The 57,671-nt window shown below is 34.4% G+C and carries 44 protein-coding genes and 7 tRNA genes; 37 read left to right on the forward strand and 14 right to left on the reverse strand.

The window, feature by feature from the left end; translation table 11 throughout:
• Positions 1 to 178 precede the first annotated feature (178 nt).
• The 3 genes from MODO_RS08515 (at position 179) to MODO_RS08525 (ending at position 4,913) form a co-directional block, all read left to right on the forward strand.
• Positions 179 to 3,415 carry an AsmA family protein gene (locus MODO_RS08515; RefSeq protein ID WP_059050958.1) on the forward strand — a complete coding sequence of 1,079 codons (3,237 nt, stop codon included), beginning with the start codon at positions 179 to 181 and terminating at the stop codon, positions 3,413 to 3,415.
• Between the two features lie 81 nt (positions 3,416 to 3,496).
• Positions 3,497 to 4,087 (forward strand): peptide deformylase, encoded by a 591-nt coding sequence (gene def, locus MODO_RS08520; protein WP_006260363.1) that lies wholly within the window; start codon positions 3,497 to 3,499, stop codon positions 4,085 to 4,087.
• Complete coding sequence (locus MODO_RS08525) at positions 4,038 to 4,913, forward strand: tetratricopeptide repeat protein (protein WP_230486187.1); 876 nt, start codon at positions 4,038 to 4,040, stop codon at positions 4,911 to 4,913. Before def ends, MODO_RS08525 begins: the two co-directional genes overlap by 50 nt.
• A gap of 69 nt (positions 4,914 to 4,982) precedes the next feature.
• On the opposite strand, the gene MODO_RS08530 is transcribed toward MODO_RS08525, so the two are convergent.
• Together MODO_RS08530 and MODO_RS08535 are read right to left on the reverse strand one after the other, a co-directional pair.
• The gene (locus MODO_RS08530) at positions 4,983 to 5,660 is read right to left on the reverse strand and encodes a response regulator transcription factor (protein WP_006260361.1); all 678 of its coding nucleotides are present in this window, start codon (positions 5,658 to 5,660) and stop codon (positions 4,983 to 4,985) included.
• Positions 5,653 to 6,981 (reverse strand): sensor histidine kinase, encoded by a 1,329-nt coding sequence (locus MODO_RS08535; RefSeq protein ID WP_006260360.1) that lies wholly within the window; start codon positions 6,979 to 6,981, stop codon positions 5,653 to 5,655. The genes MODO_RS08530 and MODO_RS08535 overlap by 8 nt, the downstream gene beginning before the upstream one ends.
• A gap of 126 nt (positions 6,982 to 7,107) precedes the next feature.
• On the opposite strand from MODO_RS08535, the gene MODO_RS08540 reads away from it, so the two are divergent.
• From MODO_RS08540 to MODO_RS08550, 3 genes are all read left to right on the forward strand, one after another.
• The gene (locus MODO_RS08540; RefSeq protein ID WP_006260359.1) at positions 7,108 to 9,468 is read left to right on the forward strand and encodes an outer membrane beta-barrel family protein; all 2,361 of its coding nucleotides are present in this window, start codon (positions 7,108 to 7,110) and stop codon (positions 9,466 to 9,468) included.
• A gap of 144 nt (positions 9,469 to 9,612) precedes the next feature.
• Positions 9,613 to 12,813, forward strand: a complete 3,201-nt coding sequence (locus MODO_RS08545; RefSeq protein ID WP_006260358.1) for a TonB-dependent receptor — start codon at positions 9,613 to 9,615, stop codon at positions 12,811 to 12,813.
• 147 nt (positions 12,814 to 12,960) lie between these two features.
• Complete coding sequence (locus MODO_RS08550; protein WP_006260357.1) at positions 12,961 to 14,430, forward strand: SLC13 family permease; 1,470 nt, start codon at positions 12,961 to 12,963, stop codon at positions 14,428 to 14,430.
• A gap of 79 nt (positions 14,431 to 14,509) precedes the next feature.
• Here MODO_RS08550 and MODO_RS08555 read toward each other — a convergent pair whose 3' ends face one another.
• From MODO_RS08555 to MODO_RS08575, 5 genes are all read right to left on the reverse strand, one after another.
• Complete coding sequence (locus MODO_RS08555; protein ID WP_006260356.1) at positions 14,510 to 15,256, reverse strand: glycerophosphodiester phosphodiesterase; 747 nt, start codon at positions 15,254 to 15,256, stop codon at positions 14,510 to 14,512.
• A gap of 198 nt (positions 15,257 to 15,454) precedes the next feature.
• Positions 15,455 to 16,768 (reverse strand): 30S ribosomal protein S12 methylthiotransferase RimO, encoded by a 1,314-nt coding sequence (gene rimO / locus MODO_RS08560; protein WP_006260355.1) that lies wholly within the window; start codon positions 16,766 to 16,768, stop codon positions 15,455 to 15,457.
• A gap of 805 nt (positions 16,769 to 17,573) precedes the next feature.
• Complete coding sequence (locus tag MODO_RS08565; protein WP_006260354.1) at positions 17,574 to 18,425, reverse strand: membrane protein; 852 nt, start codon at positions 18,423 to 18,425, stop codon at positions 17,574 to 17,576.
• Positions 18,426 to 18,534: 109 nt separating this feature from the next.
• Positions 18,535 to 20,070, reverse strand: a complete 1,536-nt coding sequence (locus MODO_RS08570; protein ID WP_006260353.1) for an OmpP1/FadL family transporter — start codon at positions 20,068 to 20,070, stop codon at positions 18,535 to 18,537.
• Positions 20,071 to 20,095: 25 nt separating this feature from the next.
• Complete coding sequence (locus MODO_RS08575) at positions 20,096 to 21,133, reverse strand: hypothetical protein (protein ID WP_006260352.1); 1,038 nt, start codon at positions 21,131 to 21,133, stop codon at positions 20,096 to 20,098.
• 103 nt (positions 21,134 to 21,236) lie between these two features.
• Here MODO_RS08575 and proS point away from each other — a divergent pair, with 103 nt between their 5' ends.
• The 11 genes from proS to MODO_RS08630 all read left to right on the forward strand — a co-directional run bounded on the left by proS (position 21,237) and on the right by MODO_RS08630 (position 28,105).
• Positions 21,237 to 22,712, forward strand: coding sequence for a proline--tRNA ligase (gene proS / locus MODO_RS08580; RefSeq protein WP_006260351.1), 1,476 nt, complete (start codon positions 21,237 to 21,239; stop codon positions 22,710 to 22,712).
• Positions 22,713 to 22,787: 75 nt separating this feature from the next.
• Positions 22,788 to 22,859, forward strand: a tRNA-Glu gene (locus tag MODO_RS08585).
• A 38-nt stretch (positions 22,860 to 22,897) separates the two neighbouring features.
• Positions 22,898 to 22,969: transfer RNA gene (locus MODO_RS08590), tRNA-Glu, on the forward strand.
• Between the two features lie 38 nt (positions 22,970 to 23,007).
• Positions 23,008 to 23,079: transfer RNA gene (locus tag MODO_RS08595), tRNA-Glu, on the forward strand.
• Between the two features lie 38 nt (positions 23,080 to 23,117).
• Positions 23,118 to 23,189: transfer RNA gene (locus tag MODO_RS08600), tRNA-Glu, on the forward strand.
• Positions 23,190 to 23,226: 37 nt separating this feature from the next.
• Positions 23,227 to 23,298 (forward strand) — tRNA-Glu (locus MODO_RS08605).
• A gap of 40 nt (positions 23,299 to 23,338) precedes the next feature.
• Positions 23,339 to 23,410, forward strand: a tRNA-Glu gene (locus MODO_RS08610).
• A gap of 40 nt (positions 23,411 to 23,450) precedes the next feature.
• On the forward strand, positions 23,451 to 23,702 hold the full coding sequence (rpsT, locus tag MODO_RS08615) for a 30S ribosomal protein S20 (RefSeq protein ID WP_006260350.1): 252 nt from the start codon (positions 23,451 to 23,453) through the stop codon (positions 23,700 to 23,702).
• A 137-nt stretch (positions 23,703 to 23,839) separates the two neighbouring features.
• A complete protein-coding gene (gene typA / locus MODO_RS08620; RefSeq protein ID WP_006260349.1) occupies positions 23,840 to 25,639 on the forward strand; it encodes a translational GTPase TypA in 1,800 nt (599 codons plus the stop codon).
• Positions 25,640 to 26,008: 369 nt separating this feature from the next.
• Positions 26,009 to 27,319, forward strand: a complete 1,311-nt coding sequence (locus MODO_RS08625) for a dihydrolipoamide acetyltransferase family protein (protein ID WP_006260348.1) — start codon at positions 26,009 to 26,011, stop codon at positions 27,317 to 27,319.
• A gap of 84 nt (positions 27,320 to 27,403) precedes the next feature.
• Positions 27,404 to 28,105: a Dph6-related ATP pyrophosphatase gene (locus MODO_RS08630; RefSeq protein WP_006260347.1), complete on the forward strand. Its 702-nt coding sequence runs from the start codon at positions 27,404 to 27,406 to the stop codon at positions 28,103 to 28,105.
• Between the two features lie 92 nt (positions 28,106 to 28,197).
• Here the strand turns inward: MODO_RS08630 and MODO_RS08635 are convergent, their stop codons facing one another.
• From MODO_RS08635 to MODO_RS08645, 3 genes are all read right to left on the reverse strand, one after another.
• Positions 28,198 to 28,719 (reverse strand): DUF2004 domain-containing protein, encoded by a 522-nt coding sequence (locus MODO_RS08635; protein WP_006260346.1) that lies wholly within the window; start codon positions 28,717 to 28,719, stop codon positions 28,198 to 28,200.
• A 161-nt stretch (positions 28,720 to 28,880) separates the two neighbouring features.
• Positions 28,881 to 29,402 (reverse strand): hypothetical protein, encoded by a 522-nt coding sequence (locus MODO_RS08640; RefSeq protein WP_006260345.1) that lies wholly within the window; start codon positions 29,400 to 29,402, stop codon positions 28,881 to 28,883.
• A gap of 66 nt (positions 29,403 to 29,468) precedes the next feature.
• The gene (locus MODO_RS08645) at positions 29,469 to 30,503 is read right to left on the reverse strand and encodes a helix-turn-helix transcriptional regulator (protein ID WP_006260344.1); all 1,035 of its coding nucleotides are present in this window, start codon (positions 30,501 to 30,503) and stop codon (positions 29,469 to 29,471) included.
• 705 nt (positions 30,504 to 31,208) lie between these two features.
• On the opposite strand from MODO_RS08645, the gene MODO_RS08650 reads away from it, so the two are divergent.
• The 8 genes from MODO_RS08650 to MODO_RS08680 all read left to right on the forward strand — a co-directional run bounded on the left by MODO_RS08650 (position 31,209) and on the right by MODO_RS08680 (position 40,872).
• Positions 31,209 to 32,303 carry a slipin family protein gene (locus MODO_RS08650; RefSeq protein WP_006260343.1) on the forward strand — a complete coding sequence of 365 codons (1,095 nt, stop codon included), beginning with the start codon at positions 31,209 to 31,211 and terminating at the stop codon, positions 32,301 to 32,303.
• A gap of 32 nt (positions 32,304 to 32,335) precedes the next feature.
• Positions 32,336 to 32,455 (forward strand) — tRNA-OTHER (locus MODO_RS19190).
• A gap of 209 nt (positions 32,456 to 32,664) precedes the next feature.
• Positions 32,665 to 34,893 (forward strand): TerD family protein, encoded by a 2,229-nt coding sequence (locus MODO_RS08655; protein ID WP_006260342.1) that lies wholly within the window; start codon positions 32,665 to 32,667, stop codon positions 34,891 to 34,893.
• 197 nt (positions 34,894 to 35,090) lie between these two features.
• Positions 35,091 to 35,843: a nucleotidyltransferase domain-containing protein gene (locus MODO_RS08660; protein ID WP_006260341.1), complete on the forward strand. Its 753-nt coding sequence runs from the start codon at positions 35,091 to 35,093 to the stop codon at positions 35,841 to 35,843.
• Positions 35,840 to 36,898, forward strand: coding sequence for a DNA polymerase beta superfamily protein (locus MODO_RS08665; protein ID WP_006266982.1), 1,059 nt, complete (start codon positions 35,840 to 35,842; stop codon positions 36,896 to 36,898). Before MODO_RS08660 ends, MODO_RS08665 begins: the two co-directional genes overlap by 4 nt.
• Before the next feature lie 467 nt (positions 36,899 to 37,365).
• Positions 37,366 to 38,625, forward strand: a complete 1,260-nt coding sequence (locus MODO_RS08670; protein WP_006260338.1) for an outer membrane protein assembly factor BamB family protein — start codon at positions 37,366 to 37,368, stop codon at positions 38,623 to 38,625.
• Between the two features lie 74 nt (positions 38,626 to 38,699).
• Positions 38,700 to 40,130 (forward strand): RtcB family protein, encoded by a 1,431-nt coding sequence (locus MODO_RS08675; protein ID WP_006260337.1) that lies wholly within the window; start codon positions 38,700 to 38,702, stop codon positions 40,128 to 40,130.
• A gap of 328 nt (positions 40,131 to 40,458) precedes the next feature.
• Positions 40,459 to 40,872, forward strand: a complete 414-nt coding sequence (locus MODO_RS08680; RefSeq protein WP_006260336.1) for a hypothetical protein — start codon at positions 40,459 to 40,461, stop codon at positions 40,870 to 40,872.
• A gap of 43 nt (positions 40,873 to 40,915) precedes the next feature.
• Here the strand turns inward: MODO_RS08680 and MODO_RS08685 are convergent, their stop codons facing one another.
• The 3 genes from MODO_RS08685 to MODO_RS08695 all read right to left on the reverse strand — a co-directional run bounded on the left by MODO_RS08685 (position 40,916) and on the right by MODO_RS08695 (position 43,507).
• Positions 40,916 to 41,425 (reverse strand): YfbM family protein, encoded by a 510-nt coding sequence (locus MODO_RS08685; RefSeq protein ID WP_006260335.1) that lies wholly within the window; start codon positions 41,423 to 41,425, stop codon positions 40,916 to 40,918.
• 17 nt (positions 41,426 to 41,442) lie between these two features.
• Positions 41,443 to 42,699, reverse strand: a complete 1,257-nt coding sequence (locus MODO_RS08690; RefSeq protein ID WP_006260334.1) for an erythromycin esterase family protein — start codon at positions 42,697 to 42,699, stop codon at positions 41,443 to 41,445.
• A gap of 91 nt (positions 42,700 to 42,790) precedes the next feature.
• Positions 42,791 to 43,507, reverse strand: a complete 717-nt coding sequence (locus MODO_RS08695; RefSeq protein ID WP_006260333.1) for a DUF1963 domain-containing protein — start codon at positions 43,505 to 43,507, stop codon at positions 42,791 to 42,793.
• A 53-nt stretch (positions 43,508 to 43,560) separates the two neighbouring features.
• On the opposite strand from MODO_RS08695, the gene MODO_RS08700 reads away from it, so the two are divergent.
• A complete protein-coding gene (locus tag MODO_RS08700; RefSeq protein WP_006260332.1) occupies positions 43,561 to 44,004 on the forward strand; it encodes a hypothetical protein in 444 nt (147 codons plus the stop codon).
• Between the two features lie 259 nt (positions 44,005 to 44,263).
• Positions 44,264 to 45,184: a hypothetical protein gene (locus MODO_RS08705; RefSeq protein ID WP_006260331.1), complete on the forward strand. Its 921-nt coding sequence runs from the start codon at positions 44,264 to 44,266 to the stop codon at positions 45,182 to 45,184.
• Between the two features lie 637 nt (positions 45,185 to 45,821).
• On the opposite strand, the gene MODO_RS08710 is transcribed toward MODO_RS08705, so the two are convergent.
• Positions 45,822 to 46,484 carry a DUF6266 family protein gene (locus tag MODO_RS08710; protein ID WP_350310886.1) on the reverse strand — a complete coding sequence of 221 codons (663 nt, stop codon included), beginning with the start codon at positions 46,482 to 46,484 and terminating at the stop codon, positions 45,822 to 45,824.
• A gap of 642 nt (positions 46,485 to 47,126) precedes the next feature.
• Here MODO_RS08710 and MODO_RS08715 point away from each other — a divergent pair.
• The 10 genes from MODO_RS08715 (at position 47,127) to MODO_RS08760 (ending at position 57,585) form a co-directional block, all read left to right on the forward strand.
• On the forward strand, positions 47,127 to 47,522 hold the full coding sequence (locus MODO_RS08715; protein WP_006260328.1) for a (deoxy)nucleoside triphosphate pyrophosphohydrolase: 396 nt from the start codon (positions 47,127 to 47,129) through the stop codon (positions 47,520 to 47,522).
• On the forward strand, positions 47,515 to 50,856 hold the full coding sequence (locus tag MODO_RS08720; RefSeq protein ID WP_006260327.1) for a DUF3427 domain-containing protein: 3,342 nt from the start codon (positions 47,515 to 47,517) through the stop codon (positions 50,854 to 50,856). The genes MODO_RS08715 and MODO_RS08720 overlap by 8 nt, the downstream gene beginning before the upstream one ends.
• Before the next feature lie 356 nt (positions 50,857 to 51,212).
• Positions 51,213 to 52,718 (forward strand): Fic family protein, encoded by a 1,506-nt coding sequence (locus MODO_RS08725; protein WP_059050960.1) that lies wholly within the window; start codon positions 51,213 to 51,215, stop codon positions 52,716 to 52,718.
• 143 nt (positions 52,719 to 52,861) lie between these two features.
• Entirely contained in the window at positions 52,862 to 53,101 is a 240-nt protein-coding gene (locus MODO_RS08730; RefSeq protein ID WP_006260325.1) for a hypothetical protein, read from the forward strand.
• 205 nt (positions 53,102 to 53,306) lie between these two features.
• Positions 53,307 to 54,140 carry a tetratricopeptide repeat protein gene (locus MODO_RS08735; protein ID WP_006260324.1) on the forward strand — a complete coding sequence of 278 codons (834 nt, stop codon included), beginning with the start codon at positions 53,307 to 53,309 and terminating at the stop codon, positions 54,138 to 54,140.
• Between the two features lie 61 nt (positions 54,141 to 54,201).
• Complete coding sequence (locus MODO_RS08740) at positions 54,202 to 54,738, forward strand: hypothetical protein (protein WP_006260323.1); 537 nt, start codon at positions 54,202 to 54,204, stop codon at positions 54,736 to 54,738.
• Between the two features lie 148 nt (positions 54,739 to 54,886).
• The gene (locus MODO_RS08745) at positions 54,887 to 55,792 is read left to right on the forward strand and encodes a hypothetical protein (RefSeq protein ID WP_006260322.1); all 906 of its coding nucleotides are present in this window, start codon (positions 54,887 to 54,889) and stop codon (positions 55,790 to 55,792) included.
• On the forward strand, positions 55,773 to 56,405 hold the full coding sequence (locus MODO_RS08750; protein WP_006260321.1) for an ATP-binding cassette domain-containing protein: 633 nt from the start codon (positions 55,773 to 55,775) through the stop codon (positions 56,403 to 56,405). The genes MODO_RS08745 and MODO_RS08750 overlap by 20 nt, the downstream gene beginning before the upstream one ends.
• A gap of 30 nt (positions 56,406 to 56,435) precedes the next feature.
• Positions 56,436 to 56,798: a VOC family protein gene (locus tag MODO_RS08755; protein WP_006260320.1), complete on the forward strand. Its 363-nt coding sequence runs from the start codon at positions 56,436 to 56,438 to the stop codon at positions 56,796 to 56,798.
• A gap of 115 nt (positions 56,799 to 56,913) precedes the next feature.
• Complete coding sequence (locus tag MODO_RS08760; RefSeq protein ID WP_006260319.1) at positions 56,914 to 57,585, forward strand: DUF6304 family protein; 672 nt, start codon at positions 56,914 to 56,916, stop codon at positions 57,583 to 57,585.
• Positions 57,586 to 57,671 lie beyond the last annotated feature (86 nt).

Below are 57,671 nucleotides of genomic sequence, written 5' to 3' on the forward strand. Positions count from 1 at the left end.
GTCGCCGCCTTTCTTTATAGAATCCCCAATCTCGTATGAGGTTGGGGATTTTTTGTTTATATGGATTAGTCATATTTTGTTTCTGCAGACAAGATGTTGTACTATATTTCTGTTTAAGTTTGTTAAAGTTGCGAAAAAAAGATGTTACTTTGTACGCATATTGAAGATTAAGTAAGCTATGTTGAAAACTGTAAAAAAAATTCTTATTAGATTAGGAATAGGCATTGGAGTATTATGTGTATTAGTATTAGCACTAATGTATATTGTACCAGTATTTTATGCAGATCAAATAAATGTTAAGGTAAAGGAATTAATGAAAGAATCCATCAAGGGAGAAGTAGACTTTGAGAAAATTGATCTATCATTTTATAATAGATTTCCTTTATTAACAGCTACAGTAGTTAATCCTAGTATAGCTGGTGTACAATTAGATTCATTGTATTCTGATCATTTATTTGAAGCTAAATCTGTTAGTTTAGGTGTCGATATCTTTAGTATAGTAGGTGGTAAATTAGCTTTTAATAGAATATACGTAGATAGTCCTATTGTTCACATTAATGTTACAGAAAAAGGAGAAGCAAATTATGATGTTTTTGTACCATCAGATGAAAAAGAAGAAAGCGATGAGAGTCTTGAATTAAAGATTGACGAACTTCATATTGATAATGCAGAAATAATCTATAATGATTTAGCTAGTAAGTTGAGTTTCATAGCTTCTGATTTTGATTATGTTGGTCAAGGAAATATGAGCGATGATGTATTTGATTTGTTGAGTAAAGCAAGTATACATTCTTTTGATTTGAATTTTGATGGAGTTCACTATGTGAAAGAAAAACCTATTTTAGCTAAGCTTCAAACTAAAGTAGATACAAAGTCTTTAACATTTGTCTTTGAAAAGAACGACTTACGTATTAAAGGTTTACCTGTTGATTTTAAAGGACATTTTGGTTTTATTGAGAATGGCTATGATATGCTTTTTGATATTAAAACAGAGAATGCTACTCTAGAACAACTGTTATCAGTAATACCACCAGAGTATCAATATTGGTTGGATGATACTAAATTTGCTGGAGATGTTAATGGTAAGTTTTTATTAAAAGGTAAATATGTTATTGTTGATACTTTAAGTCCTAATGTAGATTTATCATTGAAGTTAAAGAATGGATTTATACAAAATAAACAAGTTAGTAAGCCTTTAGAAAATGTAGAACTTGACTTTGCTTATTCAATGCCAAAGTTAGATATAGAAAAAGGAAAAGTGTCTATTAATAAGTTGGCTTTTGATTTAGATAATAAACATACTGATATCAATGCAGAAGTTGAGGGCTTGACCGTTATCAATGCAAAAGGAAAGATAAATTCAATAGTTAATCTTGATTTATTTCAAAAAGCAATAGGTATTGAAGGATTTGCTATGCGTGGTGAATTAGCTTTGGATGGAGCTTTTGATGGAACTTACTCTAAAGGTATTATTGAAAGAAGAACCTTACGTAAGGTATATAGAGACAGTACTATCACTAGTATTCCTCAATTCGATTTAAAAGGATCTATAAAAGATGGATATTTTAAGTTAGAACAATTACCAGAAGCATTAGAAGCTATTAACTTTAACTTTGATATAGCAGCTAAGGATTCTAATTATAAAAATACTTCTGTTAGAATTGCTGATATTTCGTTATCTGCTATGAGTAATTTTATAAAAGGTAATATATATCTAAAGAATCTACGTGATTACAATATTGAGGCGGATGTAGATGCTAAAGTGGACTTAGAGAATATAAAGGAATTCATACCTATAGAAGATATTGTGCTTAGAGGTGTGATTGATGCAAAGGGTAGTATAAAGGGAACATACGAGCCAAAGCGTAAACTATTCCCTGTAATTGATTCTGAAATTAAGTTTGTCAATGGATATGTTCAATTTAAACGTATACCTGACTTACCAATAGAGAATATTCAGATTCATACGATCATTAAGAGTAAGCGTGGATCTCTACATGACTTAACAATTAAAGTCTTACCAATTGACTTTAAAATAGCAGGAGAACCTTTCCAATTAGCTGCTAGTTTGTATAATTTAAATAACTTAAATTATAATGTGAAGTCAAAAGGAACATTGAATATAGGTAACCTATATAAGTTGTTTAAGATTGATGGAATAGATGTACGCGGTAGATTATTAACGAGTCTTTTCTTAAGTGGATTACAAAGTGATGCTGTAAAAGGAGATTTTGATAAATTAAAGAATGGTGGGAAATTTGAAGTAGACAATATAACTGTGACTTCTGAGATGTTCCCAAAACCATTACATATTAAAAAAGGAGTATTCAAGTTCTATAAAGAAAAGATGAAGTTTGAGAAATTTGAAGCTACTTATGGTAGTTCTAAATTTTCTATGAATGGATACTTGACGAATGTGATTGGTTATATGCTGAAAGGAGATACTTTAAAAGGGAACTTTGATTTACAAACTCCTTATATGAATGTTGATGAATTTATGATGTTTGCAAATAATAAAACTAGTAATGTCACAACAGCAAATACATCTAACGCAGGTGTTATTCAGGTTCCTAAAGACATTAATATTGCCTTTAATGCTGTAGCTGATAAGATTAAATACACAGAATACAATATTGAAAACTTTACAGGTAATCTAGTTGTTTTTAAAGGAGGTATAGATTTGAAAGATACTAAGTTTAATTTGATAGGAACAAATGTTGCTATGAATGGAACTTATGAACCAACAGGTTATAGAAGTGCATTGTTTAGTTATCATTTAAAAGCTTCTGAATTTGATATTCAAAGAGCATATAAAGAAATTACTTTGTTTAGAGAAATGGTGACAATGGCGAAGGATGCTTACGGAACGGTTTCTTTAGATTATAGTTTGAAAGGGAAATTAAACAGTAGTATGTTCCCTGTAATGAAGAGCATTGAAGGTCAAGGTACATTATCATTAGCAAATATTAGTTTTAAAGGATTTAAACTTTTAGGAGCTATTGCAGATAAGACGGATGCTAAATCGTTAGAAAAAGGAACATTATCTGACGTTAATATTAAATCATCTATTAAAGATAATGTAATGACTATTGAACGAACTAAAATGAAGATGGCTGGTTTTAGGCCACGTTTTGAGGGACAAGTAAGTTTAGATGGAGATTTAAATATTGGATTTAGATTGGGATTGCCTCCATTAGGTATTATAGGAATACCAATGAGAATAACAGGTAATGCAGAAGATTTTAAAATTAAGTTAGGTAGATATAAAGCAAGTGAAGTATTGGGACAAGGAGCAAAGGATGATGACGAAGATGAGGATGAAGGTACAGATGTAAAATCAGTGAATGATTCTATCCCTGCTCTACCAGAGGTACTGCAAGTACAAGCCCCTGATAGTCTTCCTAAGTCGGCATAAGTAAAAAGCTCAGAGATTCTCTGGGCTTTTTTTATTTATATGTGATTTAAGTTATATTTTTGACTTGTAAAACAAAATAAAATGAATACTTACACCAAGTTAAACGATATAGAAAATCTTCTTATACAACAAAGTACTGTAGAAGAACCAATGCATGTCTATCAGGTAGATAGCCCTGTGGAAGAACAAGTGCTTAGAATGAGATGTGAAGAAGTATTACCGACAGATGAGAACTTAAAATATCTGATTGCGAGAATGTATAAAACTGTTCGCAATGAAGAGAAACCTGGAGTAGGGATAGCAGCACCTCAGGTAGGTATCAATAGAAGAGTTTTTCTAGTGCAACGAATGGATAAAAAAGGAGAACCATTCGAATTCTTTATTAATCCAGAGATTGTATGGTATTCTAAAATATTGAGAAGAGGAGAAGAAGGGTGTTTATCTATTGCTAATGAATATGGAGAAGTATATAGAAGCTTAGCTATTCAGATTACTTACTATGATTTAAGTGGAGAGCATTTCCAAGAAGTGATAGAAGGTTTTACAGCTGTCATTATACAACATGAATTTGATCACCTGAATGGAGTGTTGTTTACTGATCGTATTAAAGAACAAGAAAATAATGAATATTATAATGCATCTCCTACCAGCGAGATTGTTTACCAGAGATAAATTACAGATTGTAGTATTTCTACTTTTTACTACTTGGTGTCTTACGTATAACTTTACTTATGCTCAGACTGTTGATTATAAGTGTTCTTATGATGATTTAGAGCTTAGTTGTCCATCTGATGATGCAGAAGTAGAACGATTATATAAAGTAGGCTTAGAAGCTCTTAATTCACCTAAGTATTATAATATCGCAGGTAAAGTGTTTTTTAGTTTAATAGAAAGAGATAAAACACTTTGTGATGCATATTTCTTCACTGGAGTGGCTTTAACTAAACAAAATAAACACGAAGCCGCAGTAACGTATTATTACTATGCTGATAGTTTAGCTAGTAAGAGTAATTCAGTGTTTAAAGAGGAATTAGCAGAAGCAGCTTTAAGAGTTGGAAATATTGGTTTAGCGAGAAAGAAATACGAAGAATTGATCAAGGACTTTCCCAATGACCCTGATGGATATTATGGAATAGGACTTACTGCTACTTCTTTAGGAGACATTGCTAATGGACTACAAAAATTAAGTATTGCAGAAGAGTTGTATATAACAGAGAATACCTGGACGGAGCAACGACAGCAAGAAGTATATTTAATGAAGGGAATACTCTTTATAGCGGATACTCAGTATGAGGCAGGTTTAGAATATTTAGATAAGTGCCAAACTACTTTTAATACGCTAGATGACTTTAATGCTAATTATGCACTTGCTTCAGACGAATTATTTAAAGAGACTAAGGATGAAAGTTATAAAACGAAAGCCTTAGAAGCTTTAAGCAGAATCAAAGATAAAGGAAAACTGAACGAGACTTTTCTCAAACGTTTTCAAGATAAATAGAATAAGTAAAGGGATTGTGATCTTACTCGCAGTCCCTTTTTATATTGCTACTACGGAGTAGTACCAAGCTTATTTAAGGGATAAGTTCACCTCAAAACCAACCCCTCTTAAACTCAGGATACTTATTGATTCATCGTGTTGAAAGTATTTTCTCAAGCGAGTGACGAATACATCTAAGCTACGTCCATTAAAGTAGTCTGCAGATGGCCAAAGCTTCTGTAAGATCTCTTCACGAGAGATAATATCACCATTATGACTGATTAATAGAAGTAATAAATCTCTTTCTCGTTCTGTCAGACGTATCGTTTCAGAGGGATGACTCAGCTTTAGCTGTATAGGATTAAAAGTATAGCTGCCTAATAAGTACTGTTCTGTTTTTGGTACAGCAGTTCGCTTTAGGATATTCTCTATTCGAAGCTTTAGTTCTTCAGGATCACATGTTTTAGATATATAATCATCAGCACCTAACTTTAACCCCATTAAGCGGTCAATACTTTGGTTCTTTGCTGTTAAGAATAAGAAAGGCAAGTTAGGTAATACCGTATTAATCTCTTTCGATAAGGTAAAACCATCTTTCTGAGGGAGCATAATATCTAATATCGCTAAGTCAAAGTGTTCTTGTGTTACAGTATCTATAACTTCTTCTGGAGTAGTGAACCATTTTACCTCAAAACCACAGATACCTAAATACTGTTGGATAACTGTACCATAATCAATATCATCCTCTACTAATAACAATTTATACATAAGGTATTGTGATTTTAAAAGTAGTCCCTACTTGTAGTTTACTATTTATATTAATACTTCCGTGAAGTGATTTTACTATTTGTTGTACTTGGTATAATCCGATGCCTAGTCCTTGGGTATTATGGATATTGCCTTCTCGTATTCTATAGAATTTCTTGAAGACATCACTCTGTTTATCCTTAGCGATACCCATTCCGTTATCTATAATTGTGATAGTATACTGATTAGCTTCTGATGAGATAATACATTTAATCTCTGTTCCACCATATTTAATACTGTTTTCTAATAGATTAAGAAGTACAGTTTCTATTTTAGTTTTAGAGAGATTTAGTTCATCTTTAGCATTCCATTCTATAGCTAATAGTACTTCAGGATACAGGTTTTGGATATCCTCTATCAGTACTAAAGCATCTTCTTTTTTATAACCTTCTTCTTCATCTGATAGGATAGGATTAAGGCTATTCTGTAATCGGTCTAATCGATCTACTTGACGGAGTAGAAGGTTCACTGTAGGAGACTCATATTCTTTCGACAGATTCTTACAACCATATTTTAGAGTAGCGATAGGTAGTTTAAACTCATGAGAGACATTATCTACCATATTGTAGAGATTAGTTATTTCTCTTTCCTTTCTTTTGATAGCTTTATAAGTAGTATAATATAATATGAGAATAAAAACACAGATTAGAATAGAACCACTTAAAAGGGGAAATAACTGCCTTAGTGTTAAGCTTAAATAATTAGTTACCTCTATAAATCTTTCTTGGTAAATAGTGATATGTAGTTTATAACTATCAGGACATTCTGTGCATGTATCACCTTCATCCTTTATACTAGTCTCATTAATTTCCCATTCAGAAGTATTTATTCTTTGGGGAGCGTTCAGTTTTCGCTTTGTTTCTAAAAGGACAAAAGGTTTATCTAATAACTCCTCTTTGCTATCATGTATAACTACTTGTTTGATAACTATTTTTGCAGCCACTTCATATCCTAAGGTAGAGAACGTACTGTCTATCTTTTTTGTAAACAATTCATTATTCTTGTCTAGGACAGAAGTAAAGTCTGTTTTGATATTTTCTAAGGTTGTTTTTTGCTGCAGTAGGTCTAAAAAAGAAGTATACAGTAAATTTTCTTTTGTTAAGCTAATTTCTTTGTAGAAATGCTCCTCTAGTAAATCATCCATTTTTTGATGAGAGATACTACTTATTTCTTTTTGTTTTAGTTTAACTGCTTGCATGAAATAAAAAATCATTACCCCTACAAGAAGTATATAAAACAAACAAAAGATGATTAAGTAATATTTAGAATTTAGCTTTTTCATATACACAAATATACTTTAAAAAGAGAGTAATACATCAAGAGGCTTTTGCTGTTAACCGTTCATTAACCGTTCATTAACCGCCTTCTTTTTCTGAATACAGCACCTTTGTTTAAAATTAATGAAATTATGGTACGCATACTTATTTTATGGAGCATATTATTGTTAAGTGTATTAGTAAATGCACAAACAACAAACTCTCAGATCAAAGGAAAAGTAATAGACAATAAAAAGGAATTATTGGCTTTTGTTACTGTTGTAGCTAAAGATGCAGATGGCAAGATAGTACAGTCTGTTTATACAGATGAACAAGGTGTTTATGATTTAGACGCTAATACATTGATTACCCAATTAGAATTTAGTTATGTAGGATTTAAATCTCAGACGATAGCTTTAGGTACCACTTCAGCTGTAGTAGAGTTAGCAGAAGATAATGCTATTTTAGAAGAAGTAATGATTACCGCTAAGCGTCCTACTATAAAAAGAGAGATAGACAGATTAGTATTTAATGTGCAAGACACACCATTAGCGACTACGAATGCGTGGGATATTCTGAAACAAACACCTGGGGTCAATGCGATAGGAGATAACCTAAGTATCCGTGGGAGCTCTAGTATATTGGTGACGATTAACGATAGAAAGGTGATGCTGACAGGAGAGCAGTTAAAAGAGATGCTTGAATCTACAGATGGTACACAGGTAGAGGCTGTAGAAGTTATTACTAATCCTCCTGCTAAGTATGATGCTCAGGGGGGAACAGTATTGAACATTAAATTAAAAAAGAACGTAAACTTAGGATATAAAGGGAGTGTAACAGATCGTTTTAAACAAACTACCTATGCAGTTAACACCTTAGGTACACAACATTTTTACTCTGGTGATAAAGTGAATTTATCTGGAAATTATTCTTATACAAAAGGATCAGGAGTACGCTATAATGAAGACAACGTTATCTATGAGACCGGAGAGCGTTGGAGTACAGACCTGACTCGTATGAATAAGATGAGAGGAAGACATAGTTTTAATGCGGAGATGGATGTAAAGGTAGATAGTACATTGACACTGACATTAGGAGGGGATGGCTATATTAATGAGCAAACCAAAGGTGATTATGTCATCCCTACATTAATCTATAATAAAGAGTGGATTGTAGAATCTAACTATACTACTTTTAATAAGAAGCGTGCTAATATGGATACGTACACAGGGTATTTTATGTTAGACAAGAAGTTTAGTCAAGAGAAAAACTTATTATGGTCTTCTTATTTTACGTATGATAACCAGAAAGATAACCAAGATGTACGAACTGAATTAAACTTTAAAAATCAAGTACCAACTGAACGCTTTTTCGCAACGAAAGATAACTCGCGTACACGATTAGCTGTATCTGGTATTGATTATACGATAGATAAAGAAACAACGAAGTGGGAGTTAGGAGGAAAGTATAGTATTGTCAAAGCTTTATATTCATTAGACTTTTTTGATACTAAAACAGGGAATCCTAATAAAGACAAGAGTAACGATTATGATTATCAAGAAATCAACTGGGCAGGATATACTTCATTTACGAAGCAATGGGATAAATGGCAGATTAAAGCAGGATTGAGAGGAGAGTACACAGGCATTCAGACGAAGAGCACAGGGGTAGGGAGTGACACACAGTCATACTTTAAGTTATTTCCTACAGCCTATGTGAAGTATGATGTAACAGACGATCATCATTTGGGCTTTTCGTATGGCAAGCGCATTGACAGACCTTCGTATTCTTGGATGAACCCAGCGAAGAGTTATTATAATTTGTTTTCTTACTTTCAAGGAGACCCTGATTTAAAACCAACAATCAGTCATAATTTTAGTCTGAGTTATGATTATAAAGAGTGGAGTTTAGAGATGTACTATAAGAGAGAGCAGAATCCATCTATGGAAATATCATATCAAGAGGATGCTACTAATACATTAGTATATCACTATACAAATATAGATAAGAGACAGGTAGCAGGGATGAGTTTAAACACGCCGTATAAAGTAGGAGAGTGGCTGACTCTAAATAGCTATTTAAGATTAGAGTATAAGGAAGATTACTTTTATGGTCTAGATAAGAAGTTGTATAAGAATGATGCATTCGGTTTTGGAGGGCAACTATATGCTTCTGCACTTTTAGAAAAAAAGAGTAATTGGAAAGCGATGTTGACTTATAGTTTTTATACACCAGGTGTACAAGGAACTTTTAGAATAAGTAGTTATCAGCGTACAGACTTTATCATGAGTAGAGAGTTCTTGAAGAATAAGTTATCTGCTAATTTGTATGTGTATAATATTTTTGGTAGTGACAGACAGATCATTAGTACTAACTATGCGAATCAAAATAACTACTTTAAAGACTATAGCGATACACAAGGTTTTGCTATTTCTTTAAAGTATAATTTAGGAAACCAAAAGGTAAAATACAGTTCTAAAGAAATAGAGATGACAGAAAAAGACAGACTTTAGTATAAGATGACTATGAGTTAACACTTTAATAATAACTCTTAGAATTCTTGAATTTAAAAATGACAATTTCTTTACGCACTAAACATCTAGAGATAATAATGGAAGAATAGATTTGACTTCATTAATCAACTAGTAGTAACGTAAATGAAAAAAAAATTACAATTAGCAGGTTTGGTATGTGCGACTTTATTTAGTGCACAAGTTTTTGCTCAAACCACACAAGCTTCTATCCAAGGGATCGTATTACAGGATAATGCGATCCAACAGGGAAAAGAAGTTATGATTAGAAATACCTCTACAGGATTTACCACCCGCACTAAGACGAATGCTAATGGGGAGTTTGTCTTTAAAGAAATTCCATTAGGAGGTCCTTATATCGTTGTTACACAGGATGAGACTGGTGGAGAAGTAAAAAAAACGGGGTACTACGTAAACCAAGGTGATAATGTATTCGTAGATATTGTTATTGGATTAGATGATCAGCATTTAGAAGAAATCGTTATTGATGGAAAGAGCTTAAAGAATCAGAAGGAGTCTTTGGGGGCAGCGACTACTTTTACAGCAAGCTCTATAAAGAATTTACCTATTAACGGACGTAATTTTGCTAACCTAACGGATTTATCACCTTTATCGAATGGAGGGTCTATAGGAGGACAACTAGGATCTTCTATTAACTTTACGATAGATGGTACTACTGCTAAGAATCCTACATCAGGAGGGGCGACTACTAGTAGAAGTGGTGCTCCATATTCTGTATCTATGGAGGCAGTACGTGAGTTTCAGGTAGTGACGAATCAGTATGATGTGACATTAGGAAGAAGTGGAGGAGGAACCGTAAGTGCAGTGACTAAATCTGGAACCAATGAGTTCTCAGCTTCGATGTTCTCTTATATGCGTGCAGATTGGTTATCTAGCCCGTATGATATCAACGGAAATAAGAAAGGGGATAGAGATTACTCTACTTATCAATATGGACTATCTTTAAGTGGCCCGATTATTAAGGATAAACTACATTATTTTGTAGCATGGGATCACCAGTTAGACACTCGATCACTAGTGATTGCAGATATTAATGGGCCAGCAGATGAGGATAGATACGGTATTACTAACCAGACTTTAGATAAGTTCGTAGGTATTGCTCGTGATAAATATGGTGTGTCTAATAATCCTCAGTACGGAACATTTGACAAGAGAAGAAACTCTGATGCAGCCTTCTTACGTTTAGATTGGCAGATTAACGAGAACAACTTATTGACGGTTAGAAATAACCTTACATATGACTATAATCCACTAGGATTAGGAGATAACACACAGATTAATCTATACGAATCTTATGGTACAGATAAGAGTGTTGACAACAGTTTATTAGCTACATTAAGAACGAATATCAGTCCTAAGCTGACTAATGAGTTAAAAGTACAGTACTTATATACATTCCAGGATAGTCATCAGAGTGCAGAGTTACCAGGATGGTATATACCACGTGCTATTGTGGAGAACGTAACTTCTAATATTGGAGGAGGTGTGCGCTCAGCGAATATACAGTTGGGAGGACACCGTTTTGCACAAGAGAAGTTCACCAACAATGTTTTTCAGGTTGTAAATAATTTATACTATAACACAGATAAAGTAAACTATACTTTCGGTGTTGACGTGATGCAGACTAATTCTAAGTCAGTATATGGTAGTGAAGTGAATGGACGTTTCCATTTTAATAATGATCCTGCTCTAGGATATTCATCTATGGATAGCTTTGAGAATCTAAGACCTTATAGATATTATAGAGAAGTACCTTTAGTAGATGACCTTACTGTCGATGGGAATATATTAAATGCGGGTATCTATGGACAAATGAAGACTTCTTTATATCCTGGTTTAGATATGACTTTAGGGCTTCGTTTAGATTATGCGAAGTATCCGACAGCTAAGTTTAACCAGTTAGTATATGATGAGCTAGGACTAAGAACAGACAATAACTTTAAGTCTTTGATTGTACAGCCACGTATTCAGTTTGATTGGAATATCAATGAGAACAATACAGACTATATCCGTCTAGGTGGAGGTATCTTTGGTTCGGATGTGAATAACTATGCATTGATTAACAACCTTACTTTTGATGGAAGTAAGCTAGCTACTGTGGATGTAATGGGAGCTGATGTACCTACTCCAGACTTTGAAGCTTATAGAAAAGATAAAAACACAATACCTTCTTTGACTCAACATCAGTTAAGCACAATCAACTTCACAGGAAAAGATGCAAAAGTACCGATGGTGTATAAGGCTAACTTATCGTATACACACTTCTTCAGCAGTAGATTTAAGGTGAGTGTGACAGGGTATATGAACTTAGCTCGTAATAACTACTTCTATAAAGATAGAAATATGGTGGATAAACCATTCTTTACTTTAGACAATGAAGGAGGAAGAGGTGTATTCGTCCCTGCAGAAACTATTTTAGCGAACGGTGCTTCTGATTGGAAACAAGGTAGAAAATCAAACCAACTAGGTCGTGTATTAGAGTTAGTAAGTGAAGGAAAAGTAAATAACTATGCTTTAGTATTTGACACGAATTATAACTATTACAGAGATGGACAGATAGCAGTGAGTTATACTTGGAACTCTACTAAGGACAATACTTCTTATAATGGAAACGTAGCTAACTCGGCTACACTAGGACTACCAGTAGCAGATGACCCTAGAGATTTAAGCAAGATGAGCTATTCTGATAATCACTTTAGACATAAGTTAGTAGTGTATGGTAATGCACCTAGTTTCTACGGAGTGAATGTAGGAGTGAGATTCTCTGGTATTGGAGGAACGAGATATAGCTTATTATCAGGAGGTAATACGAATGGAGATTTTGTTAGTGGTAATAATGACTTAGCGTATGTATTTGATATCAATGATCCTAAGACTCCACAGCATATTAAGGATGGATTACAAGCGATTATGGATAATCCAGAAGTAAGCAGTAGCCTTAAAAATTATATCCAAGATAGCTATGGTAAAATAGCAGAGAGAAACGGAGGAAAGAATAGCTTCTATGGTGTATTTGATTTGCGTATAGCGAAGACTTTCCATGTTAAAGGGAAACACAAGTTTGAGCTATCAGCAGATGTATTTAACGTAGCGAACTTATTGAATAAAGATTGGGGAGTGAATAAATCTATGAGAACGCAGTCTCTATATGCTTTAGGGGTACCTAAGAAAGGGGAGACAGCTGCTTTACCAGGTTTTGATCAAGCTACACAACAATTTAATTATAGAGTAAATACAAAAGGGACTCCTGTCAATAGAGGAAACCCATACCAAATACAAATAGGGTTAAAATATAGTTTTAATTAATGCTTTCATAGTTAATAGATTATCAGGTTAATGCACTAATTCTTAAAAGTGGGACTCGTCAGAGTTCCACTTTTGTTTTTATTATACAATAGTAAAAGTGGCTTGATGTACTAATTTGTTGTAATTTTAAAGGTTAAATACAAGAATATGGAATTTGATTACTTTGACAAGATTAGGAAGATTAGAACGGGTATCCGATTCTACAGTGAGCTTCTAATAGAGGCTTCGTGGAATATGTGGAATATCAAAACGAGGGTAGGTATTTTCTTCTTTTCTTTAGTCGCTGCACTGTTAGGTACTTATTTTTTAGCTCCAGATGTTTTTAGTGAAGCTCAGAAATACACCATGTTTATTTTAATATTCTCTATATTACTCTGGGCGACAGAAGCCATTCCTCCCTTTGCGGTAGGGATTATGATTATAGGTTTTCTCGTCTATACCATGGGGAATATACAGGGAGCCACGATTTCGCCCCAGGAGATATCAGATACCTGGTCAGACAGTGTGATCTGGATATTCTTAGGAGGTTTCTTCTTGAGTGAAGGAATGCGGAAGACCAATCTTGACTTGTCGTTGTTTAAGAAGACCATTTCTATTTTTGGCTCTAATCCTAATATGCTAGTATTAGGTATTATCATTGTTACTTCAGTTCTATCCTTGATTATCTCGAATACAGCGACTGCTGCTATGGTATTAGCTTCAGTGATGCCCTTGATAGATAGAGAGGGGAAAGACTCTAATATGTCTAAGGCTATCTTAGTCAGTATTCCAGCTGCTGCTACCTTTGCAGGGATGATGAGTATGGTATCTACACCTCCTAACTTAATCGTAGTGAACGTATTGAAATCTAAAGGATTCGATGTTACGTTTTCTCAGTGGTTGTTATTAGGGTTCTTACCAGCCGTAGTTTTATTAGGAACATTCTGGTATGCTGTAGTGCGCAAGTATACTTCTAAGGTAAAAGGATTAGATGTTTCGTTTGCAAACAAAGCCTTAGAAATGACGAATAGTATGCGCTTACAGCGTCTAGCCGTTATTATCATCTTAGGAGTGACAGTATTGATGTGGATGTTAGGAAGTAGATTACATATACCTACAGCAGGAGCCGCGATGGTGCCTATTATGTTCTTGCCGATGTTGGGGATTATCACAGCAGAGGACGTGCGCAGATTGCCTTGGGATACCTTGATGCTAGTAGCGGGAGGGTTATCTCTAGGGATGGCTATTAAAGAGCTACTAGCACCATATTACTCTCAGTTCTTAGCAGGGATGGAGTTTAATATGATCGTGATGATGATTATTTTCGCAGTAGTGACAGTGTTGTTTTCTAATATTATGAGTAGTACTGCTACAGCTACTATTGTGATTAATATTGCCGCTATTGTACTACCTACAGATCAGTTATTACCGGTAGGGTTAGTGGTAGGACTTTGTTCTTCGTGTGGATTATTCTTACCAGTATCTACGCCGCCTAATGCCATTGTCTTTGGTACAGGGATGTTGAAGCAAAAGGACTTCGTACTCGGTGGATTATTTGGAGCGATATTAGGTACTACGATTATCATCTTATGGGTGTTATTCTTACAGTATTTCACAGGTTTCTTTGAAGCAATATAAAGTATAAATAACGAATAAAATAAAAGGCGTATTCACACTGAATACGCCTTTCTGCTTAAAATAACCTAACCAAAATGTATTATATTCTCTCTGGGAAGTTGGTGATGATACCGTCTACTTTTAAGTCTTTTAGACGTTGGATATCTTTCTCCTCATTCGCAGTATATGGATATATTTTTAACTTAGCTTGTTTGATTTTACTCACGTTTTTCTCATTCAATGTTTTGAAGTAAGGATTGATCGCTACAGCCTTGATCTTATGTGCAAATTTAATAGCATCAGCTGGCTCTTTAGAAGTCAGTACAGCGATGTCTAAATTAGGATCTAGAGCAGCTATTTTTTCTAATTCATCCCATTTAAAACTAGAGATGATAAAGTCTGCATTCGTCCATCCTTTTTGTTTGAACTGTTGGATGATAGCGTATGTACCTTCTGCGGTATTCGCTCCTTTTAGTTCTATATTTAATACCGCTTTCCTATTGATAGCAGCAATAATATCTTCTAGGGTAGGCATTTTATATTTACCATCTACTAGTAGCGCTTGTAGTTCTGCTTGAGTATATTGTTCGATATTTCCTTTACCGTTCGTTAGTCGTTCTAAGGTATCATCATGATGTACCATTAGAGCGCCATCTTTTACTTTAAAAACGTCTATTTCGATTGCATCAGATTTCATCTCTACAGCTTTCAGTACAGATTCTACTGTGTTCTCCGTTACGTGCCCCATAGCACCTCTATGTGCGATACGCAATACTTTATTATCTTGTGCAAATGCAAATGAACTCATAGCTAAACATAAAACTAATAGTCTCTTTTGGAATCTCATGGTATCTGTTTTAATTGATTAGGACAAAGATGAATGTTTTATGTATTGTCAACTTTACCTTAATATTATTGTTGTGTAAACAAACTAAAATAAACGCCTTGATAGGAGAGAAGCCAGAGACGGTATGATTAAATAATTTTTTAGATTCTAAAAGAAAGGTACAAAAAAAGCTGTTCAGTGAAGAACAGCTTTTAAATATTATTTTACTGGTGTACCGAATAAGTCAAACTCATAAGCACTATCGATGTGGATATCTGCATATTCACCTATTTTCAGATAGTGTTTAGTAGCGTCTATTCTTACCTCGTTATCTACGTCTGGGCTATCGAACTCAGTACGTCCTATAAACTCAGTACCTTCTTTTCTATCAATGATACAACGGAATGTCTGTCCTATCTTCTCTTGGTTTAGATCAAAAGAGATTTGTGCTTGGATTTCCATGATTTCGTTTGCACGAGCTTGTTTTACTTCCTCTGGAACATCGTCTTCTAGTAAATAAGCATGTGTGTTTTCTTCATGAGAGTAAGTAAAACATCCTAAGCGTTCAAACTTCATTTCTTGTACCCAATCTTTTAAGATTTGGAAGTCTTCTTCTGTTTCTCCTGGGTATCCTACGATCAATGTCGTACGAATAGCCATACCTGGTACAGCTTCTCTAAACTCTTTTAATAGCTTAGTAGTCTTCGCTTGTGTAGTACCACGGCGCATAGACTTTAAGATATTGTCAGAGATATGTTGTAGAGGGATGTCTAGGTAGTTACAGATCTTAGGTTCTCTCTTCATTAGTTCTAATACATCCATAGGGAATCCTGTAGGGAATGCATAGTGAAGACGGATCCATTCGATACCTTCTACTTTCGCTAAGTTCTCTAATAGCTCTGCTAAGTTTCTCTTTTTGTATAAATCTAATCCGTAGTAAGTCAAATCTTGAGCGATCAAGATTAACTCTTTTACTCCGTTTTTAGCTAATCCCTCAGCTTCTTTTACTAATTTCTCGATAGGTTGAGATACGTGTGCTCCTCTCATTAAAGGGATAGCACAGAAGCTACAAGGACGGTCACATCCTTCAGCGATTTTAAGGTAAGCGTAGTTTTTAGGAGTAGTCGTCAGACGCTCTCCTAATAATTCGTGTTTATAGTCAGCTCCTAATGCTTTTAATAACAAAGGTAAATCTGTCGTACCAAAGTATTGATCTACATTAGGGATTTCAGCTTCTAAATCAGGTCTGTATCGCTCAGATAAACATCCAGTAACGAAGACCTTGTCAACAATACCTTCCTCTTTTTTCTCTACGTATTCTAAGATTGTGTTTACTGATTCCGCTTTTGCGTTATTAATAAAACCACAAGTGTTGATCACCACAATATTAGCTTCATCATTAGCAGCCTCATGTGTTACCTCTTTTCCACTTGCTTTTAATTGTCCCATTAACACTTCACTATCGTAAACGTTTTTTGAACAACCTAAAGTAATTACGTTGATTTTATTCTTTTTTAAAGTTTTGGTTCTCATTGATTTAAAAAAATTGGACTGCAAAATTACATTTTTTTTAGCTACAAACTAAGCGCTTTAGTATAATTATGTGAATCTAGTAGTCTAATTATAAGCATTCTGTTTTAGAACCTTGATTTTATGAGGGATATAAATCAATCGATGTAAGAGATAAGATTTGATTGTACAGCGCCATCGTTGTCTTTTAATTTTAGGTGTTTACGAAACACCTAAAGATTTTGAAGAGTCCTGTTTCTTAAGAATAATATTTACCCCTTCAATATTGCGACAACACCTCTTCAATGTTCCTTCAAGAAAAGTGCTTTAAACTAGAGCAATCTTGGGGAAATGTTGAAGAAGTGTTGAAGGAATAGGTATGAAGGCTTGTTTTTAGTAGGATAGTGAGGTGTTAAGGTTGAATGGTAATAAAAGGGTGTTTTTTAGTAATGATTTGATATTTAGGTTTTTATTGTTATTTGTTCTCGATATGAGTATAAAAAAGATATAATTTTTTATAAGAAAAGGATAGTGATAGTAGGGGGAAAACTGGTTTTGAGTAAAAAAGGAGTAAAATAAAGGGGATAAATTACTATAAAACGATTCTTAAGGGGCGAAATAGATCAATAAATAGAAGTAAAAGAGAAAATGAAGAAGAATAAATTTAGTCTTCGTTTTGGACTATATCATGAGATAAAGTAGGGGGTCTAAACGAACAAATAGTGCTGAGGTTCTATTTATACGGTATGTGTGGTAAATGATGAGAATAAAAAAGAGGCTATCGAATAAATGATAGCCTCTCGGTATATTGTTTGTTTATGTGTCTTTATTATAATCTAAAGATACCACCGAATACGATGATTGTTTCTCCGAACCAGAAGTTGTGCATAGCTCTATCTGATTTGCTAGCTGTAGTACGTACATCATACATATCAATGTATCCACCTTTTAACTCTGCTTGAACGAAGAAGTGTTTAAAGAAAGTCACGTTAAGACCTGCTTTAGCTGATAGACCAAATCCAGAAACGTGGAATTCGTCATATCTTTCTTTACCTAATAAAGTAGTATTTGTTTTTGGGAATACAATACCAGCTCCAACACCTTCAGTTAAGTTGATCTGAACTTTATCTGTGTTCCATACTCCAAAAAGTTTAGAGATGTCATCCACACGGTTTAACTCTACGTTGATATAGTTTAATCCGTCTGTGTGTTCGAACATTAAGAAATCTTCAGTTAGATTTACTTGGTTAGGGTGTCCAGGGATAGTTTCTCCGTAAGAACCTTGACCAGGGTAGTATCCTAAGATACCTACTGTTTGGTTTTGATCCATTACATATTTCATGTGATCAACTCCTAAAGAGATATTATATTTATCAGTGATAAAGTAACCTACTCTTAAGTTCGTTTGTGGAATAGTCATACGAGTAGGGTTAAGGTAGTCGATATGCCATCCTTTAGGTTTGTCAGATGCTTCTACATTCTGTAAGATGAAGTCATAGTCATCACCTCTAAATCGAATGTCAGAATTACTGAAAGTACCGCGGTTACCTCCCCAGTAAATGTAGAATTTACCTTTGTTAGAATCTGTATAACGCAGAGGAGTAGTTACACCTTCTTGAGCAAAACTTGTAGCAGTAGCAAGCAAGCATATTGCAGCGAAAAGTTTAAAAATATACTTCATTATTTGCTTATTATTATTTTTATAAAAATCGAACTGCAAAGGTATAATAAAAAAATCTCTTTATCAGTTTATCCGATAAAGAGATTAAGTACTTAAACTTCTAATCTAATTAGAAATTAATGTTGTATGTCAAACTTACAAAGTTATCTGTCGTTTTAATATTAGCAGGCTTATAAGGATTTATACCTGTAGTATCAACTAAGTAAGAATTATAAGACTGTGAAGTTCTAGAATAAGACAAGTCTAAACGAGAACTACCGAAAGTATATCCGATACCTGCAGAGTAGCCATTTAGGTCACTATACATTTTATAATCCTTCTTATAAGGACTCTGCTCGAAGCGATATCCAGCTCTTAAGCTTACTTGCTTGATAATGTATTCTCCTCCGACACGTACTTCACTTGCTCCTGTCATCATGGTATTGATTCCTTGGTTTAAGCCGTAGTAAGTATCATTACCTGTAGGTCTGAACTCGTTATTGCTATAATCTTTGAATGTATAATCTACACTAATCAGTCCTTTATCTTTAAAGATATAAGCTAAACTCCCTGTGTATTTAGAAGGGGTTCTCAGTCTATAACGATCGAATACATTCACTACTCTAGGATCTACTACAGCATTATTCTCACCTACACGAGATGTAGAAAGCCCTTGGATTAATTCATCCTTTAGAGAGTACCAAGTAGGTGACTCGTATGCCAGACCTGCTCTTAAAGATTCCGTAATCTGTCCAATAGCTCCTATATTAAATGAGAATCCTGTCCCATAAGTATAGACTTCATTAAAGTAACTCATTGACTGAATAGATCCTTTTCCTCCTGGTGTAGCGATAGTCTCCTGAGCAAGGCTGCTCTGAGTGTAATCTACTACGTGAATATTCAGGTTTGCTCCTACGTAGAATCGTTGCCCAAGTTGTGCTGCAAAGTTAGCTGCAAACTTGTTTGTGAACCCGCTGTTGCTAAATGTTCTAGCTTGGTTATACTGACTATTTTGATTATAGTTCGCTGTATATGTTCCGTCTTGTGTACCTTTATTGATTAACCATGCTTCGTGTGCTAAGTAGGTTTGTTGTCCTACGAACCCTCCATTATGACCAGCATACATATAGGCTTGCTCTGCAGAGTTAGCTTGTGGTTGTGCGATACCATGGGGTACTTTAGCTCCATTAGCCATGTTTAGGAAATAGTCTCCTAAACTATTGTGTGTATTCGTTCCTCTGAATAAGATGTCGTTTCTTAGATTCTTAGTGCTCTCATAGTTAAGTCCTATCGTGAACTTTTTCATCGTAGCGTTGTCATTGTAGTTGTTAAAAACAAATACTGCTCCCATCTGACCTAAGTCTAGACCATCATAGTTTTTTGACGTATTATTACCATAGTAGTTAGCTTTATTGTTTCTAGCTAAATAAGATAAACTGAAAGCTGCTGTATTATAATTAAATATAGCTCCCCCTGCCGGGTTAATATTCGTGGCAGATAAATCTCCCCCTACTGCACCAAAAGCTCCACTCATTCCTCTAAAACGAGCTGTACCATTTAGATCTGATTGATTATATCTCATGACATCTGTAGGTGCAGTTTCTTGAGCATAGGCTGCTGCGGATAGTAAGATAGAACTTACTAATGTATAAAAATACTTGTTCATTTTTTCTGTCTTGTTTACTTATATATTATCTACTGTAACTACTGCGTGAACTACCTCCACCGCTAGAAGAGCTTCTAGATCCTCCACTGTAACTACTTCCACTACTGCGCGAGTATGAAGAAGAAGGGGTAGAGTAGCTGCTACGTGAATAAGAACTTCTGGAGTTATTATTATAGTTGCTATTGCTATTATTAGAAGAGTTATTGTTATAACGAGCGTTGTTATATGAACTAGTACCGTAAGAAGATCTTGAGTAAGAACTTCTAGAGTTGTTGTTATAACCTGAGTTGCTGTTTCCTCTATTATTCGTTTGGTAGCTTGATCTGCTATAACTCGATCTACTGCTATTAGAGTAGTTACTATTACTTCTTCCAGAGTAGCTACTTCTTGTATAGGCAGAGTTGCTATTCCCTCTATATCCGTTGTTAGAGTTGTATGATGATCTAGTGTAGCTAGATCTTCCTCCTGTAGGATAAGCTACATTATTATAGTAGTAATTAGGTCTGTGTGAGTAGTATCCTCCATAATAAGGATAGCCATAATAGCCACCCCATGGACGACCATAGTATCCACCGCCCCAGCCCCAACCGAAGCTCATACCAAATCCACCACCCCAATAGTATGGGCTATAGAAAGGATCGTAATAACCACCCCAATAACTGCCATAGTATGGATAACCATAGCCACCATATCCATAGTAAGGGTATCCGTAACTATTATTATAGTAATTAATACTTACACTGCTAGGCTCAGTACCCCAAGAGCCGTAAGATACAGCTTGTTTCGGTTTGTGTTGAATAACACTGTCATTGACTGGTGAAGTATATTGATTTACATCAGTGAAATATTCAAACTCGTCACTTTTTGACTTGAAATACTCCGCATAGTAATTAGCGTCAGGATTTTGATTGTTGCGATATTGTTGAGTATTCTCACCTTGACTATATATACCATCGTGATAAGAGGTATTATAATACGAACCACAAGAAACAGTTAATCCTCCTATAAGCAAAAACATACCTAATTTGCTTAATAATCTAGAAGTTTGGATAATTGTTTTCATTTCGTTGTTTTTTTAATTGTCGGTCAAAACAAATTTAGTTAGTTTTGTGGAATTATTATAGTTAATTAAGAGTTAAACAATTTTAACTGCTAATATATTAAAAATGAGCAAGAATATTACTAAAAGAAGTGAGGACTACTCTAAATGGTACAATGAATTAGTTGTCAAAGCAGATTTGGCAGAGAATTCAGGTGTACGTGGATGTATGGTTATCAAGCCTTACGGGTATGCTATCTGGGAGAAGATGCAAGCAGAGTTAGACAAGAAATTTAAAGAAACTGGTCACCAAAATGCTTATTTCCCCTTGTTTATCCCCAAATCTTATTTTAGTAAGGAGGCAAGTCACGTAGATGGATTTGCTAAGGAGTGTGCAGTTGTAACTCATTACCGATTAAAAACAGGAGAAGACGGAAAAACGATAGAGGTAGATCCAGATGCTAAGTTAGAGGAGGAGTTAATCGTACGTCCTACATCAGAAACAATTATTTGGGATACATATAGAAAGTGGATTGAGTCATACCGTGACTTACCAATCTTAGTGAATCAATGGGCGAACGTAGTTCGTTGGGAAATGAGAACTCGTCTATTCTTAAGAACAGCTGAGTTTTTATGGCAAGAAGGTCATACTGCGCATGCTACTGAGAAAGAAGCTGTGGCAGAGGCAGAACAAATGTTAGACGTATATGCAGACTTTGCAGAGAACTTTATGGCTATTCCGGTAGTAAAAGGATTCAAAACAGAGAATGAGCGTTTCGCAGGAGCTATTGAGACTTACTGTATTGAGGCACTAATGCAAGATGGTAAAGCATTACAAGCGGGTACATCACATTTCTTAGGACAAAACTTTGCTAAGGCATTTGATGTTAAGTTTACTTCACAAGAAGGGAAACAAGAGCACGTATGGGCTACATCATGGGGAGTGAGTACTCGTCTGATGGGAGCATTAATCATGACTCACTCTGATGACAATGGTTTAGTATTGCCACCAAACTTAGCACCTATACAAGTAGTTATCGTACCTATTCATAAAACTGACGAGCAGTTAGATGCTATTCGTGAGGAAGTGAAAAAGATTACAGATAGATTTAAGAAATTAAATATTTCTTTCAAATTTGATGATCGTACAGCATATAAGCCAGGATGGAAATTTGCTGAGTACGAACTAAAAGGAGTGCCTGTGCGTGTAGCTGTAGGGCCTAAAGATCTAGAGAATGGAACTTTCGAAGTTGCACGTCGTGATACGCTTACTAAAGAGGTGGTGTCTAAAGAGGGTATCGTAGAATATATCCAAGATCTATTAGAGACTATCCAAAGTAACTTATTTAAGAAAGCTTACGATTATAGAGCTGAGCATATCACTGAGGTGAATTCTTTTGAAGAATTTAAAGAAGTGCTAGAAGGTAAGGGAGGATTTATTTCTGCACACTGGGATGGTACTGTTGAGACAGAAGAAAAGATCAAAGACCTTACAAAAGCTACAATTCGCTGTATTCCAATTGATAGAAAAGAGGAAGAGGGAATATGTGTGCTAACAGGCAAGCCTTCTAAGGGTAGAGTATTATTTGCAAAAGCATATTAATTTCATTTTTTTTTGTTTTTCTCTTGCGGGATAAAAAATTTATTGTAGTTTTGCATCCGCATTAGAGAAACAAATGGTCCGTTCGTCTAGGGGTTAGGACGCCAGGTTTTCATCCTGGTAACAGGGGTTCGATTCCCCTACGGACTACAGAGTTCTCTTTAAAGAGGATTTATCTAATGCAAATTGGTCCGTTCGTCTAGGGGTTAGGACGCCAGGTTTTCATCCTGGTAACAGGGGTTCGATTCCCCTACGGACTACAAAAGTTCTTTGACTAAAAAATATATAAATAATTATTGGTCCGTTCGTCTAGGGGTTAGGACGCCAGGTTTTCATCCTGGTAACAGGGGTTCGATTCCCCTACGGACTACAGATTCTCTTTTTGAGAGTTTATAGATTATAATTATTGGTCCGTTCGTCTAGGGGTTAGGACGCCAGGTTTTCATCCTGGTAACAGGGGTTCGATTCCCCTACGGACTACAGATCTTCTTTTGGGGATTTATATATTACAATTATTGGTCCGTTCGTCTAGGGGTTAGGACGCCAGGTTTTCATCCTGGTAACAGGGGTTCGATTCCCCTACGGACTACAGATTCTCTTTTTGAGAATTTTATTTATTACAATTAATTGGTCCGTTCGTCTAGGGGTTAGGACGCCAGGTTTTCATCCTGGTAACAGGGGTTCGATTCCCCTACGGACTACAAGAGAAAAATAGTATAGACTTAATAAAATATTTAAGAAATGGCAAATCATAAGTCAGCTTTAAAAAGAATTAGAAGTAACGAAAAGAAAAGAGTATTAAACAGATATCAGCACAAAACAACTCGTAATGCTATCAAAGCTTTACGTTTGATCGAAGATCAAAAAGATGCTGCTGCTAAATTACCTGTAGTTGTTTCTATGATTGATAAATTAGCTAAGAAAAATATCATTCATGACAACAAAGCTTCTAACTTGAAATCAAAATTAACAAAACACGTTGCTGCTTTATAGTATTATAGAGACAACGATTTGGTTTGTAAGTAAAAAATATCAAGCTCTCAATACTGAGAGCTTTTTTTGTTGATACTATTCATTTTTAAATGAATATATTTGCAGCGAGAAAGAAATTCTAATTTTAAAATCCCTATATGACACCAATTAGGAATATTGCTATTATAGCACACGTTGACCACGGTAAAACTACTATGGTTGATAAAATTTTACACCACTGTCAATTATTTCGTGAGAATGAAACATCAGGAGAGTTGATTTTAGACAACGAAGATATCGAAAGAGAAAGAGGTATTACTATTACTTCTAAGAACGTTTCGGTAAGCTATAAAGGAACAAAAATTAACATTATCGATACTCCAGGTCACGCGGATTTCGGAGGAGAGGTAGAACGTGTTTTAAATATGGCTGATGGTGTTCTTTTGATTGTAGATGCTTTTGAGGGACCAATGCCTCAAACTCGTTTCGTACTTCAAAAGGCGATTAGTTTAGGTTTAAAACCATGTGTGGTTGTTAACAAAGTAGACAAAGAAAACTGTACTCCAGAGGAAGTACACGAGAAAGTGTTTGACTTAATGTTTGAACTTGGAGCAGAAGAATGGCAGATGGATTTCCCAGCTGTATATGGTTCTGCTAAAAACAACTGGATGTCTGATGATTGGAAAAAACCAACAGACTCTTTCGAACCATTATTAGATATGGTTTTAGAGCATATTCCAGCTGCTAAAATGAATGAAGGTACTCCTCAGATGTTAATCACATCTTTAGATTACTCTACATTTACAGGACGTATTGCTATTGGTCGTTTACATAGAGGTATTTTAAAAGAGGGAATGAATGTTTCTTTAATTAAGAGAGACGGTAAAACTGTTAAATCTAAAATTAAAGAGGTTCATACTTTTGAAGGATTAGGACGTAAAAAAGTATCTGAAGTACACGCAGGTGATATCTGTGCTGTAGTAGGTATCGAAGGATTTGAGATCGGTGACGTAATCGCTGACTTCGAAAACCCAGAAGCATTACCAACTATCACTATCGATGAGCCAACAATGAGTATGTTATTTACTATTAATGACTCTCCATTCTTCGGTAAAGAAGGTAAATACGTTACATCTAGACACATCAAAGATCGTTTAGCTAAAGAGTTAGAGAAAAACTTAGCTCTACGTGTAAACGAAACGGATAGTGCTGATAAATTTATGGTATTCGGACGTGGTGTATTGCACTTATCTGTATTGATCGAGACAATGCGTCGTGAAGGATACGAATTACAAATCGGACAACCACAGGTAATCATCAAAGAAGTTGATGGTGTTAAATGTGAGCCGATAGAAGAATTAACTATTGATATTCCTGAGAACTTATCTGGACGTGCTGTAGAATATGTTACTTTGAAAAAAGGTGAGATGTTAAGTATGGAGCCTAAAGGTGATCGTATGATTATTAAATTCTTAATTCCTTCTAGAGGTATTATCGGTTTAAGAAACCAGTTATTAACAGCTACTGCTGGTGAGGCTATTATGTCACACCGTTTCTTAGAATACCAACCATACAAAGGAGAAATCGCTGGACGTAACAATGGTTCATTAATTTCTATGGAGAATGGTAAGGCTATTCCTTATTCTATCGATAAGTTACAAGACCGTGGTAAATTCTTCGTTGATCCTAACGAGGATATCTATGAAGGACAGGTAATCGGTGAGAATACACGTAGTGATGATATGACTGTTAACGTTACTAAAACGAAAAAACTATCTAACGTACGTTCTTCAGGTGCTGATGATAAAGCTAGAATTGTTCCAGCTATCAAATTCTCATTAGAGGAAGCATTAGAGTACATCCAAAAAGATGAATACGTTGAGGTGACTCCTAAGTCATTACGTTTAAGAAAAATCTTCTTAAAAGAGACAGATCGTAAACGTAATACTATCAAATAATAAAAAATATTATTTTTAGAGATAAGAAAAACCGACCAGTGATGGTCGGTTTTTTTATTTTGCAAAGTTTTAATATTGAAGAAAGTTTTTGGTGCTTTGTTTTTTTGTATATTTCACGAAGTATCCTTATGAGAAGAGCTTTTTTGACTTAATACGACATTTTTATTTAAAAAAATGAATTGCGTAGTTTGGAATAAAATTCAAAAGAAAATATGTAAAAATGGATTATTTAAATAGATGTAATGAGAGAAATAAGGATAGAGAAGTATAGTTTTTGATAGAATGATAATTTTATAAATGGCTGTAAAAAGTCTGAAATATTATTAAATTTGTAATTTGTATAAGAAAACACAACCTTAGGTTATAAATATGGCAAAGTTCGAATTGAAATTACCCAAAATGGGAGAGAGTGTTGCAGAGGCAACAATTACAAACTGGTTGAAGAATGTAGGGGATCATATTGACGCTGATGAAACAGTATTAGAAATTGCTACAGACAAAGTTGATAGTGAGGTTCCATCAGAGGTTGAAGGAACTTTAGTAGAGATTTTATTCCAAGTAGATGATGTTGTTCAAGTAGGACAAACAATCGCAATCATAGAAACAGAAGGTGATGTTCCTGCATCAGCTCCAGCAGCAAGCAGTGCACCTGCAGAGGCAAAAGCTGTAGCGGAGACTGTAGCAGTAGCACAAGATACAGTAGCTACGCCTGTTGATTTTTCAGACTCTGATAAGTTCTTTTCTCCATTAGTTAAAAATATAGCTAAAGAAGAAGGGGTATCTGTAGCTGAATTAGAAGCGATAGCGGGTACTGGTAAAGATGGAAGAGTAACTAAGAATGATATCTTAGATTATATTAAAAATAGAGGAAACCAACCTCAAGCTGCAGCTGTAAAAGTAGAAACGCCAAAGGCTACTCCTGCTCCAGCGGCTCAAACTGCTTCTAAAGCAGCTCCAGTATCTGTAAACGGTGCTGACGAAATCGTAGAGATGGACCGTATGCGTAAGCTGATCTCAGGATATATGGTGAAGTCTGTACAGACTTCTGCTCACGTACAGTCATTCATCGAAGTAGATGTGACGAATATTGTGAACTGGAGAAATAAAGTGAAGAATTCATTCGAGAAGAGAGAAGGAGAGAAACTTACGTTCACACCTATCTTTATGGAGGCTGTAGCGAAGGCATTAAAAGACTTCCCTGGAATGAATATCTCTGTAGAAGGTGATTATATCATTAAGAAGAAAAATATTAACTTAGGTATGGCTGCTGCATTACCAAACGGAAACTTAATTGTACCAGTAATTAAAAATGCTGATCAGTTAAACTTAGTAGGTATGGCTAAAGCGGTTAATGACTTAGGTAATCGTGCTAAAGCTGGTAAATTAAAACCAGACGATACTCAAGGTAGTACGTATACAGTAACTAACGTTGGTACTTTTGGAAGTGTATTCGGTACGCCAATTATCAACCAACCAGAGGTAGGTATCCTTGCATTAGGAGCTATCCGTAAAGTACCTGCTGTTATCGAAACTCCAGAAGGAGACTTTATCGGTATCCGTCAGAAAATGTTCTTATCTCACAGCTATGACCATAGAGTAGTAGATGGAGCATTAGGAGGACAGTTCGTACAGAGAGTGGCTCAAATATTAGAAGCATTCGATCCTAATAGAGAGATATAATTCTTGATAAAATAAATATAGAACGGTTTCACAGTAGTGAGACCGTTTTTTTATATCTTGTTTTGACCAAAAAATAACGAAATAATGAAGAATGCTTTTTTAAACTGGAGTAGTGGGAAGGATGCTGCTTATGCCTTATATCAGATACAACAAAGTAATGAGTTAGAAGTAGTGCGTCTAATGACTACTGTTAATGAACATTTCGGGCGGGTATCTATGCATGGGATAAGAGAAGAAGTATTAAAACGACAAGCAGAATGCATAGGAATCTCTTTAGATATAGTACACCTTCATGAAAAGCTCTCTCTACAGGAGTATGAAGCTATTATAATGACTCAATTGGAAGAGTATAAGCGTGTAGGTATATTGGATAGTATTTATGGAGATATTCTCTTAGAAGACTTAAAAACGTTTAGAGAGGCACAGCTAGCAAGGTTAGGAATCACAGGCGTATTTCCACTGTGGAATAGAGATACAACAGCATTAATTCACGAAATGGTAGACTGTGGTTTGAAAACAATTGTCGTTTGTGTCAATGAGCAATATCTCGACAAAAGCTTTGTTGGACGTACGATAGATAAGCAGTTTATAGAAGATTTGCCTGATGGAGTTGATCCTTGTGGAGAGAATGGCGAGTTTCATACCTTTGTCTATGACGGGCCAATGTTTAAAAAGCCTGTTCCTTTTGAAGTAGGTGAGATGGTCTATAAGACCTATGATGCCCCTAAACAATGTCATCAAAAGGAAATATTACACTATGGCTTTTGGTTTTTAGATATTTTGTAACTCTGTTTATTCTTGTATGGTAGAGATGAGGCTTCTAAGCTTCTATTGAATTTAGTAAATAGTGGTATTTATTAGAGCATTAATATAAGGATTTAACTTTCCCAATTAATATCTATCAAATGACCCTGTAAGTCTGTTCTTATCACAATTACGGCATCTGCGTATTCTTTACCAATACTGTAGTCAAATACTAAATAATACTTTTTGTTTAGCTCATCTACTGGATACAACCAAATATGAACTAGTTTGAGTTTTTGATATAAGATAGTATTTCCTTCTTTGGATAGGTTATTTATCCCCAATGACGCTAGCTCTTCTCTCTGTAATTCTTCTAAATGAAAGGTGATGTATTCTTGTACAAGACTTGTGTCAGAATTATAATCTTGTTGTAGATATTCTTTGTTTCTATTGTTAAATGTAGGGATAGCTTCTATAAAATCTTCTTCATTGAGTTGAATCCTATTAAAGTCAATATTGATGTTTATTGTATCTTGTTGGACTACTATTCTTTTAAAATAAGAATGATCAGGAGAGGTGTTATTATGATGTATAAATAAGAAAATACCTAATATTGAACCTATAATAATTATAAACAATAATATTCTTTTGGTCATAGGAAGTGCTTTCTTTTTTGAGAATACAAAGTTACATGATTTTATGTGAGTGATTCATAATCATTTGCGATTATTATTTTTTGAAATGAATGAGTATTAAAGTAAAAAGCCTAGATAATATGAATTACCTAAGCTCTCAGTATATTTTAATAAGAGAATTATTATATAAAGAATTCTCCTGTATCACTCATTCCCATAGGAAGAGCTGTTCTGTCTATCCATTCTTCTGTTTGTAAGCAAGGGATAGGTTGAGTGTGTAGTTTAAGTTCAAATCCTTCTCTTGCTTTCTGTACAATCTGCTCTTCTATATTAGAAGAGTTGGTCGCAAAGAATTCTTTGGTTTCTTCAGCAATATGCAGTAATACAATTTGTGTTTTATTATCAATAGTGTGAATATCCAATACTTTATAGTAAGCGCCTGACTGTATCATTACTAATCCGTATTCTTCCATCTGAGGAACAAGAGCTGCTACATCTTTAGCATGAGCAGAGGCGATAAGGTAACGCAAGTTGGTAGTAAGTCCGCCTCCTTTATAAGTAGCATCTGTGAAACCGCATTCTTGTATAATCTGCCCAATATGATATTTATCGATTAACTCTTGACTTAGTTCACAGTCGCGATAGAATAGGGCTAACCCTGCAAAAGTCATATTGAATATTTCTTCTATTTGTTGTTTGTCCATTAGGTATGGGGGTTTGTTCATTCAAAATAATAAGTGACGAAGTTACTTAATTTAGAAAGTATTCTTTTAAATTTCTTCTTTTTCTGTTGGGGGCATATACTGTTCATTCATTTTCATCACTCGCTTCATTATTCGTTTTTGTAATATCTTAGGAGCGATGACTTTCAGCGTTTCACCGAAGCCAAGTATTTCTCTCTCGAGTTCGAAGTTAAGAACCACATCTATGCGTATCTTCATACCTGTCTCATCTTCTTCTAATACTTGCTGAGAGTGGTGTAGGGGTTTGGTCTTTACGTAAGGCATATTATAGGCATTCACCCATAGTATTACCTTCTGAGCTCGATCTTGTTCTGTCTTAGTTACTCCAAGGGTATCATTATAATATCGGTCAAAGTCTACTCCTTCATATTCTTTATAAGGTTCGTTTGCTAAGGCATATACATTGATGATACGGTCAAGTGCCAATGTCAGTAAATGTTTATGGCTACTACTGCGCACGACTACAAACCACCTGTTGCGATACTCTTTTAATAAGTATGGATAGTAGATATTCTTAGTAGCTTCTTTAGACTTGAAAGATTTGTATTCTATTAGTAGGGTTTGTTTATTCTTAATGGCATCATATAAAGGACTGATAAATTTAATTCCCTTTAGCAAACTATTGCCCTCCATTTGTATATAGTTAGGCGCTTTCGTACTACGGGTCAGTAAACTGTTATCCAACTTCGCAATGACTTCACTCATCTCATCTACTTGACTGAATCCGTTGAGGTGTTTCAGGATAGCGACTACTTCTTTTAGCTTTTCTGTATCTGCATCGTTGATAGGAGAGTTTTTGATGCTGTAGTTAGCATCCTCATAGGTATAATATTTTCTATCTACTACGATGATAGGAGCGTTATATCCAAGGCTATCACTACGCATTGCTTGTATGTCGAGCTGTATCGTACGCTTGCTGATACCAGTGTCTATACCTTCGTATTCGTATAGGGCATCAGCTACCTTCTCGATGAGGTCATTCAGTGTCCATTTTCTGAATCTGTTTCGTAGACATTCATCAATAATTCGGTAGCGCAATAGTGCTAATTTGTTCGTTGCCATGCGTTTTATGTTATTTTTCTTAATCAAATATACTTATTCTTCTCTTTATGTACGCAGTATAATTGCGTAGTTGTTTTTTGTTTGAATTATTTATAATTGTAATTAGCTGATATTTAGTGGTTAATAAAAAGTTTTACAAATATTTATTAGTGCGCAATTTGATTGCGTAGGTAGGTATGCATCTTTGTACTGTTCGAAAGATACAAACCTTGGAAGCGTTTCAGTATAGCGCAGAAGTAAGGGGCAGTAGTTTACCTTATCCTGTTTGTAATCAGAAGAACAACTAATATGGGATTAGTAAAATGTTCATGTCGTAGGTTCGAATCCTACTATTACCTCAGGGTAATATAGATTAGCGGTTAGATCAGAACAATTGCCTTTTAAGCAATTTTGGAGAAGAAGAGGAACTTCATTAAAAATCCTCTCCATATAAAAAAGGTTCAGTTAAATAGTGTTTCTGTCTTTTCTTCATACAGTCTTAGACTAAGAGAATAAAAGACAACTTATCAAAGCCTGTAAAAACAAGCTATGCTGTAGAAGAGGGATAAGGGATGATATAGGGTGGATGACTTGCTCAGTGAGACATTCAGGACTATACACAAGCTATTCTATTGTACAGTTTACTTCTTTTTCCGCCTGAGATAAGTGAAGGCTATTTAGACTGTTCTTTATGATAAAGACGTAAAATATTAAAAATATACAGCTATGAAAAAGTTACAAGTAAAAACAAATCACGTTGCCTTAGTGTTTAAACAAGGAGAATTACAGAGAGTATATACTGCTGGTGAATACTGGTTATGGGGTGAGAAAGAGGTGATGGAATACAATATGTCTGAGTACTTCGGTATGCGTAGAGATATAGAAGCTCTGTTATTAAATACAGAGTTAAGAGGAATGTTAGAGGTGATCGACGTGATGGATAATGAAGTGGTATTGGTGTATAAAAACAAAGTGTTTAATGTAGTATTAGGTGCTGGTAGACATATCTATTGGAAGGCTGCGACTGAGTACTCTTTTGAGCGGTATACTATAGATGGATTAGAAGTGGACAAGACTATCGCTCGTAATATCATGGGGAAAGGCAATATGTCAAACTTCGTGAGAATGTACACGGTAGGGGCTAATGAGAAAGGATTGTTATTCGTGGATGGGCAGTTCCAAGAGGTCTTGAATGCTGGTGAATACAGATATTGGAAAAACGATATCAAGGTACAAATCATCCTTGTCGATATACGTCAGCAAGTGATGGATATGAATGGGCAAGAGATATTGACGAAAGACAAAGTACAGTTGCGTATCAACTTCAATTTGGTGTACCAAGTACAAGATTTGTTGAATGCCTATGTGGACAACAAGGAGGTGGAGAAACAGATGTATAATGTAGTGCAATTGATGTTAAGAGAGAAAGTCGGTAGAATGTCTTTTGATGAATTGATGGAGAGCAAAGAGAACTTGTCTTCTGAAATCTTGAATGGGGTGAAAGAAGAAATAGCATCTTTAGGTATCGAAGTAAAAAACTGTGGTATCAAAGATATCATCTTACCAGGGGATATCAGAGAGATCATGAATCAGGTGTTGATCGCCGAGAAAAAAGCTCAGGCAAATATGATCACGCGTAGAGAAGAGACAGCTGCTACACGTAGCTTGTTAAACACAGCGAAGTTGATGGAAGAGAACGAAATGCTAATGCGATTAAAAGAAATGGAATACATCGAAAAGATCGCTGATAAAGTAGGAGAAATCAGCTTGTCTGGTGGCGGTAATGTCTTGAAACAATTGAAAGAGGTGTTTTCAAGATAGTTTACGGTTGACTGTTAACAGTGGATGGTAAAGAGGTAGTAGTTTAATTAGGTAAAACGTGGAGTATAGTAATTATGCAATTACCAAAAGGTCAAGTGTGATTTACTCCACTGAGGGACTCCAAGATGCAGGTTCGATTCCTGTCTGTTTCACAATAATAATCAAGGTCAAGTGGGTTTTACTTCTTTACACTTTTGGATAGCTAATAAGCCCACCCTTACCTGATTTAACAAAAGAATGATAGGTTAGAGCGACCTAATAAAAGCTCAAAATAAAGATTAGTAATTGAGGTCAAGTAGGTTTTACTTCTAAACATTTCCCTTGTATCAAACCTGCCCTTACCTGATTAAATTTAATAATTATGAAAACAAATGTATTAAGAGTAGCGATTAGAAATCAAGCTATTTATGTTGCAGATACAGCTATAACTGTAACGTTTAATAAAGAAGTATTCTCTTTTGTAGAGAATGTGAGAAAGCTTGGATTTGGGTTGAGTGAAGAGTTGTTGAATGCGTTAAAATACGTTGATTCTGAAACATACCAAGTTATTTATAACACTTTGCAAGGTATATTAGGAACCAAGCACAATTGGACTCCGTTAGTGAAAGATTGGTTAATACCAACAGGAGAAACAGACTTAGACCATTATATTACTTATATGGCAAATTGGTTTGGTACTTCTAATGATGAGACGTTAAGTTGTGGACATAAGATTCCTAAAAAGACCTTTCCCTTAGAACGATATAACGGATGTCCATTCTGTGGGACGCCATTTGAGTTTGAACAATTAAAGTTGTATGGTGGAGGTAGTAAAATGAAGGTATTGGACTTATGGCAAGATCAAGAGGCAACTACTTATTTAGAAGGTTTGATTAAGGCTAATACTGCTTTGGATGCGACGCAGATAGACTCGTTAAAAATGTTGTTGGCAGTATATCCTTTGCCTGCGGCAGAGGTGAAGATGAAGGAGACATTGATGTTGTTAATCGACTGTTATGTAGAGGCAGGTGAGATAGCTAAGGCGGGAGCGTTGTTAAAAAGCCCAACAGATATCATGAGATACTTGTGGTATAAGAAAACAGGTTTCTTACAATTGATACTGCCAAAGACTATTATCGCTCGTCAAGCGAAGAATCACGCTCATTTTAAGATGAGGTTAGATTCGAGTAATAGAGCGAAAGAAGATGTGAAAGAAAACTTGAAGTTAAAGTATTCGAGAAAAGAAGCATTAATGGTGGCTACTTGGTTAAACGAGATGGCGATGGATATCGAGTTGATGTGTGAGAATATGCACCCTAAACGCGGTATGTGGATCCGTTTCATCAGAGCCTTGCGTTTAGCTGAATACAGCAAGAGAACGGGGTTTGAACAATTAACAGAGTTATTAGATGTATTCTATAATCAAATCTATACTGTGACAGCAGGTAGAATAGAACACTACAGATTAAAGATGGATGCAGACCGCGCTTTTGCATTGCTAAAGTCGCGTCCTGGGTTATTCGCTCGTTCATTGTTTTCAAGTATGTTGTGTTTTGGTGACGACGTTACTTTAGAACACTTTGCTAAGGTGGTAGATAAAGTACCAATGAGGTTGTTATTGACGTTGAATATGTATGCAGATACGTATTTTGACCCAACTGCCAGTAGAGTAATGAAGCCATTAGGTGGAGTGAATAAAGTGATAGCTGTGAATCAATGGGTAAAAGCGTATGATGAGGCTACATTAAAAGCAATGGTGGGTAAGATAGAGTCTTTTGTGTTGACAGAAGTGATGCGTCGATTTGCAATGCAAAAGAATGAGAATAAAACAATCTATATCAGCGAGGATTTGTATAACATTCCTTTAGCAATAGGGGATAGAGCAGATAATGTTCAAGACTTGCCTGTAGCGTTAATGGGGACTAAGTTTCCATTAGAAGGACATGAGGTAAGATTGTTTATGCAGTGGGGGGCAGGTTTGCCTGCTCAACATTTAGATATGGATTTGAGCTGTCATATCGCTTATACAGATAAGGTAGAAGTGTGTAGTTATTACAGCTTGTCGCCATTAGGATGTCAGCATAGTGGAGATATCAGAAGTATTCCTAATCAGATAGGTACTGCCGAGTATATAAACATAGATGTGCAAGCATTGAGAAGAGCAAAGACGAAGTATGTAACTTTTACAAGCAATGCTTATAGTAATGGAGCTATAACGCCAAACTTGGTAGTAGGGTGGATGGATGCTAAGTATCCGATGACTGTATCAAACAATAAGGGCGTAGCGTACGATCCGTCAGCTGTAATTCACCAAGTACGTGTGACAAATAGCTTGACAAAAGGATTGGTATTTGGGGTGTTGGATGTTGAGAAAGGAGAGATTATATGGTTAGAGATGGCATTCGGTGGACAAAATATACAGTCATTGGATAGCAAAACATTAAACATATTCTTAAAGAAGTTAGAAGCCAAAACGAAAGTAGCAGATTTGTTAATGATTAAGGCTCAAGCACAAGGAATGAACATTGTGTATTCAGTAGAAGCAGCAGATGAGGTGTACGATGCTAAATGGGCTATTGATTCGGCTAATGTGATGAGGTTAATTAGTTGACAGTTAATGGTGTTGTAGAGATTCAATTTCTTGCGTCTTGACTCACTGTAAAACAATAACCATAAGCCATTCTTCTTGTCCCACTTTTTGATACCAAAAGCGACTATAATGAGTCAAATGAGTTCATTATAGTCACTTCAAAAAAAGCATGAAAGGTGAATAAGTAGTTTTGTGAGGAATCAATAAGATAAAATGCTATGAAAGAGATAATATTAAAAAAGATAAAAGAAATAGAAGAGTCACATAACATAGAAGTATTGTATGCGTGTGAGTCAGGAAGTAGAGCTTGGGGTTTTGCTTCTGAGGACAGTGATTACGATGTTCGATTGGTTTATAAGCAGAAGATAGATAATTATTTGAGTGTGGTAGATACAAGTGATTTTATAGATATGCCGATAGATGAGGTATGGGACTTTAATGCTTGGGATATCAAGAAGGTATTGGTATTGCTAATTAAGTCTAATACAACAGTGTTTGAGTGGTTACAATCGCCTATTGTTTATAAAGAGGCAGAAGGGTTTAGAGTAGCAATGTGGGCATTGAGCCATGACTATTATTGCCAACAGACACATACACATCATTATCTGGGCTTAGCAAAGAAGATGTTGTTGGAGCATACGGATGAGCAGGTGAAGTACAAGACACTGTTCTATATCCTTAGAGCACTATTGTCTGCTAAGTGGAATGTAGAGTTTAATAGGATAGCACCTATGGAGTTTAAGCCCTTGCTAAAGGTGGTTAATGATGATAAGCTTACTGCATACATACTCTTATTGATAAAAGAGAAAGAAGGCTTGACTGAGAAGGACTGGTACACTTGGGATGCGAGGTTAAAGGACTATGTGTATGACTTGTATGAGAGTTTGTCTAAGGTTACAGTGGTAAAGAGCAAGGGAAGTTTTGACAATGAATTGGTAAATAGGTTTTTTAGAAAGGAGGTAAGACAATGACAATAACAGAGATGAAAGACAGAGGATTGCTCCTGTTCGAATGTATAAGTGGGAGTAGGGCATATGGCTTAGCAACTAAAGATTCGGATACGGATATAAGAGGAGTGTATTACTTGCCTAAAGAACAGTTTTACGGTATGGATTACCTTCCACAGATCAGCAATGAGACTAATGATATCGTGTATTATGAGATAGGGCGTTTTATAGAGTTGTTGAGTAAGAATAACCCTAATATACTGGAACTGTTAGCTACACCTGATGAGATGGTGCTGTATAAGCATCCCGTAATGGATAAGATAGTGATGAGAGATTATCTGTCTAAGTTGTCTAAAGATACTTTTGCTGGATATGCAATGAGTCAAGTGAAGAAAGCTAAGGGATTAAATAAGAAAGTGTTTAACCCAATGGGTCAGGAGCGAAAAGAGTTGCTCGACTTCTGTTATGTCTTAGAGGGGGTGCAAACTATGTCGTTAAGAGATTGGCTCAACAAGAAAGAGATAGCACAAGGGCAATGTGGATTGGTCAAGCTGTCTTCTCAAAAAGAGCTTTATGCACTATTTTGTGATAAGGTAGGAGATAAGGGGTATAAAGGGATAGTGCGTTATGACAATTCGAATGAAGTAAGTCTGAGCAGTGTGGCTAAAGGTGAAGAGCTAACAGCTTATTTGCTGTGCAAGGCAGATGATTACTCTACACATTGCAAGAAGTACAAAGAGTATTGGGATTGGGTAGAAAAGCGTAACGAGGCAAGGTATGTGACAACAATGAGCCATGCTGGTGGATACGACAGTAAGAATATGATGCATACGGTCAGGCTGATGCTCACTGTGCGAGACATCTTTATGACGGGTATAGTTATAGTACGCAGTCCGTATAGAGAAGAATTGCTCAAGATAAAGTCCGGACATTATAGCTATGAAGAATTGTTAGATAAGGTAACAGAGTTACAAGAAGAAGTAGAACGACTGTATGTAGATTCGCCTTTGCCTAATCGACCTGACCTTGATAGGGCAGAAAAGGTATTGGTAGAGATAAGAGAGGAGTTGTATGGGTGAATGACTAGCGGTTTTGTAGAGGCGCAAGATATTGTGTCTCAATTCTAAATAAGCGTGATAGATGGTTAAGTATTATAGAACTGACTCATGATAAATACCCTTGTCGTTGATTAAGCAACACCATTTAGCAATGTGGTTAGGTATTGGGTTAAGGATAGCAATACCTTCCGCGAGTAAGTTATCAGGAGTGCCATATTCATCAGAATCATCCATATAGATTAGTACATTGTTGCCTTCCTGTAAATAACGTTACCTAAGGAGTCAGTTTTATAGTCCGTTTGGGAGAGTAGTACTATGTTGAAATCTATCATTTCATTGAAGTCAACATATAGACGGGGTTCTTTCATTCATTCTGAGAATAGAACGATAAAGATAAGAGGATTTTATTGAATAAGTGAGTTAATTCACTGCTTAGTGAATTGTGAAAAATAATATATTTGCGAGCAGTTTAAAAACAACAAAACAATATGAAAAAACTCTTAGTATCACTTACAGCGCTATTTGCCTTTTTTGGGTGTCAGAATAAACAGACGCAAGATACTGTTGTTAATGTATCTAATCAGACTGTTGTGTTCAGTTCTAGTGGCAAGGTAGTCAACTTTGACTTAGATAATAAAAAAGTAGTGTGGGAATACACTTCTGCACAAGATGAAGGCGCAAACAGAAACAAGTTCACTTTTGATGAGAATACGTTGTATATGCCTTTTGAGAGTGGAAAGTTAGTCGCTTTAGATTTCTTGACAGGGAAAGAGAAGTGGGTATTCACAGCTCCTCAGACTGGTGTAATGGATATGGCTGTAGGCGACGAAGGCAGTAATGCAGCCGACAGAGGAGAGCCTTACTTTATGAGTCAACCTCTACAGTATCAAGACAAGGTGTATATGGTCAGTATAGGTGGAGGAAATGATCCTTACTTCTATGTGATTAATAAAACAGATGGTAGTGAATATAAAATAGAAGGGATAGAGACGAAGTACAATCTTTCTCAACCGGTTCTATGTCAAGAGATGGTATTCGTTAATTCGGGTATTTACTTAAACAAGTATTCACTGAAAGGAACTGGTACGAGCTATGGCATGTATGACGGTATCACATTTGACAGCCCGTTATACGCACAGATGCGTAGTGATGGAGAAACGTTGTACTTTGGAGAAGAAGACGGTATGTTCTATGCTATTCCCTTTAATGAGAATGCTGATGTGAAGGGAGACAATGACGATATTATGGATCCAAAGAATAATTTTAAAGACAACTTGTCTATTTATAAATGGAGATATCAGTCTAAAGAATACTCTAGGTTAGCGACTAATGCTGATAGTAATACAGCACTATATGGAAAAACTTATGTAGTACAAGTGCGCAAATCAGATAGTGATGCTCAAGCTCTAATAGGGCTAAATGCTAAGACAGGTGAAGAGCAATGGAGTTATGGTTCAACAGAAGAAATTGTGAATTGGCACAAATCAGGAGAGCATCTTATTGGGTACACTATGACTATGGTGTTTGTATTAGACTTTCAAGGTAAAGAATTAGCAACTTACCCAATCACAGAGGAGTTTAAACCATTGACCAATATTGAAGAAACAAAAGATGGACAGTTGGTGTTCTTAACAACACGAGGAGTAACAACAATAGATAAAACAAGTAAACAGGCTAAGGTACTCATTGCTTATGAAACAAAAGAGGAGTATCACAATACAGCTTATATAAAATATTTTAAGAATTAGTTAATTAGTTAATTGGTTAACGGTGGACGGTTTACAGTTCACAGCGTAAACCGTTGACTGTAAATTGAGAAACTATGAAAGATAATACACCGATTAATGGAAATGATTTAATTGTTTTAGGATACCCACAAACAGAGTTATTGGGTATTGCTCTAAAAGCGAATAAGAAAAGAACAGGTTATACGAAGGTGGAGATGTTAGCACATTATAAAGCAGTGCTTACTAATGCAGAAGATTACTTAAACGATAAGGTATTTGGGAAGTTGGCTACCGCTATTATAGAAGGCGTGGGACAACGTGTAGAAGAAGAGGTTATTCCACTGAGAGAGGAGGCTGTAGGGTATACAGTATACGGTGCTGATCATATAGAAGACGGAGCGATTAAGCAGATGCAAACTGCGGTAAAGCTACCTGTGGCTGTAGCAGGTGCGTTAATGCCTGATGCACATCAAGGATATGGATTACCTATCGGAGGAGTATTAGCTACTGAGAATGCTGTGATACCTTATGGTGTAGGAGTAGATATTGGGTGTAGAATGGCGTTGTCTATTTTTGATATTAAAGGTGTGGAGTTCTACGGTATGGAAGACTTATTGAAAGAACAGTTGGTTAAGCATACTAAGTTTGGAGCAGGGCATGGATTCCAAGGACAATATAAAGCACAACATGATGTCTTAGATAGAGGAGAGTTTAATCTAAACCCATTTATTAAGAACTTACAAGATAAAGCTTGGGAACAACTGGGGTCTTCAGGTGGAGGTAATCACTTTGTAGAATGGGGATTGATGGAGTTCATGGAGAGAGATGAGGTATTGAATATAGATAAAGGGACTTACTTAGCTTTACTAACACATTCAGGATCTCGTGGAATGGGAGCGACTATAGCAGGTAGATATACGCAAATCGCTAAAGATATCTGTAAGTTACCTTATGAAGCAAAAAACTTGGCTTACCTTGATCTAAACTCAGAAGCAGGACAAGAGTATTGGGCGATGATGAACTTGGCAGGGGATTATGCTTCAGCTTGTCATGAGGTCATTCATGATAAACTAACTAAAGCAATAGGTGCTGAGGTATTAGCCAAAGTGGAGAATCACCATAATTTTGCGTGGAAGGAGATGTACCAAGGTAGAGAGGTTATTGTACATCGTAAAGGAGCTACTCCTGCGAGTAAAGGAGTGATGGGGATTATACCAGGCTCTATGACTGCGCCAGGATTCTTAGTGAGAGGTAAAGGAGAAGAGGAAGCTTTAAACTCTGCTTCACATGGAGCAGGACGTCAGATGAGCAGAACACAAGCTATCAAGACTCTGAAAGCAGCTGATATAAAAGCAGTATTGTCAGATCATGGTGTAGAGTTAATAGGAGCAGGTAAAGATGAAGCTCCTATGGCTTATAAAGATATTCATCAGGTGATGGCTGCACAGGGAGAGTTAGTCGATGTAGTAGCGATGTTTACGCCTAAGATTGTCCGAATGGCTGATGATGGGAGTAAAGAGGATTAATAGATAATAAAAATATGTAGAACAAGGTCACTGACAAGAGTTAGTGGCCTTGTTTGTTTAATTATAAAGTGAACATTAGAAAAGGTTGTTTTTTTACTAAGAAAGAGAATATATTGATTAAAATGTATTTTTCTGTAAATGATAAGAATTGTACATCTTTCGGAGTGGGTTTAGGTTGTTGTTGTGTAATATTTCATTATTATCATTGAAGTGTTTTTTTTATAGACTACAATGTGTTAAAAATGAATGTTATAAATAATGAATGTCAATTTTTAGCGTTTCTTATAGTAATTATGATTACTTTGTTAGAAATAAAAATTGGAGATTTATGGCGAAGAGAAAAGATATAAGAAGTTATTTAACTATATTTCTTTTGGTATGTAGTATAAGTGTATTCGCAAAAGAGAAAACAAGTGTGGTGAAGCGAGATTGTAATGTACAATTAGCTAAAATAATAAAGGATAGCGACTTCGAATACCCTAACAAGGATTATTATGTAAGAATAGAAGATACCACTGGGGGGACTGTGATTATTAAGGCGTATGTTCGAAATAATCTATCTGATAATCCTAAACAACAACAGATGGTAGAAAGTGTAGTGTCGTGGTTTATTATACAGCCTCAGCGAGATGGGATATATCAATCTATGAATGCTTTGGATCCTGAAGAACCAGACTTTAAGAAGCTAAAAATAGATACTAAAGCTTTTGAATCACTAGTAAAATGTATTGATAAGAAATAATTAAAGAAGCCTACTAATAGAATACTTAGTAGGCTTTTTTAGTTTAATTGATAAATGTAATTACAGCCTCATTGTTTTTTGCTGCAGTACTATAAATCTCTCGTATTGTATTGATGTTAGCAGATAGGTATTCCCATATTTCTTCTTTATCTGCTTCTGACCAAAATGAAGGATATATTTCTTCTTCATTAAGTTTTTGAGGAGAGAACCTCTTTCTCAATTCTTCATTTGATAGTTGAGTCAGTAGATTGTGTATTTCTTTGACTTGTTCTGTTGTAACAAAACGAGCAGGACCATATCCTATATCCTGATTCTCATCTAAAGTATGTGAACCAAATATTGCCATAGCTAATGGATGTTCTAAGTAGTCATCTACATTGTTTGCAAATAAAAAAGCAATAGCTTCCCAAGACTTGTCTATATCTACCAGAGCTTCATCTATATCGTTCTCATCGTAATCTTTGTAGATTCTTTCTTCAAATAAATTGCTATCCTGTACATAGCTTGTTAGTTCTTCTTGACTTACTCGAAGCAGGTTTCCAATCATTCCCATAGTATATTTTTTAGTAATTAAAAATGTTCTGAAGCATTCGTTGTATTCATAAAGATAAAACCATCGAAGTGTTCTCTTAGTTTCACATTAGGAATAGTCATGTATTTTGTTTGTTCTTCTTGAGTCATTATTTTATACCCTATCCAGTTCATTTTTTTAGGTGTATCAAATATACTTGAAGGAGTATTTTTAAAGTTGACAAAATAGTTCTTCTCAGTGTACTGCTCCATCTGTTGTTCTAATGAATTATCTTGTACTGTAGGTAAGTCATACGAAGCGTATTTACTTTCTTTTACATCTATATTATCGTTCATTGCACTGAAGGTACCATTGGCAGTAAAAGTTGCTAAAGAGTAAAACTCATTACCATATTGCTTTTTGATATATTCTCCCATTGGATCAATAAAAGATGGAGTAAGACCGATGTGCGCATTATGAGCGATGATAATTATCTTCTGATTAAGTAGAGATTGTGTTCTCATCGCTGTCTCCGCCATAGCGTAGTCTCGTGTATAATTTTCATTTCTTTGACCTACTTCATAGAACATTCTAAAACCTAGCTCTAAATTATACAATGCAATCTTTGCATCTGTAGAAAGTTTATCACCGTATTTAATAGTCATTTCTTTTGTTAATTGAAAAGCTTGTGTACCTACTTTGATCAAGTTGTCATAATCTTTTTCAAAGGTTTCATCATTGGATTTTGCCCAATTATAATCGAGTACCTTAGCTGCTTCAGCTAGTTTTAAACAGTTTTCATAATATGTTTTATTGCGTGCTAAATCTTTTTCACTTAATAGAATTAAAGTACTATTGTGAAGAAAATTGGTGTCAACACCAGTTAGCGTAACCTTTTCTTTATTCTTTTTGTTATAAGATCTTATCCATAAGAATAGATTTTCTATCTCCTTGGTTTGCCATACCGAGACTAAGTTTGTTTTCATCTCTTTTTGTAGATCTCCATTAGAGTTAATAACCTTATTAATCATATAAGTATCTCCATAAGCATTTTCAAAAGAGATGACTCTATAGTTGTGATTAGTGACTAAGTCCTTGATTAACTCTACTCTTAAATCATTGAATTCTTTAGTACCATGTGTTCCTTCACCTAGTGCTACTATTGTATGATCTTTTATCGCATTAGTGATAGGAGAGAGTCCCTTGTATTGATTGTTATTCTTGTTATAAGAGAAAGGAATAACTTCTTTGTCTTGTGCTATACTTGTTAAGGAAACCAGTATAAACAAGCTTACTAAAGTTCTTTTTATTGTCATAATTTGCTGGTTGATTTAGCCTTAAAGATAATTTATTTTAACAAGGAAATATCTTTAAAGTTGTATTTACTTTTCTATTTTGACTCTCCTTTTAAGACTGTGCCCAATAGAATTCGCAGTTGTCAAAGTTTAGGTTTTTTAAGTCCTCTTCTTTGATTAGTACACTGAACACTCCATCGTCATTAAAGTTGTTCTCTCCTATCTGCCACAGTACTATTTTATCAGAATGAATAAACTCTTCTACCTCTTCCTTACCTAATTGACAATGAGTGAATATACCGAATATTTTAGAGAGATAGGTTCCTCCGAAGTAGTCCCAGTACATTCCATTCTCATCTACATCGTCTTCTTCATATTCATCCTCAGGCTGTCTATATCGATCAGAGAAAGGCTCTGTATCAGCAGTGATTTCATTGATAAGTACCCCATAGAAGAAATTGTCCTCATGCTCTACGATATGCCTTACCAATTGATGATTAGGTACATCTGTATAGATAACCTTTCCCGTATCAGTTAGGATATCTGCAAAGAAAATGAGCTGCCCTGTCTTTGGTAATAACCCTGTTTTATCATGTGGAGAACATAACGCCAAATCTATTTGGCCTGCATAGTATAATCCTTCAGGATGATCTACTCCAGGAGGTAAGTCGATTACAGGACCGCCATAACGAGATTGGCCTAGAGAAATGTCTATCTCTGTGTGTAACACATCTGTTTCTTTCATCCAACTTTGTCTCCCTAGTGAAGCAGGGATATATTGGCGTTTATCAGCCGAAAATTTTATAATATCAAAAGGTTTATCGTACATTGGTTTTGTGTTTTTTTAGCTAGTGCAAGATATAGAAACAAACTTTTAATTATATGAACCAGAAAGAACAAAAAACAAGAAAGAAGTGGGGTCACCTCATGTATTATGGACTGTTGTTTATCATCATGTCTTTTGTACAGACTAGTATAGCGATGTATCATTTTAAAGATCAACCTTCAGGAGATATTACATTTAATTTCTTTCAAGATATCTTTCTAAGTGCCTTATTCGTTAGCCTATTTTATATATTACTGCTGGTATTTATTATTAAGATTCCGCGTTTTAGTATTCAGATTATTATTCACAGTATGCTACTAGTGGGATTATGGTTTTTACAAGACCTAAGTATTTTCATTGATAGGGAAGCTTCATGGAGTACATATTCTTTTACAGAATCTATTAGTTATACCTGGATGTATAGCAGAATATCGCTATTATATGCATTAGTGATTTATATTTTTCTCTCTTTCAGACTTTATAGACATTATACTAAGTAAGCTTGTGTAAAGCTTGACCTTCTCTGTGATTAACTGTAATATATGACAATATAGAACCCTTTTTAAGGAAATAATGAATTGCTATAGTAAGCGAGTTTTATCCCAATAAACGCAAATCAGATAATAAGCTTAAAACCTTGAATTAATTTAATTCAATATGTTAAATATTTATTTGAGTATATATGCTTTTAGCTTAGTAAAAACGTATATATTTGTTAAATTAGTTAATTTGGTTTGTATAGATGTCTAATTTAAGTTAATGAGGGTTTTAGATCGTATTGTTTTGTTTCTTTTCATTACAGGTATAAATTGTATTTATGCTAGGCAAGAACACGTATATATCGACAAACACGCTGAGGGGGTAGAATCCAATGAATTACAGCATAGTGTAGAGATCATCATGACTCATCTAGACATTGATGCCTATTACCAATATGTAGATTTTGATAATATAGCCCTTAAAGAAAGCACGATTACCACCTCACATTTTGTTTACCTTATACCTTATCAGACTTCGAGTATGTCTGATTGGAATGTGTGTATAGCGATATTAAATGAAGCTAATGAGATTGTAATATCAGGTGTAGCAAAACATGTTTGGGATTATCAGGCGGATGTTTCTTTTTATCCAGTGATAAGTTTTGATCAACCTTATATCTATAATAAGAACATAGAACTCAATATCACAGTAGATATTCTAAAGACAGGAGAGGTTGAAGATAAAGAAGTAGTCTCTAATCAGAAGTTAGTCTTTGTTCCTAATGAGCATAAAGACAAACTGATCAATATTCTCCAATACGAGTATAATACTGTATTAAAGCATGATGATGCTAAGGGGTATAGGTATAGTTTCAGCGTGAATAATAATGACAAACTAACGATAGAATCTGAGATGACAGAAGAGTTTTATAATCTAAATCTGGTCAGAGAACACAATATCAGTATCAGTACACTACCGCAACTCAAACAAAAATGTACTATTGCGAATCAAAAAGCAGCTCCTTTTTTAGTGAAAGAACAGAGAGAAGATTCTTTTTTAACAGCTTATTTTATGCAGCGATTTACAGAAGCTTATATCTATTATAAAGAGGAGGAAAAGTATAAACCATTATCAGCGGTTGTACCACGTGTAAATATTCTTAGCTTATATGAGAAGTGTATGATACAAAACAAACCCTAAATAAAGTAAAAATGCCTCTATAATAGGAGGCATTCTAATAGGCTAAATCAGTGGTGTGTTTTGTTAGAAGTTTTCGACGACTCCCTAATTCGTTAAAGCAAATATATTATAAGCTTCTGTTGCGAATATATTAATTTTTTAGAAGTAAAACTTCTAAAGGGTGCAAATGTATCAAGTTTAAACAGAATAAACTTGTCTTTAAAAGACTTTTAGATGAGTTTATTGGACATTATGCTGAAAAATGGATGTTAATTTGTGCTTTTTTTGTTTTAATAGTATTGATTATTGTTAAATGTTGTGATAAGGATGTTGAAATATAGTAAATAATGAACCGCTTGTATCTAGTTAGCTATTTTTTACTATTCATTTTGCCATGATTGATATGAGACCAACTATATTATCTACTTGATTTATGGGAATTAGTGAATTATATTTTTCTTTTTTTAGCTGTTTAAGTAGAAATGCACTGTCAAAGCTTTAGAAATAGCATAACCTTTTTTCTCATAATAAATACAACTGTATAGCAGAAGAATAGCATTCTTTATCAACTTAGAATAAAGAATGCTATCCTAGCTAATACGTTTTAGTACCTTATTTATTGCATCGCTTATTGATTTGTGACTTTAGCTGCTTTATATCATTTTTGGATTAACTCTATAGGTGCATGATACACACTAGTGCTATGCATAGCATGATTAGCAGATTTCCACACACTCCAAAAGTGAATAGTACCTGTCTGCCAATTAGCAGGAAGCTCAAAATGAGTGTATTTATCTGCTCTTTTGCCAATATTTTCAGTAATATAGAAGGTGTTAAGCTCATCGTTAAAAGCAATCATCGTCAATTGATCATCAGTATTCGTCAACGAATTAATGAATGAATCATCCCATTTGACTTTGACCTTATTCTCTTTTAAAAAGCTAATCTTCTGTATCGCCGCTGGAGTTAATACTCCTATGGATAGCAATACACGTTGAGGAATAATATGAATCATATTATCAATCAGAAATACTCCGTTCTTCATGATCTCAGACCGTATCTGATCATAGCCCGTTTTAGTCTTATCCTCGGTCTCCAATACAGGGTAATGCATATTGACGAAGTCCTTTATCCCTTTCAAGAATTTGACTACTACCGTTAATTTACTTCGCTGTATAATTTGTTTCTCGCTAGCCTCCTTTGTGCTTTTTGGCGCTAAGCTTCTGATTATATTCTTTCCTCTGTATTTATACCCAACTACTGTACCTACTTTACCCTGTACACCACCTAGGATACCTTCTTTAATTTCTGCAATAATTATCGTTTTTTAGTTTTATACAAGGTATAGATAATCAGTTGTTTATAAAATAAAGGAATCAAATATATTATCTATAAATAAGGAGTATATATCGCTTTAAAATTTTGATTCGTGATACTATCATCTCTGTAGTTCATCTCTTATTTCTTCAACACTGCGTCAATATTTCTTCAAGATTCCTTCAACAAACTACCTCTCTCCTAGAGCAATCTTGGGGTATTGTTGAAGAAGTGTTGAAGAACTTCACTTAAAGCTAGATACAGTCTACCTTCATCCATACATAACTGCTTAGTATAAAAGAATCTATTATTTATGTAATATTTTGATATAGTGAAAGGTAGGGTGTTTTTTTGAAAAATAGAATAGGGGGTAATTTTTGAATGGGGGGGGAGGAAGTTGATGTTGGTTACGGAAAACCTCATATAGGAACATAATAGTTTAGTTAAGTTTGAATGAAAATATAATAGAGTATTGAACTTTTTTATTATATTTTGATAAGAAACATATGGAGTTAAGGAAAGGGATAAATGAGTTTCTTTTGATAAATATGACTAATTTTGATTTTGGGGTAAATAGAATCCTAAGTTATTTTAGGGTATTAAGAGATAACATGAAAAATATTTTTACTAAATATTATAAGAAAGTATGAAAAAAGTAGAAGTTGTAGCGGCAATTTTAATACATGAAAATGATATTCTTTGTGCGCAGAGAGCAGAAAGTAAATTAGATTATATTTCAAAAAAGTTTGAATTTCCTGGTGGTAAGATAGAAGAAGGAGAAACAAAAAAAGAAGCTTTAAGGAGAGAGCTAATAGAAGAATTAAATATAAGCCCAGCGATCAATGAATTATATATGACTGTAGTTCATCAGTATAAAGACTTCGAATTAACAATGCACAGTTTTTTATGTCAGATGGATAATAAAGATGTGACATTGAATGAACATATATCTTCAGTATGGCTAAAGAGAGAAGAACTATTAACATTGGATTGGGCTGCTGCTGATTTACCTATTGTACATAAACTGATAAAGAATGAGTAGTTTGTTTAATGATAATTTTAGCAATGCTATTTATAAGGGTTTTTTGGATAAAACTATTACTGCAGAACAAGGGTATCTACCTAGGCTATTAACTAATAAAGATATTCCTAAAGAAAAAGTATTGTCTACTATAATAAATGAGTTCGATACTTGTATAGAGTTCTGTATTTCTGTTGCATTTGTTACAACAAGTGGAATAGCCGTATTATTGAATAGTTTAATTGCTTTAGAAAAGAAAGGTGTAAAAGGAAGAGTATTAGTCTCTCAATATCTAGATTTTACGCAACCTGAAGCACTTAAAAAGCTTAAGACTTTTAAGAATATTGAGTTAAAAATATCTACTGAAGGCAATACTCATTCAAAAGGATATATTTTTAAAAAGGATAATTATTATAATATAATAATAGGGAGTAGTAATTTAACCTCTAAAGCTCTAACTGTTAATAAAGAATGGAATTTAAAAATATCAGGTTTAGATTCTAGTGATATTGTTGATAATGTTTTGAATGAGTTTAATACAGATTTTGAACAAGCAATATCTGTGACAGATGATTATATATCTTCATATGAAAAAACTTATTTAAGTAAAAGGTTAGTAAGAGATAAGTTAAGTACAGCGGATAGAGAAGAAGATGTGGTAATAGAGCCTAATACAATGCAAGAGGTAGCTTTATCTAACTTAGAAAAGTTAAGAGTAAAAGGGGAGAATAAAGGACTTATTATCTCTGCTACAGGAACTGGTAAAACATATTTATCAGCATTTGATGTTAGAAACTTTAATCCAAAGAGATTGTTGTTTGTTGTCCATCGTTTAAATATAGCAAATGATGCATTAAACACATTTAAAAGCTTAATTGGAGATATTAAAACATATGGTGTCTTTTCTGGAGATCAACGTAATATAGATGCTGATTTTATTTTCTCAACAGTACAAACAATATCAAAAGAAGAGAATCTTAATAGATTCTCTAAAGACTTTTTTGATTATATAATTATAGATGAATCTCATCGATCTGGGGGGAGTTCTTACTTAAGACTAATAGAATATTTTACACCGAAGTTTTTATTAGGTATGACAGCTACGCCCGAGCGTACAGATGGATTTGATATATTTAGTCTTTTTAATCATAATATAGCATATGAAATTAGGCTGCATAATGCTATGAAAGAGAATATGTTGAGTAACTTTCATTATTTTGGAATTTCAGATTTAATAGTTAACAATGAGGAAATAGAAAATGTTCGAGATTTTAACTTAATTACAGAATATGAGAGAGCTGAAAAAATAATTGCAAATGCCAAACTATATGGTTGTGATAATGGTATTACGAGAGGATTAGTTTTTTGTGCTACTAATGATGAGGCGAGTTTTTTAGCAGAAAGATTTAATGAACAAGGTTTAAGGTCTATTGCTTTATCAGGAAAGAGCTCAGAACATGAAAGAGCAATAGCTATAGAAAAACTTGAATCAGAAGACAATATTGATAAGTTAGATTATATTTTTACCGTTGATATTTTTAATGAAGGTATAGATATACCTAAAGTGAATCAGATATTGATGATTAGGCCTACAGAGTCTGCTATTGTTTTTGTTCAGCAGTTAGGAAGAGGATTGAGAAAGACACAGAATAAAGACTTTTTAACTGTAGTAGATTTTATTGGTAATTATAAGAATAACTATTTAATACCAATTGCTTTATATGGAGATACAACATACAATAAAGATACTTTACGCAAACTAATATCTGAAGGGAGTAAGAATCTACCAGGTTCTTCAACGATTAATTTTGATGAGATTACTAAAGAGAGAATCTATCAGTCAATAGCAACTGCAAATATGTCTGCTTTAGTTGATTTAAAGAAAGACTATCAAACATTAAAATATAGGCTTGGTAGAATACCAATGATGATGGATTTTTTAAATAATGAGTTAAGAGATCCTTTTCAGTTTGTCAGTTATTCAAAATCATATTATAATTTTGTAGTTAAAGTGGATAATAGTTTTGAAAGTGTTTTAAATGCACATAAATTAAACCTTCTCAATCTATTTTCACAGGAGATTAATAATGCAAAAAGAATAGAAGAGAGCTTATTACTTAAAGAACTCATAGAAAAAGGAGCTTTAAGTGTACTAACATTTAAAGAGATAATAAATGATAGATTTAATTACCTTTTATTAGATGAGACTATAGAATCATGTTTATCTAATCTAAACTTTAGATTTATTAAAAAGAAGCAGAATGTAGTTGTTAAAGAGAATAATATTATAAAATTTCATGATGAGTTTTTAGAGCTTTTGGACGATGTGATTTTTAAAAGCTTTTTGGTTGACTCTATAGATTATTCTATTAATATGTATGAGGCAAATTATACATCAACAAACTATAAAAAAGGATTGTTATTGTATAATAAGTACAGCCGCAAAGATGTTTGTCGTTTATTAAACTGGGAGACTGATATTAGTAGTACTGTATATGGTTATAGAACTGTAAATAAAATAACACCTTGCTTTGTTACTTATCATAAATCAGATGACATTGAACAAACAATAAAATATAATGATCACTTTATTAATCCTTCTGTGTTTGCTTGGGAGTCAAGATCTCAAAGAAAGGTGGATAGTAAAGAGATTCTGAATGTAATAGGTTCTGAGCGTATTCTATTGTTTGTTAAAAAAGAGGATGGGGAGGGAACTGATTTTTATTATATGGGAGATGTTAGTATTATTGATAATACCATTGAGCAAGCATTTATGCCTAATTCAGAAATACCAGTTGTTCATTTTAAGTTTCAATTAGAACAGCCTGTTAATAATGAGTTGTATAATTATATTGTTACAAGTGTTAGTGATGAAGATGAAACAGATGGATTAGATAAACCACAGAATAGTGAAAAATATACAATTCCATTATATGATTTTTATGCGGCAGCAGGTAGTTTTAGTGAATTACAAGCAGAAAAGGATTTTGAGGAAATTGAAGTAGAACCAAAATATACAAAAGATGGAGAGTACTTTGCATGTAAGGTAGTTGGAGAGTCTATGAATAGGAGAATTCCGAATGGTGCTATTTGTATTTTTAAGAAGATAGAAGCTGGTTCTAGGAATGGTAAGATAGTTTTGGTTGAGAATAGAGATGTTCAAGATCCTGACTTTAATTCTGCATTTACTGTTAAGACCTATTCAAGCCAAAAAAGAGTGACTGAAGATGGTTGGGAGCATACAGAAATAATATTAAGACCAAACTCTTATGATGATTCATATCGTGATATAATTATAGATTCAGAGAATGCAGATAGTATGTCTATAGTGGGAGAATTTATAAAAGTGATATAATATCTGAATTAAGAATAATAAAGACAATTGAAAGGATGCATAATAAGCATCCTTTTGTTGTTTAGAATAGTATACTACTGTATAAAACTTCAGGGCTTATTTTTTCTCAGAATATTATCTAAATAGTATACTACATGATTTTTTAGGATGAGGGATAATTCTTAACTTCGCCTGCCGAAAAGAAACAGTTCATAAGAAGGTTGTTTTTGTAGTAAACAATAGGACTTAGAGGGCTGTTTAGCTATTTGTATTTTGTGCTAGATAAAGGGTGTGAGATTAGAAATAGCGAGGTTATATACGCTGAGTTTTATAAGGTAAATAGAATCAGGTATATAGATTTAAATTAATCAGTGAAGATGACTTATACAGAGGTAAAAATAAAGATAGATAACTTACAGCAACAGGTAGAGGCACTAGGAGGATTGAATAGTGAGCAATTTGTAACGCTGTCAGAGAAGTATAGATTAGAGTGTAACTATTACTCTAACGGTACAGAGGGAAATACACTGACTAAAGAAGAGATACGCAGCATGATTGCGGGAATGGTGAATGTGGAGAATAAGCCTCTTCGTGATTTGATGGAAATCAAGAAGCACGATGAGGTCTTAAAAGATATGTTAGGTGGAGGGCTAGTAGAAGTGCATCTGTCTGAGAAGTATATCAAAGAGCTTTACGCTAAGCTGATGTATGAAGAAGATGCAGAGAAGAAGCTAACGATAGGACAATGGAAGCAATCTCCTAATGAGATGGTTACTTATAAGGGGGATAAATATCCTTATACGGGAGTGGCAGAGGTCAAAGCTGAGATGAAGGAGTTGATTAATCGTACGAATGAGGCTATTGATTACATACTGAAAGGAAAGAAATATGCACCGCACCCTATCGATGTGGCATTAAACTTTCATGTTGATTTCTTGAAGATTAGCCCTTTTGATAGAGGGAATAGAGTTATCGCACGTATGCTGAGTAATCAGATTTTGATTGCATTTGTATATACTCCGTTTTGGATTACAGATAAGGAGAACAAGGCGTATGAACAATACCTTGCGGATGTATTATGCTATGAGGGAGCTAAAGATGATTTGTTTGGTCATATAGGTCAACAAATTCTTCGTTCGCAACAGATGGTGGTGGATATTCAAGAAGGGAAGTCTATTGAAGAATCTGAGAAGTTCTACAACCAAATAGAGATGCTTAAGCGTCAATTAAAAGCGAAAGAAGAAGAGCAGAGTAAGGTAAAATCAGCTGCCTGGTTAGAGTCTATATTTGCGAATTCGATACGTCCTTTATTTACAGAAGTAGAAAATAATGTAACGGAGAGTTTTGGAGACTTATTTGATGAAATTATAGGTCAGTATACTTTAGATGTTTCAGAAGAGGAGTTAGAAGAGGAGTTAGAAGAGGAGTTAGAAGAGGAGTTAGAAGAGGAGTTAGAAGAATTACTTTCTGATACTATAGAGCACCAAGATGAGGAGTCTATTATTAATGAAGAGGAAGTAGTAGAAGAAGAGTCTATGATTAGTGAGGAAGAAAGTGTTGCTACTGAAGATGAGGTATCAGAAGAGAATGAAGTAGAAGAGGAAAGTTCTAATGAAATAGATTTAGACAACCCAAATATTGTATGGGATAGAGTTGAAGGAATACAATCTGTTATCCGTTTAGATGGATTCAAACTAATAGAAGGAGCAGAAGCTATAGAAGTAGGTTTAGCTTGTGTGTTTACTGAATTGACTTATATGATAGACTTAGGCAATGGTACAGTATTCGAAAAAGAGTATGATCAACAATTAGAAACTAAGGATATTAAAGCAATTAGTGATTATACATGTGAGTTGATTGTCAAAAAAATCAATGAGATATAAGAATTTTAAAAGATATACTAGAAGAGAAGCACTGTTTATGACAGTGCTTTTTTTGTGGATAAAAGATAATTATTTTGATATTATTCATTGATTTGGAATGTTCTTTGATGATAATTAAGTGTTTAGTTTTAAAATACTTAGTTATGGATATAGAAGCTCACTTACATCCTAATTATAGGATTTGTAGTATGTCTCCAGTGGAGATAAAAGAAGAACTGTCTACGTGGACAAGAGAAGAAATGATTGCATGGCTGTGTTGGAGTAGTCCTACAGGGATTTTTATAGATAGTGAGGCTATCGTAGAGTATGGAGATATTATCTGGAGAAATGAAGCGATAGATTTAATTATGTATAAGATAGAAATCATGCAGAAAGAAGAATAAGTGGTTTAATGTAAAATACATATTAGCCAAATGGTATAAAGCAATTCTACTTTATATTTCTTTCATTAGCTCTAAAACCATACTATAGTATGCTTTTATCACTAATTCAGACCTCTTTTGTATAATTCCTTTTCGTTTATATGTCTATCGCTCATTCTGGGTTAAAAAGAGTATCTTTAAATAACTTATTTAGATGTAGATAGTTATGAAATACCCTTTTATTGCTTTTGGATTATTTGTATTAGTAGGATGTCAATCATCTAAAGAGAAGAATAAATATATTGAAGAACGTCAAATTAGTGAGGCGCAAGTAGTTAAACAGGATAGTATTATTACCCAATATGCTACTAATGGAGCCCATCAGTATAATTACTACTTAGATATGAATAAGTGGCAAACCAATTTAGATGAAGGGCTGAAGCAGGATAGCACAATAGCTTATCTATGGCAACAGAAAGCAATGCCTTATTTTAAAAATAGGAAGTATGAGGTAGGTATGGAATATTTAGATAAAGCTGTACGCTATGATGTGAAGCGTTATTTGCCTTATAGGGCTTTTATTAAGTGTGTATTTCTTAAGACTTATAAAGATGCAATTGCAGATTTTGAAGAATGTCTAACTCGTTGGGGAGATAGGTATGAAATGGATCATACATATACCTTTTATATCGGATTGTCTTATTTACAATTGAATGAATTTGACACAGCAGAACAATACTTTTTAAGAGCAGTAGAGAAGCAGAAAGAAATGTTTCAAGATATACACCACGTTGATTTGTTCTATTTAGGGATTGTCAAGTATGAACAAGAATTGTATCAAGATGCAATTAACTATTTTGATATGGCGATTAAGGAGTATAAAGAGTTCTCTGATGCATACTTCTATAAGACTCTTTGTCAAGATAAGTTGAATGAGAAAGGAGCAGATGCAACTTTTAAACTATTCAAGAAGTATAATAAGAAGGGATACTCTATCAATGAAGCGAATGCTATCTATGAACTATATCCTTATCAGATAAAACGACAGTATGCAAATTAGTTGTTTTTAGGGATGCTGTTTAGTTGTAATAATATTTACATTTGCTGAAAATATAGAAGGTATGAAAAGAGCGTTAATGCTGATATGTATAGTAGCTATAACGATGAGCTGCAAACAGAATAATACAACTGAGGAGAAAGCTGTAGAACAGGCTGGTACGGAGACGACCGTATCTGTTTCTGAAAGCGAGCTAGTAAAACAGTTACAAAGTGAGCTATTAGTTCCGATGGAGATTAGTGATAAAGAGGCTAAAGAAGTGACTAAGAAGTATGGATTAGAGTTTGGAGGAAGTTGCTACGCTTGCGACGTTGCTAATATTATTATAGATGGAGAGATGATAAACTTGATGAATGCATGTGATTTGCAAACACAAATTTCTTATAAGATTACTAAAATAGAAGAGAAGGATAAGATGATAACCATACATACTCCATTAAATGAGTTCGTTTTTGAAAGAGTAGATGATTATCCTGTATATCAATTAACTGTAAAAGGACAGGTAATCGATCAAGAGTTGTATAGACCTGCAGGCTTTTATACTTTAAAGAGCTTATTAGAGTCTTTTGATATTCACGATTGTGGTGATTTTGAAGGATAGGAGTAGGTTTGCAGTGTACTGTTAACAGTACACAGTGACCAATAAAAAGATATAAAAAAAGTCGAAGTTAGTGCTTCGACTTTTTTGTTTTTGTTCGTAACGAATAGATAGTTTTTAATACTTATCTTGTAGTATAAATTAAAAAGATATGTTAACCCTCTTAAAATACTTAATAGAAATACGTTTTAGAAAGTATATCTCTAAAGGGGACTATACAGCTATGTCATTAATCATCGGATTATATATTGGTACAGCTGTGTTGGCATATTTTAATTATGAAGTAGTTCGTGGTCTTTTTTATTTTGTATTCCTAGATGTTATTCTATATCACTTGAGTAGAACAGATATAGAATTATTAAAAGTATATAAACATTATCGGATAGTATTGTGGTTTGAATATCTGTTGTATAGTTTTCCTTTTTTAGTTGTGCTGATAGCGAACCGAGAGTATGTGGGAATGGGGAGTGTAGTCGTGTTATATTACCTCTTATCTTTTATCCCCAAGAAACAGTCAACTGTGGTTAAGTATCCTTTTTCTTTAGTTGATCCTTTTTGGAGGATTAGTTTTAGGAAGTTTAAATTGTTATGGATATTACCTCTGGTGATCTTGTTTAGTATAATGGGAGTGAGATACAGCAATGAAAACTTGGTTATAGGGAGTTTTGTCTTGGCAGGAATCTTAACAATGATACCAACTTTTGAAAGAGAAAGGGAAACAGAGATTATGACAAGTGTGTTAAGTGGTAGAGAGTATATGGAAGAGCAGGTAAAAGGACAGATGTTTAATTCTTTACTAGTTATAATGCCTGTTTTACTATTGGTGTTAGCAATGTCTTTTGATTGGAACTATGTGTTTTGGGGAGTATTAGTTTTAATTTTACCAATGTGTAATACAATACTAAAATATCGTTTTTATAGAAGTGAATTAAAACATCAATTGTTTATAGCAAGTTGTCTTATAGGAATTGGATTGCCATTATTAGCGATGCCTTTTTTGTATAAACGAGCAATTCGTCAATTAAATCAGATAAAGAATGTTGAAAGTAAATATTAAAGAAAAGAGCTATGGTAATCATCTTGTTCTAAAAGACATTCAATTTACTATAGATAAACCAGGTATTTATGGAGTAATGGGGAAAAATGGAGAGGGAAAGACTACGCTGTTTAAATGTATGCTTGGTTTAGAAAAATATAAAGGTACTGTTGAATTAAAAGACAAGGTTCTTTCTCTGCAAGAAGTAGGCTGGTGCAGTGCCGAACCTGCTGTATATGATGAGTTAACAGCAGAGGAGTTTTATACTTTTTACCAACATTTAATACAACAAAAAGGACTGGGGAATCAATTGTTGTTTGACTTGCCTTCTGATAAGTTAATCAAGGAATTCTCTACAGGGATGAGGAAAAAGGTCTATCTCAATGCTGTACTTCAGAAAGAGTATAAGATGTATATACTAGACGAACCTTTTAATGGGCTAGATATAGAGGCTAATTATTATTTGATGAAGTATCTAGAGCATTTGTCTCAAGAGAGTATCGTGTTTATCTCTTCACATATAGCGGATGTGCTATACAAACATTGTCAAGCTATTTTTATGATAAAGGATAAAACTATTAAATGCTATGAGCAAGAGGAGTTTACTGAAATAGAAGAAGAATTTTTTAAATAGAAAGAAATGATAAAATATAGTTATACCATTATGTATGTGGTAGATGTAGAGACTACTGTAAAGTTTTATGAAGAGGCATTTGGGTTTGTGCGTAAGTTCATCACTCCAGAGGCTGATTATGGAGAGTTGGTATCAGGAGATACTACGATTGCTTTTGCACAAGTAGGATTGGCAAGTAGTAATTTGAGTAAAGGGTATCAACAGGTGAATAAAGAGAAACCTTTTGGGATAGAGTTAGGCTTTGTTGTGGATGATGTACTCTCAGCTATCCAGAAGGTAGAACAAGCAGGAGGCACAGTATATGAGCCTGTAACAGTAAAGCCTTGGGGACAGACGGTAGGGTATGTTTTAGATCATAATGGTTTCTTAATAGAGTTGTGTACAGCGATGTAAAGTATCCAAAAGGGATAAAGTTATTTTGTGATTTTGCTATACATTTGCATTCTAATTCAGTTATTTAGAAAGTTTTTATTGTTGAAATACCAAATTAGATAAAAGAAGATTGAGGATGGTGTATCAAGGTGTTTATACTCATAAGAATAAGAGTATTCCTATTGAAATACATAACGATGGAGAATATCTCTCTGTAGAAATAGAAGGATTACTGTTTAAAGGGAGAGAGTTTACTGATTTATGTTATCAAGGAGATTTAGAAGAAGGAATCATTCATAGTACATGGATAACTCTTGCCTCAGATCTAGATAACTGTTTGACAGATTGTCAATTTGAATTTACTGTATCTCAGTATTTATTGTCATCAGATGGGATTACAGAGCTTGAAGAATTAATGATGTGCTTTAGTCATGGTAGCTATAAAGAATCCGATAATGCAAGTTTCCATGAAGAAGTTAGGACTGAATTGACATGGAAGGAAGAGGTTTTGGTAGGGAAGAGTGGATTTGTTGAGGTAGCGTTTGACCAATTAAAGAAACAGTTGCCTCAAGGGTATTCATTTAAGAATTGTTATGGTTGTCTATATGGGGATTATAGTATTTATGGAAATAGCTCTTTTGGAACAATGATGTGCTTTAAGCATATGAAGCAAAAGTATACTGAAGTAGGTAATAAAGAAGATTATAGTGATTTATGTGTAGATGAAAGTGATCTTATCGAATGGGTACAAGAGATAAATTGTTGTGATGAGTTTGAGGTAAGAGGGAATGGTGGAGCTTATAGATAGATGAGGTGATTGAATAGAAAATAATATTACACTAATACTGCAGAATGAAAAAGGAGTAGGAGTAAAAGGGAAGAGTTGTTTATTGT

The organism is Myroides odoratimimus (assembly GCF_001485415.1).
GTDB lineage: Bacteria > Bacteroidota > Bacteroidia > Flavobacteriales > Flavobacteriaceae > Flavobacterium > Flavobacterium odoratimimum.

Excerpts from the sequence above, each read along its gene's own strand:
- MODO_RS08690 (WP_006260334.1), bottom strand. The coding sequence starts at position 42,699 with ATGACAATAAAAAGAACTTTAGTAAGCTTGTTTATACTGGTTTCCTTA.
- MODO_RS08760 (WP_006260319.1), top strand. The coding sequence starts at position 56,914 with ATGGTGTATCAAGGTGTTTATACTCATAAGAATAAGAGTATTCCTATT.
- MODO_RS08685 (WP_006260335.1), bottom strand. The coding sequence starts at position 41,425 with ATGGGAATGATTGGAAACCTGCTTCGAGTAAGTCAAGAAGAACTAACA.
- MODO_RS08625 (WP_006260348.1), top strand. The coding sequence starts at position 26,009 with ATGGCAAAGTTCGAATTGAAATTACCCAAAATGGGAGAGAGTGTTGCA.
- MODO_RS08535 (WP_006260360.1), bottom strand. The coding sequence starts at position 6,981 with ATGAAAAAGCTAAATTCTAAATATTACTTAATCATCTTTTGTTTGTTT.
- typA (WP_006260349.1), top strand. The coding sequence starts at position 23,840 with ATGACACCAATTAGGAATATTGCTATTATAGCACACGTTGACCACGGT.
- MODO_RS08750 (WP_006260321.1), top strand. The coding sequence starts at position 55,773 with ATGTTGAAAGTAAATATTAAAGAAAAGAGCTATGGTAATCATCTTGTT.
- MODO_RS08745 (WP_006260322.1), top strand. The coding sequence starts at position 54,887 with ATGTTAACCCTCTTAAAATACTTAATAGAAATACGTTTTAGAAAGTAT.
- proS (WP_006260351.1), top strand. The coding sequence starts at position 21,237 with ATGAGCAAGAATATTACTAAAAGAAGTGAGGACTACTCTAAATGGTAC.
- MODO_RS08670 (WP_006260338.1), top strand. The coding sequence starts at position 37,366 with ATGAAAAAACTCTTAGTATCACTTACAGCGCTATTTGCCTTTTTTGGG.
- MODO_RS08735 (WP_006260324.1), top strand. The coding sequence starts at position 53,307 with ATGAAATACCCTTTTATTGCTTTTGGATTATTTGTATTAGTAGGATGT.
- MODO_RS08730 (WP_006260325.1), top strand. The coding sequence starts at position 52,862 with ATGGATATAGAAGCTCACTTACATCCTAATTATAGGATTTGTAGTATG.
- rimO (WP_006260355.1), bottom strand. The coding sequence starts at position 16,768 with ATGAGAACCAAAACTTTAAAAAAGAATAAAATCAACGTAATTACTTTA.
- MODO_RS08715 (WP_006260328.1), top strand. The coding sequence starts at position 47,127 with ATGAAAAAAGTAGAAGTTGTAGCGGCAATTTTAATACATGAAAATGAT.
- MODO_RS08635 (WP_006260346.1), bottom strand. The coding sequence starts at position 28,719 with ATGACCAAAAGAATATTATTGTTTATAATTATTATAGGTTCAATATTA.
- MODO_RS08545 (WP_006260358.1), top strand. The coding sequence starts at position 9,613 with ATGAAAAAAAAATTACAATTAGCAGGTTTGGTATGTGCGACTTTATTT.
- MODO_RS08570 (WP_006260353.1), bottom strand. The coding sequence starts at position 20,070 with ATGAACAAGTATTTTTATACATTAGTAAGTTCTATCTTACTATCCGCA.
- MODO_RS08740 (WP_006260323.1), top strand. The coding sequence starts at position 54,202 with ATGAAAAGAGCGTTAATGCTGATATGTATAGTAGCTATAACGATGAGC.
- MODO_RS08705 (WP_006260331.1), top strand. The coding sequence starts at position 44,264 with ATGAGGGTTTTAGATCGTATTGTTTTGTTTCTTTTCATTACAGGTATA.
- MODO_RS08555 (WP_006260356.1), bottom strand. The coding sequence starts at position 15,256 with ATGAGATTCCAAAAGAGACTATTAGTTTTATGTTTAGCTATGAGTTCA.
- MODO_RS08660 (WP_006260341.1), top strand. The coding sequence starts at position 35,091 with ATGAAAGAGATAATATTAAAAAAGATAAAAGAAATAGAAGAGTCACAT.
- MODO_RS08665 (WP_006266982.1), top strand. The coding sequence starts at position 35,840 with ATGACAATAACAGAGATGAAAGACAGAGGATTGCTCCTGTTCGAATGT.
- MODO_RS08725 (WP_059050960.1), top strand. The coding sequence starts at position 51,213 with ATGACTTATACAGAGGTAAAAATAAAGATAGATAACTTACAGCAACAG.
- MODO_RS08630 (WP_006260347.1), top strand. The coding sequence starts at position 27,404 with ATGAAGAATGCTTTTTTAAACTGGAGTAGTGGGAAGGATGCTGCTTAT.
- MODO_RS08530 (WP_006260361.1), bottom strand. The coding sequence starts at position 5,660 with ATGTATAAATTGTTATTAGTAGAGGATGATATTGATTATGGTACAGTT.
- MODO_RS08525 (WP_230486187.1), top strand. The coding sequence starts at position 4,038 with ATGAATATTATAATGCATCTCCTACCAGCGAGATTGTTTACCAGAGAT.
- MODO_RS08640 (WP_006260345.1), bottom strand. The coding sequence starts at position 29,402 with ATGGACAAACAACAAATAGAAGAAATATTCAATATGACTTTTGCAGGG.
- MODO_RS08700 (WP_006260332.1), top strand. The coding sequence starts at position 43,561 with ATGAACCAGAAAGAACAAAAAACAAGAAAGAAGTGGGGTCACCTCATG.
- def (WP_006260363.1), top strand. The coding sequence starts at position 3,497 with ATGAATACTTACACCAAGTTAAACGATATAGAAAATCTTCTTATACAA.
- MODO_RS08515 (WP_059050958.1), top strand. The coding sequence starts at position 179 with ATGTTGAAAACTGTAAAAAAAATTCTTATTAGATTAGGAATAGGCATT.
- MODO_RS08550 (WP_006260357.1), top strand. The coding sequence starts at position 12,961 with ATGGAATTTGATTACTTTGACAAGATTAGGAAGATTAGAACGGGTATC.
- MODO_RS08655 (WP_006260342.1), top strand. The coding sequence starts at position 32,665 with ATGAAAACAAATGTATTAAGAGTAGCGATTAGAAATCAAGCTATTTAT.
- MODO_RS08695 (WP_006260333.1), bottom strand. The coding sequence starts at position 43,507 with ATGTACGATAAACCTTTTGATATTATAAAATTTTCGGCTGATAAACGC.
- MODO_RS08540 (WP_006260359.1), top strand. The coding sequence starts at position 7,108 with ATGGTACGCATACTTATTTTATGGAGCATATTATTGTTAAGTGTATTA.
- MODO_RS08565 (WP_006260354.1), bottom strand. The coding sequence starts at position 18,425 with ATGAAGTATATTTTTAAACTTTTCGCTGCAATATGCTTGCTTGCTACT.
- MODO_RS08575 (WP_006260352.1), bottom strand. The coding sequence starts at position 21,133 with ATGAAAACAATTATCCAAACTTCTAGATTATTAAGCAAATTAGGTATG.
- MODO_RS08645 (WP_006260344.1), bottom strand. The coding sequence starts at position 30,503 with ATGGCAACGAACAAATTAGCACTATTGCGCTACCGAATTATTGATGAA.
- rpsT (WP_006260350.1), top strand. The coding sequence starts at position 23,451 with ATGGCAAATCATAAGTCAGCTTTAAAAAGAATTAGAAGTAACGAAAAG.
- MODO_RS08675 (WP_006260337.1), top strand. The coding sequence starts at position 38,700 with ATGAAAGATAATACACCGATTAATGGAAATGATTTAATTGTTTTAGGA.
- MODO_RS08755 (WP_006260320.1), top strand. The coding sequence starts at position 56,436 with ATGTATGTGGTAGATGTAGAGACTACTGTAAAGTTTTATGAAGAGGCA.
- MODO_RS08680 (WP_006260336.1), top strand. The coding sequence starts at position 40,459 with ATGGCGAAGAGAAAAGATATAAGAAGTTATTTAACTATATTTCTTTTG.
- MODO_RS08650 (WP_006260343.1), top strand. The coding sequence starts at position 31,209 with ATGAAAAAGTTACAAGTAAAAACAAATCACGTTGCCTTAGTGTTTAAA.
- MODO_RS08720 (WP_006260327.1), top strand. The coding sequence starts at position 47,515 with ATGAGTAGTTTGTTTAATGATAATTTTAGCAATGCTATTTATAAGGGT.